The following is a 56,446-nucleotide window of genomic DNA, read 5'->3' as shown; positions in this document are numbered from 1 at the left end:
CTGTCTCTCAGAGTTGTCTTCTCACAACCACACAACCCGACCAAACCCCCCCGGCCCCCCCCCCCCCTGCGTGTCTTCTGGCGCTCCGGGCGGGGGGGCGGTCGCCGATCGGCGACCGCCCCTCAACTGTGCGCCGGACGCTCAGGATTCGCCGTCGGCCCGCTTGCGGATGTGCAGCTGCCGGGCGGCCTCGGCGGTCGAGCCGGAGACGGACGGGTAGACGGTGAAGGCGCTGGCCACCTGTTCGACCGTCAGATTGGCGTCCACCGCGAGCGAGATCGGGTGGATCAGCTCGCTGGCACGCGGGGCGACGACCACACCGCCGACCACGATGCCGGTGCCCGGACGGCAGAACAGCTTCACGAAGCCGTCCCGGATGCCCTGCATCTTCGCCCGCGGGTTGCCGCGCAGCGGGAGCTTGACCACGACGGCGTCCATCTTGCCGCACTCCACGTCGGCCGCGGTGTAGCCGACGGTGGCGATCTCCGGGTCGGTGAAGACGTTGGAGGCCACGGTCTTGAGGTTCAGCGGCTGCACCGCGTCACCGAGCGCGTGGTACATGGCGATCCGGCCCTGCATGGCCGCCACCGAGGCGAGCATGAAGACGCCGGTGCAGTCGCCGGCCGCGTAGACGCCGGGCGCGGTGGTGCGGGAGACCCGGTCGACCTGGATCTGGCCCCAGTCGTTGAGCTTGACCCCGGCCTCCTCCAGGCCCATCTCGGCGGTGTTGGGGATCGAGCCGACCGCCATCAGGCAGTGCGAGCCCTCGATCACCTTGCCGTCGGCCAGGGTCACCTCGACCCGGTCGCCGATCCGCTTGACGCTCTCGGCCCGCGAACGGCCCATCACGTTCATGCCGCGGCGGCGGAAGACGTCCTCCAGCACCTCGGCGGCGTCGGGGTCCTCGCCCGGCAGCACGCGGTCGCGGCTGGAGACCAGGGTGACCTTGGAGCCGAGCGCCTGGTACGCACCGGCGAACTCCGCGCCGGTCACACCGGAGCCGACCACGATCAGCTCGCGGGGCAGCTCCTCCAGGTCGTACACCTGGGTCCAGGTCAGGATCCGCTCGCCGTCCGGCTGGGCGTCCGGCAGCTCGCGCGGGTGGGCGCCGGTGGCGATCAGCACGGCGTCGGCGCGCAGCGAGTGCACGGTGCCGTCGGGCGCGTCCACCAGGACCTCGCGGGAGCCGTCCACGGCCTGCCCGCCGGTGCCGAGCCGGCCGCGGCCGCGCAGCACGGTGACGCCGGCCCGGGTGACGGACTGGGTGATGTCGTGGGACTGCGCGATCGCCAGGCGCTTCACACGGCGGTTGACCTTGCCCAGGTCCACGCCGACGACCCTGGCGGCCTGCTCGTTGGGGGGCGTGTCGTCGGCGACGATGATGCCGAGTTCCTCGTACGAGCTGTCGAAGGTGGTCATCACCTCCGCGGTCGCGATCAGTGTCTTCGACGGAACGCAGTCCGTGAGCACCGCCGATCCGCCCAGACCGTCGCGGTCGACGACGGTCACCTCCGCGCCGAGCTGTGCGGCGACCAGAGCCGCCTCGTAGCCGCCGGGTCCGCCACCGATGATCACGATCCGAGTCACGCTCACCATTGTCCCGCACGCCGGGAGCGCCGCCACGCCGGGGTCCGGGCTTCCGTACCTTCGTCCAGTAGCCCGGTCCGGGCGCCGCCCCGGCTACGCTGGCCCCCATGCCCCTTTACGCCGCGTATGCCACCAACCTCGATGCCCGGCAGATGACCCGCCGAGCCCCGCACTCCCCGCTGCGCGGCACGGGGTGGCTGGACGGCTGGCGGCTCACCTTCGGCGGCGAGCAGCTCGGTTGGGAGGGCTCGCTGGCCACCGTCGTCGAGGACGAGAAGGACCAGGTCTTCGTCTCGCTGTACGACGTCTCGCCGATGGACGAGGACGGCCTGGACCGCTGGGAGGGCGTCCAGCTCGGCATCTACCGCAAGATCAAGCTGCGCGCGCAGACCCTGGACGGCTCCATCCCGGTCTGGACGTACGTGCTCAACGACTACGAGGGCGGACTGCCCGCGGCCCGCTACCTCGGCCTGATCGCCGACGCCGCCGAGAGCGCCGGCGCCCCGCACGACTACGTCATGGACCTGCGCCGCCGCCCCTGTTAGAGCCGCGGTCGAGGGCCCGAAGAGGGGTCCCACAGAACTGCTGGGGGTCCGTCAGGGCTTCGCGCCCCAGCTGCGCACGGTCTCGGCCAGCACCCCGGCCACCGCCGCGCGGCGGGCCGGCTCGGTGCGCAGCCCGTTACCCAGCTCGACGTGCAGCCACGGCACCCCGACGCCGGACGCGGACCGGCCCTCGACATTGGTGGTGCCCTCCAGCTGCCCGCACTTGTCCCGCCAGGCCCGGCAGACCGCGTACCCGGCCCGGCCCAGCCCGGCGGCGGTGAGCTCGGCGGCCGGTCCGGCCTGCCCGGCGCCGCTGGAGACCACCGCGTCCTGGCCGGGCAGGCTGCCCTCGTCGAAGCCGTGCACCTGGATGCCGGGCAGCCCGCGGCCGGTGAGCGCCTCGACCACGGCGGCGAAGACGGTGTCGGAGCGGTGCGCGACGTCCGAGGAGCCGTCCGCCCCGGCCCGGCGGTGCGCCCCGGCGAGCACCAGCACGCCGCCCGGCGCGGCCCGGAACAGCTCCACGCCGAGCGCCTCGGTCCGGGCGTCCGACACCGGGTGGGGCACCTGCACCGTCCAGTTCGGCCGGGCCGAGAGGTCCAGGTAGATCCGGCCCCAGCCGCGGGTCCCGTCCGCGGTGCCGTCGGCGATCTCGGCCACCCGGCGGCCGGTCGCGGCCTCGGTGAACTCGGTGAGCCGGTAGCCGACCCGGGCCAGCGCCCGGCCGGCCTGCTCGGACTGGCCGTCCAGCTCGCCGAGCACGCCGTCGGCCACCGCGCGGCGCTGTGCCGCGTCCGGCGCGGTGTACGGACCGTCCGAGGTGAACTCGGCGGTGTACTCGTCCACCCGGGCCGCCAGGTCGACCGGCGCCGGGCCGGAGGGCCCCGACCGGACCGCCCGCGGCTGCCCGGCCTCGCCGCGCGCGGCGAGGGTCAGCACCCCCGCGAGCACCGCCAGTACCAGCAGCACTGCCGCCGGCAGCAGCAGTGAGCGTCGCGAACCCCGAGTCTCCATGGCGGACGAACCTACCGTGCCCGCCACCGCGGCCATGATCCACGCCGGGACCGGCCGGATCGACACCCAAGCGGCACCGGATCGACACCGATACGTGACAGGTTTCGGTGAACCGCTTCGTACGCTGGTTCGGCTTGACCTGTTCTTGATCATTGCTTGACCGGGAAGGCCTGCCGCCGCCTCCCGGAGCCGGCACGGCGAGCCGGAGGAGAACGAGGCCCCTCGTGAGCACGGCACCCAACCCGCCGCGGCAGCACCGCTACCGCCGCCGGGCCGACATGCCGCTGCTCGGGGGCATCCGCCCGCCCATCGTGCTGCTGCTGGTCCTGCTGCTCGCGGTCGCCGCGATCACCGCCCTGGCCGTCGGCGGACTGCGCGTCGACGACACCCCGCAGGCCGTCCGCGAGTCCCACCAGTACGCCGCCGAGGACACCGCCGCCTCGCTGCGGGCCGGACTGCACGAGAGCGCCACCGACCTGCACCGGGCCGCCACCCGGTACGAGAGCACGCCCGCCGAGCCCGCGGCCGTGCTGACCGCGCTCGGCCAGGCGTACCACAAGTGGCGCGGCACGGTGGTGGTCCGCCCCGACACCGGCCGGCTGCTGGCCGCCCGCGGCGAGACCGTCCCACTGGCCGGCCTGGACCTCACCAAGGTCACCGACACGGCGCCCGCGCCCGTCCTGGTGCCCTCCACCGCCGGCACCCGGTTGCTCACCTTCGCGCTGGTCGCCACCAAGGCCGACGGACGCGCCCTGCTGGTCGCCTCCGACAACCTGCGGCTGCCCGGCATCGCCACCCGCAAGGAACAGACCATCCAGGTCCTCGACGCCGGCGGCGCCGTCCTGGACACCACCGGCGCGGCGCTCACCGCGGACGGCGACCGCAAGCTGGTCACCGCCGCCCGCGAGCGCGCCGCCCGCCGGCACCCGGCCCCCGGCGAGACGGTCTCCGGCAGCCTGGCCGGCAGCCCGGACGCCAAGGGCGAGCGCCGGGTCGCCGGCTGGGCCGCCGTCGCCACCCCCGACGGGCACGACCCGGCCACCCCGCTCGGCCTGACCGTGGTGTCCACCAGCACCGTCGACGGCAAGCCCGGCAACCTGCGCCACCCCATGCTCGGCCTGGCCGCCGCCGGCGCCCTGATCGTCCTGGCCCTGCTGCTCGCCTGGTACCTGAACCGCAGCCTCCAGCGCCCGCTGCTGGGCCTGTTCCTGGAGTCCCGCCGGCTCACCCGCGGCGACCGGCTGGAGCAGCCGGTCCGCGGCCCGAAGCGGGGCGAGGCCGGCCGGATCGCCCGCGCCCTGGAGGAGCTGCGGCTCCAGCTCCTGGACCCGGCCCGCCCGCCGGCCGACGCCCCCGCCCGCGGGCGCCGCCCCGGCACCGCGCTGCCGCTCGCGCTCTGCGCCGTCCTGGTGCTCGGCTGGTCCGGCCCGCTGCTGTTCCTCGGCGGCAACGACCCGACCGTACGGGTGCCCACCCAGGTCGTGGCCGGTCAGCGCGACCGCACCGACACCGCCGCCGACCGGATCCGCCAGGCGCTCAACGAGGGCTACGCGGACCTGCGTTCGATCGCCCCCTCGCTCACCGAGGCGTCCGTCGGCAAGGCCGAGACCCAGCTGCGCGACACCCTCGCCGAGCACGACCGCTACCGCTCGCTCTACGTCCTCGGCGCGAACGGCGAACTCCTCGCCCACGCCGGCGAGACCCCGCACCGCACCGGTCCGCAGGCCCTCGGCCCGAGCGGCGTGCTGCTGCTCAACAGCTCCGGCAAGGAGCCCCGGATCGCCGCCCGCGCGGCCCTCACCGCCGCCCCGGCCGACGCCGAGACGGAGGGCGCACCCGAGCCCAAGGGCCCCGTCCTGGTCGGCGAGTTCAAGACCGACTTCCTCAGCGGCCTGCTGGTCCGCCCCGGCCTCGGCCGGGTCTGGCTGGTCGACGACCGGCAGCGGGTGCTCGCCGCCAACGAGGGCTACAGCTCCTTCGGCGAGCTGCCCGACGGCCGCGGCCGGACGATCCTCGACGGCGCCAAGAAGTCCGCCGCCGCCGACGTGCTCCGCGACGGCGGCGACCCGGCCCTGCTCGCCGCCGCCCCGCTCGGCGGCAACGGCAGCGTCGCCAAGCTCGGCTGGTCCGTCGTCACCGCCAACCCGGTGGCCTGGCTGCACCTCGACCAGAACCGGGCCGACCGGCGGGCGATCCTGGCCGGCATGCTCGGCCTGGCCGCCGCCGCGCTCTGCCTCGGCTGGCTGTACATCGCCGTCGGCCTGCCGCTGCGCCGCCTCGCCGCGAGCGCCGAGGCGCTGGCCGCCGGGGACCGCCGCACCGTGCTCTACCCCGTCCACCACGACGAGGTCGGCGCCGTCGCCCGCAGCCTGGAGCTGATCCGCCAGGAACTGGTGCGCGCCGAACTCGCCGAGCGCGCCGTCCGCCGCACCCCCGCAACCGCTCGCTGAGCCCCGCCCGAAGGACCTCCCGTGCTCTTCCTCTACGTCGTGCTGCTGGTGTGCTGCACCGTGCTGCTGGTGGCCGGCATCGTCGAGCAGCGCCGGCACTTCACCGCGCTGGAGCAGATCCCGACCCGGGTCCTGGTCAACGGCATCCGCGGCAAGAGCTCGATCACCCGCCTGTGCGCGGGCGCGCTGCGCGGCGGCGGGTTGGTGACGGTCGCCAAGACCACCGGCACCGCGGCCCGGTTCATCCACCCGGACGCCACCGAGGAGCCGGTCTACCGCAAGTTCGGCATCGCCAACGTGGTGGAGCAGATCGGCATCGTCCGCCGCGCCGCCACCTACCGGCCGGACGCCCTGGTGATCGAGTGCATGGCCGTCATGCCGGCGCTCCAGGAGGTCAACCAGACCAAGCTGATCCGTTCCACCATCGGCGTGCTGTGCAACGTCCGCGAGGACCACCTGGCCGAGATGGGCCCGACCCTGGACGACGTCGCGCGCTCGCTCTCCCGCTCGATGCCGGTCGGCGGGGTGTGCGTCACCGCCGAGCAGGAGCGCGCGCACATCCTGCGCGAGGAGGCGGCCAAGCGGGACTGCCGGCTGATCGTGGTGGACCCGGAGACGGTCACCGACGAGGAGCTGCGCGGGTTCAGCTGGTTCACCTTCAAGGAGAACGTGGCGATCGCCCTCGCCGTCGCCGAACTCCTCGGCGTGGAACGGCAGACCGCGCTGCAGGGCATGTGGGCGGCCCCGCCGGACCCGGGCGTGCTGTCGGTCGAGCGCTACCGCACGGCGGACGGCAAGCGGCTGCGCTTCGCCAACGTCTTCGCCGCCAACGACCCCGAGTCCACGCTGATGAACGTCCGCCAGCTGGAGGACCTCGGCGCGATCCACCGCCCGCTCAACGTGGTGATCAACTGCCGCCCGGACCGGGTCGAGCGCAACGGCCAGATGGGCCAGATCGTCCCGGACCTCGACCCGGACACGGTCTTCCTGATCGGCCACCCCACCAAGAGCGCCCGCGACGGGATCCCGGCCGGCTGGTCGGGCCGCGTCGTCGACCTCGGCGGCGACAAGCGGGACCCGGAGCGGCTCACCGCCGAGCTGCTGGCCGAACTCGGGCCGGACTCCTCGCTGGTGGCGGTCGGCAACATCCACGGCCAGGGCGAGCTGTTCCTGGAGGAGCTCGCCCGGCTCGACGCCGACGCGGCCCCGGACGGGCCGGAGACCCCGGAGTACGCGTACCACGAGCCCGAACCGCTCTACCCGGAGCCGGACTACCCCGAGCCCGCGTACGAGGCCGACCCGTACCCGTACCCGTACCCGTACCAGCACCAGCACCACTACCAGGGCCAGTACGCCGACCCGGAGCCGTACGGCGACCCGGCCACGTACGCCGACCGGCACGCCTACCCGGCCCGGGCCCCGCGCACCGAGTCGGTCTACCGCCCCGAACCGCTCCCCGACTCCTGGTACGACACCCACCACCGCACCACCGCCCCCTACGGAGACCAGCAGTGATCCCCACCGAGCTCACCCCCGAGATCGCCGCCATCGGCATCGCGCTCGGCCTGGTCTTCTCCCTGGTCTGCTACCTGACCACCAACCTCTCCCCCGGCGGCATGATCACCCCCGGCTGGCTGGCCCTCACCCTGGTCGAGTCCCTCCAGCGGGTGGCCATCGTGATCGGCGTGACGGTGCTGACCTACCTCGCCATCCGGGTCGTCCAGAAGCTGGTGATCCTTTACGGCAAGCGGCTGTTCGCCGCCGTGGTGCTGATCGGCGTGCTGCTGCAGGCCACCGTGATGCTGGTCCTGCAGCGCGAGCTGCCCACCCTGTACGCCAACCAGACGCTCGGCTTCATCGTCCCCGGCCTGATCGCCTACCAGCTGGTCCGCCAGCCCCGGGCGGCCACCCTGATGGCCACCAGCACGGTGACGCTCGCCAACTACGTCGTCCTCACCGCCGGCGTCCTGCTCGGCGCCCTGCCCGGCACCTGATCCTGACGGGAACCCCCATGCCAGTGACCCGCAAGTCCCTGCTCAGCGGCGGCCTCGCCGTGACGCTGCTGGCCGCCAGCGGCTACCTCACCGTCCAGTTGCGGGACCGCGACCGGCAGCCGGCGGCCGGCAGCAACGCGCCGCTGATCACCGCCGCCGTGCCGTCCCCCACCGTGGACGCCGGCACCGCCAGGGCCGCCGCCCCCGCCCAGTACCGCTACGAGCGGCTGGCCGGCCCGGACCGCACGGTGGTCCGGGACGCCCGCGGCGGCGTGGTCGCCACGCTGACCGACAGCGCCCGCACCGCCGTCCTGGCCGGCCCCAGCCGCACCTTCGCCGAGCCGGGCACCACCGCCGCGACCGTGGTGACGGACAGCTGGGTCCGCCTGATGCCGCAGGCCTGGAAGCAGGGTGCCGAGCAGGAGGCCTGGTTCCGCACCTGGTTCCAGCAGGCGCTCGGCTCCACCGCCGACGACGTCCTGGCCGCGGCCGGCCAGTACGTCGCCGGGGCGCCGGCCGAGAAGGACGCCAAGGGCGTGCGCTTCAAGGGCGACGCCTCCTTCGGCCCGCTCAACCCCAACGGTTCGGTCGGCAACGACCTGCGGCTGGAGCAGACCGACTTCTTCGACTACCTCGGTGTGCCGTACACGTTCGCCGACAAGGTCACCCGGCAGCCCGACAAGACCCGCTACGGCTCCTTCGACTGCTCGGGCTTCGTCCGGATGGTCTACGGCTACCGCTCCGGCTACCCGCTGCTCTCCAAGGACGCGGCCGGACCGGGCCTGCCGCGCACCGCCAACGGCCTGGCCCGGCTCGGCCCCGGTGTCCCGGTGATCCCGCTGACCACCGCCGCCGGTTCGGAGACCACCCTGCGCCCGGCCTCGATCGACCCGCTGCAACCCGGCGACCTGGTGTTCTTCGAGATCGACGCCCGCACCGGCGCCCGCCTCGACCACACCGGCATCTACCTGGGCCTGGACACCGACGGCCACCCCCGGTACATCTCCAGCCGGGAGGAGGCGGACGGCCCGACCTTCGGCGACAAGGGCGGCACGGCACGGCTGGACGACAACGGCATGTACGCGAAGGGGCTGCGCAGCGCGAAGCGGCTCTGATCGGCCGTGTGTGTGGAAATCGACAAGGGGCGTCACCCGGACAGCCCCACCCAGCTGTGCTTTCGGGTCAACCGGGTAACGATCCGGCATGCCGCGCCGGATTTTCTACGCGCGTAGTCGATTCCCGTCTATCCTCGGACCCGTGAACGCTTCTCCTCAGTCGGTCGTCTCCACCGACCCCTATGCCGCCGCCCAGGCCGCCGCCGAGCGCCTGCGCGAGCTGACCGGTGCCGAGCGGCACGACGTCGCCCTGGTGATGGGCTCCGGCTGGGTGCCGGCCGCCGACGCCCTGGGCGAGACCGTGGCCGAGTTCCCGGTCACCGACCTGCCCGGCTTCCCCGCGCCCGCCGTCGCCGGCCACGCCGGCAAGATCCGCTCGGTGAAGATCGGCGACAAGCGCGCCCTGATCTTCCTCGGCCGCAACCACTACTACGAGGGCCACGGCGTGGCCACCGTCGTCCACGGCGTGCGCACCGCCGCCGCGGCCGGCTGCGGCATCATCGTGCTGACCAACGGCTGCGGCGGCCTGCGCCAGGGCTGGACCCCGGGTCAGCCGGTCCTGATCAGCGACCACATCAACCTGACCGCGGACTCCCCGATCGTCGGCGCCAACTTCGTCGACCTGACGGACCTGTACTCCAAGCGCCTGCGCACGCTGTGCCGCGAGGTCGACCCGACGCTGGACGAGGCCGTCTACGTCCAGTTCCGCGGCCCGCACTACGAGACCCCGGCCGAGGTCAACATGGCCCGGGTGATCGGCGGCGAGCTGGTCGGCATGTCCACCACGCTGGAGGCCATCGCCGCCCGCGAGGCCGGCTCCGAGGTGCTCGGCATCTCCCTGGTCACCAACCTGGCCGCCGGCATGACCGGCGAGCCGCTCAACCACGAAGAGGTGCTGGAGGCCGGCAAGGCCTCCGCCGAGCGCATGGGCGAGCTGCTGGCGAAGGTCCTTGAGCGGATCTGACGCCCACCAGGCGCAGAATCATGAGTGACGGGGCCCGCAGGCGGTCGTGATCCGCTGATCACACCCGCCTGCGGGCCCCGTCCGCATGTGCACACCTCTTCTCCCTTCGCGCGGAACCATCCGGCCGACACACCGACGCACTTCCCGATGGAGCAGGCACTATGACGCAGGCACCCACCACCGACCTCCTCGCCCGGGCCCGGACCTGGCTGGCCGAGGACCCCGACCCGCAGACCCGCGAGGAACTCGGCGCGCTGCTGGCCCGCGCCGAGGGCCCGGAGGCCGAGTCGGACAGCAAGCTCGCCTGGGCGGAGCTGGCCGAGCGCTTCGCCGACCGCCTCCAGTTCGGCACCGCCGGCCTGCGCGGCGAACTCGGTGCCGGCCCGATGCGGATGAACCGCGCCGTGGTGATCCGGGCCGCCGCCGGCCTGGTCTCCTACGTCAAGCAGCAGGGCCTGGGCGACCTCGTCGTCATCGGCTACGACGCCCGCCACAAGTCGTACGACTTCGCCCGCGACACCGCCGCCGTGGTGGTCGGCGCCGGCCTGCGCGCCGCGCTGCTGCCGCGCCCGCTGCCGACCCCGGTCCTCGCGTTCGCCGTCCGCCACCTGGGCGCGGCCGCCGGCGTCACCGTCACGGCCAGCCACAACCCGCCGCAGGACAACGGCTACAAGGTCTACCTGGGCGACGGCTCGCAGATCGTGCCGCCGGCCGACGCCGGGATCGCCGCCGAGATCGACGCGATCGGCTCGCTGGACGACGTCCCGCGCGCCGAGGACGGCTGGGAGGTGCTCGGCGAGGACGTCGTCGAGGCCTACCTGGCCCGCGCCGTGTCCATCGTGGACCCGCACAGCCCGCGCGATCTGGACGTCGTCTACACCCCGATGCACGGCGTCGGCCGCGACACCCTGGTCGCCGCCTTCCGGCAGGCCGGCTTCCCCGCGCCCACCGTCGTCGCCGAGCAGGCCGAGCCCGACCCGGACTTCCCGACCGTGGTCTTCCCCAACCCGGAGGAGCCGGGGGCGATGGACCTCGCCTTCCGCACCGCCGCCTCGGTCGGCCCGGACATCGTGATCGCCAACGACCCGGACGCCGACCGCTGCGCGGTGGCCGTGCCCACCAACGGCAACGCGGCCGGCAGCGGCAGCGACGCCGTCGGCTGGCGGATGCTGCGCGGCGACGAGGTCGGCGCGCTGCTCGGCTCGGCCCTGGTCGCGAAGAAGGCCGAGGGCACCTTCGCCACCACCATCGTCTCCGCCACGCTGCTCGGCCGGATCGCCGAGGCGGCGGGTCTGGGCTACGCCGAGACGCTGACCGGCTTCAAGTGGATCTCCCGCGCCGAGGGCCTGCGCTACGGCTACGAGGAGGCGCTCGGCTACTGCGTCGACCCGCAGGGCGTCCGCGACAAGGACGGCATCACCGCCGCCCTGCTGGTCGCCGAGCTCGCCGCCACCCTCAAGAAGTCCGGCCGCACCCTGTCCGACCTGCTGGACGACCTGGCGCTGGAGCACGGCCTGCACGCCACCGACCAGCTGTCCGTGCGGGTCCAGGACCTCTCGCTGATCGCCGACGCCATGCGCCGCCTGCGCGAGCAGCCGCCGACCGTCCTGGCCGGCCTGACCGTCACCCGCGCCGACGACCTCGCGGCCGGCTCGGCCGAGCTGCCGCCCACCGACGGCCTGCGCTACTACCTGGCGGGCGAGGCCGTCCGCTCGGCCCGCATCGTGGTCCGCCCCTCCGGCACCGAGCCCAAGATCAAGTGCTACCTGGAGGTCGTCCTCCCGGTCGGCTCGGCCGCCGACCTCGCCGCCACCCGGGAGCGCGCCGCCGGCCTGCTCGCCGGCATCAAGCAGGACCTCGCCGCAGCCGCCGGCATCTGATCGCGGCACACGCGAACGGGCCCACCGGTCGACCGACCGGCGGGCCCGTCGTCGTACGGGGGTGCGGGCTCTGGCCGCTCGGGGGTGCGGGCTCAGGCCGCGATGACCGCGACCAGCGCCACCAGGCCGACCAGGGCGGGGGCGATCACCCACCAGCACCAGCGCACCTCGATCGGGCCGGCGGCCTCGGGCCGGCGGGCGTTGCGCTCGGCCATCTGGGTCAGCACGTCGGTCACCTGGTCGGACCAGGCGCGGGTGGGGTCCGGGGAGCCCTGGACGACCGGGTTGGTCCGGCTCGCGAGGCCCATCCCCAGTCCGGTCCGGGAGGCGTGCTCGGCGTTGCTGCGGCTCTGGGCGCGGTTCGCGCGCTTGCGCTGGCGCAGCGACACCGGCACCGCCCAGACCTGGTACTTCTTGTCGCCCGCGAGCAGTTCGACCGAGTACCCGGCGCGCAGCGCGTCCACCGAGGCCCACGGCGCGGTGATGGTCCGCCACGGGTTGCGCACCACCAGCCGGCTGCTCGACGCGCGCACCACCGGGCGCAGCGTGTAGGCGATCACCGGGAAGGCGAACACCGGGAGGGCGGCGAGGGCGACGTACGGGGTCTTCCCGGTACCGGTCACCGCCGCGTCGCCGATCAGCCAGGTGGCGAGGGCGAGCAGGAACACGCCGGAGATCACGCCGGGGACGGAGCGGTACACGCGGTCCGCGTACTCGGGTTCCCCGTCGGGGGCGGCCGGGCCCCGGTGGGGCGTACCGTCGGAATCGGTCATGGCGTCGATTCTGCCCCATGCCCCGTGCGCCGAGGTCTCGGTCCGGCCACGAAAGGTGGCCGCTCTGGCGCACTACTACGCGCGTAGATATGCTGGTCTGGTGACTATGTCCACTGTTGCAGCCAATGCCCTCGGCGTTGCGGGCAGCGGCCTTCAGGACGTTGCGGCGTCCGAGGCCTCGCTCCGCCGCTTTCTGCACGGCCTGCCCGGCGTCGACCAGGTCGGCCTGGAGGCGCGTGCCGCCACCCTCGGTACCCGCTCGATCAAGACCACGGCGAAGGCGTACGCCATCGACCTGGCGATCTCCATGATCGACCTGACCACGCTGGAAGGCGCGGACACGGTCGGCAAGGTGCGCGCGCTGTGCGCGAAGGGCAGGACCCCCGACCCGACCGACCCGAGCACCCCGCGCGTCGCCGCCATCTGTGTCTACCCGGACATGGTCGCCACCGCGAAGGACGCCCTGCGGGGCACCGACATCCAGGTCGCCTCGGTGGCCACCGCCTTCCCGGCCGGCCGTGCCGCCCTCCCGGTCAAGCTCGCCGACACCGCCGACGCGGTCGCCGCGGGCGCCGACGAGATCGACATGGTGATCGACCGCGGCGCCTTCCTCTCGGGCCGCTACTTCGACGTCTACAACGAGATCGTCGCCGTCAAGGAGGCGTGCAAGCGCGCCGACGGCAGCTACGCCCACCTCAAGGTGATCTTCGAGACCGGCGAGCTGCAGACCTACGACAACGTCCGCCGGGTGTCCTGGCTGGCGATGCTGGCCGGCGCCGACTTCATCAAGACCTCCACCGGCAAGGTCGCCGTCAACGCGACCCCGCCGGTCACCCTGCTGATGCTGGAGGCGGTCCGCGACTTCCGCGCGGCCACCGGCGTCCAGGTCGGCGTGAAGCCCGCGGGCGGCATCAAGACCACCAAGGACGCCATGAAGTACCTGGTGATGGTCAACGAGACGCTCGGCGACGACTGGCTGACCCCGCACTGGTTCCGCTTCGGCGCCTCCAGCCTGCTCAACGACCTGCTGATGCAGCGCCAGAAGCTGGCCACCGGCCGCTACTCCGGCCCCGACTACGTGACGGTGGACTGATCACCATGGCCAAGAAGAAGAACATCGAGGAGCCCACGGCCAAGCCCGCCGGCGGCCTCTTCACGTACGCTCCGGCCCCCGAGTCCCCCGCCGCCGCGGGCGACATCGCCACCTCCTACGGCCACTTCATCGGCGGCGAGTTCGTCGACTCCTCCGGCAGCGAGGCCCTGAAGACCGTCAACCCGGCCACCGAGCAGGTGCTCGCCGAGTTCGCCCAGGGCACCGACGAGGACGTGGACCGCGCGGTCGCCGCCGCCCGCAAGGCCTTCGCCGACTGGTCGGCGCTGCCGGGCAGCGAGCGCGCCAAGTACCTCTTCCGGATCGCCCGGATCATCCAGGAGCGCGGCCGCGAGCTGGCCGTGCTGGAGTCGATCGACAACGGCAAGCCGATCCGCGAGACCCGCGACTTCGACATCCCGACCGTCGCCGCCTGGTTCTTCTACTACGCGGGCTGGGCGGACAAGCTGGACTACGCGGGCTTCGGCCGCAACCCGCGCCCGCTGGGCGTGGCCGGTCAGGTCATCCCGTGGAACTTCCCGCTGATGATGCTGGCCTGGAAGATCGCGCCCGCGCTGGCGACCGGCAACACGGTCGTCCTGAAGCCGGCCGAGACCACCCCGCTGACCGCGCTGCGCTTCGCCGAGATCTGCCGCCAGGCCGGTCTGCCGAAGGGCGTCGTCAACATCGTCACCGGTGACGGCCGCACCGGCGCCGCGCTGACCGCCCACCCGGACGTCAACAAGGTCGCCTTCACCGGCTCCACCCCGGTCGGCCGGGCGATCGCCAAGCAGCTGGCCGGCAGCCGCAAGAAGCTGTCGCTGGAGCTGGGCGGCAAGGCCGCCAACATCGTCTTCGACGACGCGCCGATCGACCAGGCGGTCGAGGGCATCGTCAACGGCATCTTCTTCAACCAGGGCCACGTCTGCTGCGCGGGCTCGCGCCTGCTGGTCCAGGAGTCGATCCAGGACGAGCTGCTGGACGCCCTGAAGCGCCGGATGTCCACCCTGCGGGTCGGCGACCCGCTGGACAAGAACACCGACATCGGCGCCATCAACTCGGCCGCGCAGCTGGCCCGGATCACCGAGCTGACCGACGCCGGCGAGGCCGAGGGCGCGGACCGCTGGTCCCCCGAGTGCGAACTCCCGGGCAACGGCTTCTGGTTCAAGCCGACCATCTTCACCGGCGTCAGCCAGGCCCACCGGATCGCCCAGGAGGAGATCTTCGGCCCGGTCCTGTCGGTGCTGTCCTTCCGCACCCCCGACGAGGCGGTCGCGAAGGCCAACAACACCCCGTTCGGCCTCTCCGCCGGCATCTGGACGGAGAAGGGCTCGCGCATCCTCTGGACGGCGAACCGGCTCAAGGCCGGCGTGGTCTGGGCCAACACCTTCAACAAGTTCGACCCGACCTCGCCGTTCGGCGGCTACAAGGAGTCGGGCTACGGCCGCGAGGGTGGCCGCCACGGTCTGGAGCCCTACCTGAATGTCGAGGCCTGAGATGTCTGACACGACCTTCGCGCGTCTTGACGTCCTCAAGACCTACAAGCTGTACGTCGGCGGGAAGTTCCCGCGGTCCGAGAGCGGGCGGGTGTACGAGGTGACGGACTCGAAGGGCGACTGGCTCGCCAACGCCCCGCTGGGCACCCGCAAGGACACCCGGGACGCCGTCCTGGCCGCCCGTGCCGCGGTCAAGGGCTGGGCCGGCACCACCGCGTACAACCGCGGCCAGGTGCTGTACCGGGTGGCCGAGATGCTGCAGGGCCGCCGCGAGCAGTTCGCCGCCGAGGTCGCCCTCTCCGAGGGCATCGGCCCGAAGAAGGCCGCCGCGCTGGTGGACGCCGCGATCGACCGCTGGGTCTGGTACGCGGGCTGGACCGACAAGGTCGCCCAGATCTCGGGCGGCGCCAACCCGGTCGCCGGTCCGTACTTCAACCTGTCGACCCCGGAGCCGACCGGCGTGGTCGGGATCGTCGCGCCGCAGGCCGGCTACGGGCACTCGCTGCTCGGCCTGGTCTCGGTGATCGCCCCGGCGATCGCCACCGGCAACACGGTCGTGGTCGCGGCCGCCGCGGACGCCCCGCTGCCCGCGCTGTCGCTGGGCGAGGTGCTCGCCACCTCGGACGTCCCGGGCGGCGTGGTCAACATCATCTCGGGCCGGACCGCCGACATCGCCCCGACCCTGGCCTCGCACCAGGACGTCAACGCGCTGGACCTCACCGGGGCCATCGCCTCCGACGGCCCCGGCGCGGCGCAGGCGCTGGAAGCGTCCGCCGCGGATACCCTGAAGCGGGTGGTCCGTCCGGAGCTGGACCCGTTCGCCCAGGACTGGACCAATGCGCCCGGTACGGAGCGGCTACTCTCCTTCCTGGAGACGAAGACGGTCTGGCACCCGATGGGTATCTGACCCACCCCGCCCCTCGGGGCGACAACTCCACAGACTGGCCGTCCCCAGTGCCCTCTCCCCCCCAGGGCCCGGACGGTCATTGGACGGACCCGCGCCTCTCCCCCCCCTGGCGCGGGTCCGTCGGTGTTCCGGCACCCCTCCGCCGCCGTTCCGTCGACTTTCGTCACCCGCGCCGCCGACTTTCGGCGCTCCCGCGCACCCGTCCGGTCCGGCGAGGATCGCGGTGACGGGGCGATCGAGGGGGCGCATGGGCGAGTTCATCGGCGAGCTGACGGCACTGTTCGCGGACGGCCTGTACCGCAGGTACCACGTGGCCCGCACCACGCGCCGGCTCGCCGCCGGGCGGCCCGTCCGGGTGCCCTGCTCGGCGCGCACCGGCCGACGGACCGAGTACGTCAACGGCACCCTGCACCTCACGCCCGGGGCCGACACCGCGGCCTTCGTCCCGCGCGGCGCCGACCGGCTCGAACTGCCCACCGGGGGAACCTTCCACGAGCCCGAGCCCGACACCTGGCACAGCCAGGACTGGGCCGCCACCGCCTATCTGCCGCCCGGTGCCGAGGATCCGGTCCACCTCCAGGTCGACAGCCGCTACCTGCCGGTGGTCCACGTCGCCCTCGCCGGCCCGAAGTCGCAGCAGAAGGTCTGAACCGACCGGTTTCGGCAACGGGCCGGGATGCGTCAGACTGGTGTCCCGTGAGTGACTCCCCCATGAACCCCGCACCGGCCGCGCATGCCCGGGTGATCCTGCTCTCCGGACCCTCCGGGTCGGGGAAGTCCTCGCTCGCCGAGCGCAGCGGACTGCCCGTGCTCCAGCTCGACGACTTCTACAAGGACGGGGACGACCCCACGCTGCCGCGGCTGCCGGACGGCGCCGTCGACTGGGACTCCCCGCTGGCCTGGCACCGCGGCCAGGCCGTCGCCGCCATCCGCGCCCTGTACGAGCGCGGCCGCACGGACGTCCCGGTGTACTCGATCCCGGACAACGGCCGGGTCGGCACCCGCACCCTGGACCTGGACGGCGCCGGCGCGTTCATCGCGGAGGGCATCTTCGCCGCCGAGATCACCACCGAGTGCGCCGAGGAGGGCCTGCTCGGCGACGCCCTGTGCCTGCGCAACGGCGCGCTCACCACGGCCTGGCGCCGGCTGCGCCGGGACGTCCGGGAGGGCCGCAAGTCGCTGCCGGTGCTGCTGCGCCGCGGCTTCCGGCTGATGCGGGCCGAGCGGTCCATCGTCGGACGGCAGGTCGCCCTCGGCTCGTACGCCTGCGCCGGACCGGAGGCCGAGCGGCGGATCCGCACCGCGGCCCGGCCGGCCGAGCTCTCCGCCGCCTGAGCCGGCCCGCAGCCGCCGCGGCGGCACGGACAGCACGACGACGGGCCCGGTGCGTCTCCCCCGCACCGGGCCCGTCGCCTTTCCGAACGGTCCTCGGCTCCCCCACGGACATGCTCCCCCGAGCCGCTGTCCCCGGACCGTGACCGTCCGATTCCCGTCCCCCGACGGGAGTCCTCGTTACGCGACCAGCTCGCCGAACGCCCGGACGGTGTCGCCCGACTTGTTCAGGTGCTCGTCGTCGCGCAGCCGGCGCAGGGCGCGCCAGATGCTGCTCTTGACGGTGCCGACGCTGATCCCCAGCACGTCGGCGATCTCCGGGTCCGTCTTGCCCTCGTAGTACCGCAGCACCAGCATGGTGCGCTGGTTCTCCGGCAGCTTCGCCAGCGCCTGCCAGAGCACGGTGCGCAGCTCGGTGCCGCCCATCGCGTCGGTGTCGCCGGCCGTCTCCGGCAGCTCCTCGGTCGGGTACTCGTTGACCTTGCGGCGCCGCCAGGCGGAGATGTGCAGGTTGGTCATGGTGCGGCGGAGGTAACCCCCGACCGCGGCCTTGTCGGTGATCCGGCCCCAGGCCCGGTAGGTGCTGAAGAGCGCGCTCTGCAGCAGGTCCTCGGCCTCGTAGCGGTCACCGGTGAGGTGGTACGCCGTGGCGTACAGGGAGGCGCGGCGCTCGCGCACGTACGCGGTGAACTCCGTGATGTGGTCCTCCGCGGCGGCCGAGTGCTCCCCCTGCGCGCCTCCCTGTCCGGCCTCGGTGGTGCGGGCCGCGGCGGGGTTCAACCGCAGCAGCGTCGCACCGGCGGCCTCGCGACCCGCCGACTCCCCCGAGCCGACCGTCCGCAGACCGTTCCCCCCGGCCCCCCGGTTCCCCCCGGGGGCCTCCGTGCCCTCGACGCGGACGGGGAGGATCCCCCGCAGCGTCAGGGTGGTGCCGGAGTCGACCGAACTCCCCAGTCGGCCGATCCCGTACAGCTCCCCCGTCCTGCCTCCGCCGCTCACCCGGCGGGCGACAGGGTTTCCACCGGTGCTGTGCGCGCACCCCCGTACGGTCACGGCACCGGAGTTCTCGTCGGTCCTGACCTCGTACCGGGTCCGGTGGGTGGTCGCTGACGAACGCGCGGTGCGGACAGCCGGGTTGGTCCGGGTCTGAAGCATGGCGGTCATCGTGCGCCCCCTTGGATCGGTACGAGCGGTTCCGGTAGCCGCCCTCCAGCCGGCCTTCCGGCCCGCTGTCCTGCGGCGACATGGAAAATCCTGCCCGCCGGTTGTGATGGCGCTGTCCGCCGACTGTCACAGGGGTGTCACAGGCGGGGGCCTTTCGTCCCGGTCCGCCTCCCTCCGTACCGGACGCCGGTGGCGGTCCTTCCGGTTCCCGTACGGTCCGTGAGCGGTCCGGGGGGTGATTCGGGGCTGCGGGTGGGCCAAAATGGGGCCGTGCCTTTCCTCCTACTCATCGAGGACGACGACGCCATCCGGACCGGCCTCGAACTCGCCCTCACCCGCCAGGGCCACCGCGTGGCCACCGCCGCCTCCGGTGAGGACGGTCTGAGGCTCTTCAAGGAGCAGCGGCCCGACCTGATCGTGCTGGACGTCATGTTGCCCGGGATCGACGGCTTCGAGGTGTGCCGCCGGATCCGGCGCACCGACCAGCTGCCGATCATCCTGCTGACCGCACGCTCGGACGACATCGACGTGGTGGTGGGCCTGGAGTCCGGCGCGGACGACTACGTGGTCAAACCGGTGCAGCCACGCGTGCTGGACGCCCGGATCCGGGCGGTGCTGCGGCGCGGCGAGCGGGAGAGTTCGGACTCCTCCGCGTACGGCACCGTGGTGATCGACCGCGCGGCGATGACCGTCACCAAGGACGGACAGGACCTCCAGCTCACCCCGACCGAGCTGCGGCTGCTGCTGGAGCTCAGCCGCCGCCCCGGGCAGGCGCTCTCCCGCCAGCAGCTGCTGCGGCTGGTCTGGGAGCACGACTACCTCGGCGACTCGCGCCTGGTGGACGCCTGCGTGCAGCGGCTGCGGGCCAAGGTCGAGGACGTGCCGTCCGCGCCGACGCTGATCCGCACCGTGCGCGGGGTGGGCTACCGGCTGGACCCGCCGGCCTGAGCCCTCCCCTCCCCCTGCCCTCCGACCGCTGACCTCCCGTATCACGACAGGCTCTTGTGACTGACCATCAGACGACTGCCCGGCGTTTCCCGGCGGGCCGGTGGCGACGGCTGCGCTCCCTGCGCGTACGGCTGATCGCGGTGTTCGCGGCGGTCGCGCTGCTCGCCGCCGTTTCGGCCTCCGGCATCGCGTACTGGCTGAACCGCGACGCGGTGCTCAAGCGTGCCCAGGACACCGCGCTGAACGACTTCCGGGTCTCGCTCAGCCGCAACGTCTCCGAGCTGCCGCTGAACGCGGCCTGCCCGGAGCTGGCCACGCTGGCCTCCAACGTGGCCAGCTCCGGCCTCAGTTACGACGTGGTGGTGGTCGACCCGGCGCACCCGGAGTGCCCCTCGGCCTCCTCCGACCCGACGCGCTTCACGCTGGCCGACGTGCCGGCCGCGCTGCAGTCCACGGTCGCCAAGCCGCGCGAGGTCACCGAGAGCAACCCGTACCCGTACCACCTGTACTGGCAGCGGCAGAACCTGGAGGGCCGGCCGTTCGTGATCGGCGGCACCAAGGTGGTGCCGAACGGCCCGACGGCGTACATGTTCAAGTCGCTGGAGAACGAGCGGGCCGACCTGAACACGCTGGGCTGGTCGCTGGCGATCGCCACCCTGCTCGCGCTGATCGGCTCGGCGCTGCTCGCCCAGGCCGCCTCGGCCACCGTGCTGCGGCCGGTCAAGCGGCTCGGCGACGCGGCCCGGCGGCTCGGCGAGGGGCACCTGGACACCCGGCTCGAAGTCGACGGCGCGGACGAACTCGCCGATCTGGCGCGGACCTTCAACCGGACCGCGGAGCAGCTCCACGAGCAGGTCGAGGAGCTGAGCGCGCGCGAGGCGCAGAGCCGGCGGTTCGTCGCCGACATGTCGCACGAGCTGCGCACCCCGCTGACCGCGATGACCGCCGTCACCGACATCCTGGAGGACGAGGCCGAGTCGCTGGACCCGATGATCGAGCCGGCCGTCCGGCTGGTGGTCAGCGAGACCCGGCGGCTGTCCGACCTGGTGGAGAACCTGATGGAGGTGACCCGCTTCGACGCCGGCACCGCCAAGCTGGTCGCCGACGAGATGGACATCTCCGACCTGATCATGTCCTGCATCGACGGGCGTGCCTGGTACGACGCGGTCGAGGTGGACGCCCCGCGCGGCATCCTGGCCGTGGTCGACCCGCGCCGGCTCGACGTGGTCTTCGCCAACCTGATCGGCAACGCGCTCAAGCACGGCGGCTCGCCGGTGCGGGTCAGGGTCCGGCAGTCCGAGGACTCGGTGGTGGTCGAGGTCAGCGACAGCGGCCCGGGCATCCCGGAGGACGTGCTGCCGCACGTCTTCGACCGCTTCTACAAGGCGGACCGGGGGCGGGCCCGCTCGGAGGGCAGCGGCCTGGGGCTGTCGATCGCGATGGCCAACGCGCAGATACACGGGGGGACGATCACGGCGGCGAACGGGGAGGTCGGCGCGGTGTTCACCCTGACACTGCCGCTGACGCCACCGCCTCCGCCGTCCGCGGGCGGGGCCGAGAACGGCCCCGCGCGCGACGCCGTCGAGGACAAGGACGCCACGTGACCGCCCCCACCCGCACCGCCCTGCGCCGCACCGCCGGCGCGCTGCTCCTGCTCGCGCTGGCCTCCGGCTGCGGCATCCGGCCGACCGCCGTACCGGTCGACGCCGGCGCCCCGGCCAGCCGGACGGCGTGCCCGACCACCCCGCACATACCCACCGCGCTGGCCACCCCGACCGGCCCCGCACCGGCCGTGACCGCGGCCCGCGGCGCCGCCAAGGGCGCCGCGAGCCCGAGCCCGTCGCCCACGCCGGTGGTGCCCGGCAGCCCGCCGCCGGACAACGCGTTCAGCGCCGTGCCGACGGCCTCGCCCTGCAAGTAGCGGAGGGCGCCGGGGGCGCGTTCGGGAATGTTCACGCCCGACGTGGAACCGCCGCGCCACCGGCTCACGTCCTTCCCCCCGTGCAGCGACATGGCACCAGGACACGCGAGGAGCGTTCCGGCGCGGGGACCGAGAGCAGCCCGGCGGCGGCCGTCCACCGTTCCCTCCGGCCGGCCGGACTGACGGGCCTGGCCCTGTACCTGGCGCTGGTGCTCTGGGTGGTGCTGAGACCGCTTCCGGTGGCGTGGGTGTACGACGCCAACCTGACGCCGCTGGCCTCGCTGCGCTCCTCCACCGGCTGGCAGGTGGTCGGCGAGCTGCTGCTGCTGGCCCCGCTCGGCGTCCTGCTGCCGCTGGCCGGCGGGCGCCTGCGGGCCCCCTGGCTGCCGTCCTTCCTGCGCACCACCGGCGTCTCCGCGCTGCTGGCGACCGGGCTGGAGTTCCTGTCCTCCTGGACGCCGGGGCACGTCCTCAACGTGGACCACATCCTGTTCGCCGTGATCGGTGTGGCCACCACGCACGTCGCGCTGGTCCCCGGCCTGCGCCACCTGCTCCGGGAGCGTCGGCCGCGGGCGCCCCGGGTGTCCGTCCTGGCCGTCCCGCCGGTGACCGCCGTCGGCCGGGTGGCCGCCGTCGCGCCCGCCCCCCGGCCGTCCGTCGCCCGTCCGCGCGCCTACGCGGAGCCGACGCCGCCCGTCCGCTGAACCGGCGCCACCCGACCGCCAACCTCGACCAGCCCGCCCGGGCGCAACCCGGTCAGCAGCTGCGAGCCCCGGCCCTGGGTCACGGTCAGCGCCCGGCCGAGCCGCGCGGTCAGCAGCAGGGCGGCCGCCCCGGTCGCCTCGTCCTCGTCGATCCCGTCGCCGCGCCCGGGGAAGGCCCGCGCCCGGACGCTGCCGGCCGCCTCGTCCTGCCAGGCCCAGGCGTAGATCCACTCCCCCGGCGGCGGCACCTCCAGCGCCTCCACCTCGGCCACCGATCCGTACTGCCGCAGCGTCCGCGGCGGGGCCCACTGCGGCCGGGCCTCGATCCGGGTCACCCCGTCCGCGCGCCGCACGCCCACCACGCCGGCGGCCGTGACCAGCCGGTCCACCCCGAGCAGCCAGGCGGCGCCCACGCACGGGTGCCCGGCGAACGGCAGACGCAGCGTCGGGGTGAAGATGTCGATCTCCCCGCGCTCCGGGTCGTCGACGAACACCGTCTCACTGAAGCCGAGTTCGTGCGCGATCCGCTGCCGGTCGGCGCGCTCCGGGACGGCGGCGCCGTCCCGCACCACACCGAGCTCGTTCCCGTACCGGCCGTCAGGTCCGCAAAAGACCCGCAGCACCTCATACTCAGTCATTTCCCACCTCGTCAATTGCCGCTCCGGCAGAGCGCAACGACACCGTGACGTAAAGGCCGCGACGAATGTCAGCCGCCTCCAGTACTGTGCGCTCTCGTCCCCAAACGGTTCCGCCGTTGTTTCTTCCCTCCCACAGGAAACCCCCCTTGAACAATCTCGACTTCAGCGCCGAACCGCTGTTCTCCTGGTACGTCGTCCTGCTGGCGCTCAGCGGCGTCCTCATGCTGCTCCTCGGGGCCTTCGCCGGCGGGCTGAAGGTCGGCCTGCGGATCCTCAACGTCGTGGTCGCCCTCGGTTTCCTGGGGTACGCCTACTACCTCGCGTTCGTCTTCGAGGGCGGCACGTACTACATCTTCTTCAAGGTGTTCATCCTGCCGGTCGCGCTGATCGCCGGTTCCGTGAAGGCGATCGTCGAGCGCAGCAACGCCAAGAACCAGCCGGCCCCGCAGGCGCCGTACAACCCGAACGCGCCGCAGGCGCCGTTCAACCCCAACGCGCCGCAGGCCCCGTTCAACCCCAACGCCCCGCAGCCGGGCGCGCCGCAGGCCGCCACGCCGTACCCGCCGGGCGTCCCGCCGCAGCCGGTGGCGGACAACCCGTACGCGCAGCCCGCGCCGCCGGCCCAGCCGCCGCACCCGGCCGGCTGATCCGGACGCACCCGTCGTACGAACGCCGGAAGGCCCGTCCGTCACCGCTCTGCAGCGGGTGACGGACGGGCCTTCCGGCGTCTGCGGGGTCGCTCCCCGGTGCCGCCCGTGGGCGGCCCTACCCGTTCCTGCGGCGGCGCGCCACGACCAGGGTGCCCACCCCGAGGGCTATCGCGACCGCACCGGTGATCGCCATCGGCGCGGAGCTGGGGCCGCCGCCGGTGGAGGCCAGCCGGGTCTCCGGGGTCGGCGCCGCGGCGGTGACCACCTGCGGGAGGCCGGCCGCCGGGCTCGGCGCCGCGCTGGTGGTCTGGACGACCGGGACGACCGCGACGGCGGACGGCGCCGACGCGGTCGGCGTCGGGGTGGCCGACGCGGTGGGCACCGGCGTCGCGGTGGAGCTCGGCGCGGCCACGATCATGAAGTCGGCCTTCGGGCTGGACGCCTCGCTCCCGCTCTCGCCCTCGCCGGGCAGGCTGCCCGCGAGGGCCGCCAGGGACTGGGCCATGGCCGGGGTGTCCCTGGTGAAGGACAGCCGGACGTCGATCGTCCGGGTCTCGCCCTTCGCCAGCGCCATCACGTCGGCGCTCTTGTCACCGGTGCGCAGCCCCAGGTAGAGCCAGCCGGGGTGCTCCGAGCTGCCTGCCGGGGTCCCCTCCAGCCAGGCCCCGCCGGCCGTCCTGAACTCGAACCTGACGGTCTCGGAGGGGAGCTCGGTCGCCCCCCGGAAGACGATCGCGGGCAGGATGCGGAGGTCCTTGCCGCTGGTGTTGGCGAAGACCAGCCTGAACGCCTTCGCCTCGCCACCCGCCGTGAAGGCGGCGGGCACGCCGTCGAGCCTGACGTCCGCCGTGGCGGCGGGCCTGGGCGCCGCGGTCGTCGGCGTGACCGCCGGGGCGATGACCAGGTCCGAGAAGCCGATCGCGGAGGAGACCCGCTGCTCCGGCGGCAGGGCGGGGTCCGAGACGACGGCGCTGAACCCGGGCGTCACCCGGCCCGCCGGGGTGTCGGCGGCGACGGTGAGCCGCAGCCGGTAGACGGCCTCGGTACCGGGCGCCAGGTGCAGCTGCGCGGGCTGGTCGAGGTCCCAGAGGCCGCCGCTGTTCGTGGCCCGCACCTTGGCGTCCTGCCACTGCGTGCCGTCGGGCGACCGGTACTGCAGCGTGAACTGGCTCGGCTTGGTGGCGGTACCGGTGTCCCCGATGACGACGGAGGACGCGGGCACGTCCATCTGGTGGTCGGCGGTGTTCCTGAGCGTCACGGTGAACTCCACCGGCGCGGCGCCCGCCTTGACGGTGCCGGGCAGGCCGCCGAGGGCGACGGTGACCGGCGAGGGCTGGGCCTGGGCGCCCTGGGTGGCCGCGACGGCCCCCGGGGCGGCGAGGACGGCCGGGGCCTCGACGACGGCCAGGCCGGAGGCCAGGGTGACGGCGGCGGTCGCGGCCAGGAAGCTGCGCTGTGGAATGCGCAATGTCAACCTCACGAGAGAATTCGGACAGAGCCCAACAGAACGTGAAATCGCTTGCGTGAGAGGCCATTTCCTGGCGATGGCGCGCCGATGTTCCGCCCCCCGGCCAACAGCGACTGCGGCATCATATCGAGCCCATTCCACGGGCCCGCGGCGGGAGGTCACGGGGCATTCGGCCCGGGCCGGAGGGTGGTGGTCCTCAGGGTCACCCTGAGGACGACCCCGACGTCCGGCTACGCCTCCCCGGTGAACGTTCGGGGTGCGGAATCACCTGCCGGGCTGAGGCTTTCGCGCCGGCGACGGCGGAGCATGGAAGTACGCCCGCCGGACCGGCCGGACCGGGTCGCACCGTGCGGACCAGATCAGGAGTACACCATGAGCGCGCGCCTTGCCCGTCCCCGCCACAACCGCGTCATCGCCGGCGTCTGCGCCGGGATCGCCGCCCGCTTCGGGCTGACCCCGGGGACCGTCCGGCTGATCTTCCTGCTGTCCTGCCTGCTGCCCGGCCCGCAGTTCCTGCTCTACCTCGCCCTCTGGCTGCTCCTCCCCCAGGAGCCGTGAGCCGTCGGCCGCGAGCCGCGAGCCGCACGCTGTGAGCCGTGAGCCGTCGCGGCGGAACGCGGACGGGCCGCCCGCCCCGGTGCTCCGGGGCGGGCGGCCCGTCCGCGTGTCGGCGGCTGCGGAATCAGCCGCCCAGGCCCGGCAGGCCCGGAAGGGCGCCGGTCAGCCCGCCGAGGGGGGTCTTGTCGAGACCCGGGACGGAGGGAACGGCGGCGCGCTGCTGGGTGACGCCGGCGAGCGGGGCCTCGGCGGCCGGGGCGGCGTGGCCGACGCTCGGGGCGAGGGTGCCCAGCGTGCCGGTGACCTTGTCGCCGCCGGGCAGCTTGGCGGCGGTGTCGGTGACCGCCCCGGTCACCGCGGGGTTCGTCACCGCGCCGGTGGGCAGCCCGAGGCCGCCGGGCGCCGGGGCGGCGTCGGCGAAGGCGGTGCCGGCGCCGACCGCCGCGATGGCGATGCCGAGCGCCGCGGTGCCGGCGGCCTTGAGAGCCTGCTTCATGGTTCGTCCCCTTGGGTCCTCGTCGGAGGCCGACGACGCGTACGGCTTCCGGCGGACGGGAGGCCGCCACCGTGCCTGGTCGGCAATGACTGGCACACCGTAGTGAGCCGGTCGCGCGAGAACCAAGGAGCGTTCACTCACCCGAGTGAGTAGTCGGATGAACGCCAACTTCCTTGCGGAAGAAGGCCGTTCATCCGACCGAAAGGAGCGCGTCAGCGCTACGGCTCAGTTGCCGCCGGTGCCCGCGCTGAACAGCCACTCGGCCTTCAGCTCGGCGTAGCCCGGCTTGATCACGTCGTTGATCATCGCCAGTCGCTCGTCGAAGGGCAGGAACGCGGACTTCATGGCGTTCACGGTGAACCACTCCATGTCGCCCAGGGTGTAGCCGAAGGCCTCGACCAGGTGCCCGAACTCCTGGCTCATGCTGGTGCCGCTCATGAGCCGGTTGTCGGTGTTCACCGTGACCCGGAACTTCAGCCGGCTGAGCAGCCCGATCGGGTGCTCGGCGTACGAGGTGGCCGCCGCGGTCTGGAGGTTGGAGGTGGGGCACATCTCCAGCGGGATGCGCTTGTCGCGCACGTACGCGGCCAGCCGGCCGAGCTCGACGCTGCCGTCCTCGTTCACCGTGATGTCGTCGACGATCCGCACGCCGTGGCCGAGCCGGTCGGCGCCGCAGCACTGCAGGGCCTCCCAGATCGACGGCAGGCCGAAGGCCTCGCCCGCGTGGATGGTGAAGTGGTTGTTCTCGCCCTTGAGGTAGTCGAAGGCGGCCTGGTGGCGGGTGGGGGGGTAGCCGGCCTCGGCACCGGCGATGTCGAAGCCGACGACACCCGAGTCCCGGTGGCGGTTGGCCAGTTCGGCGATCTCCTGCGAGCGGGCGGCGTGCCGCATCGCGGTGATCAGGGTGCCGATGCGGATCCGGTGGCCGGCCGCGCGGGCGTTGGCCTCGCCCAGGCGGAAGCCCTCCTGGACGGCCTCGACGACCTCGTCGAGGGTCAGGCCGCCCTCCAGGTGCTGCTCGGGGGCATACCGGACCTCGGCGTACACGACGCCGTCGGCGGCCAGGTCCTCGGCGCAGTCGGCGGCGACCTTGATCAGGGCCTCGCGGGTCTGCATCACGGCGCAGGTGTGCGCGAAGGTCTCCAGGTAGCGGACCAGCGAGCCGGAGTCGGCGGCCTCGCGGAACCACTCGCCGAGTTCCTTGACGTCGGTGGTGGGGAGTCCCTCGTAGCCGACGGCGGCGGCCAGCTCGACGACGGTCTCCGGACGCAGCCCGCCGTCCAGGTGGTCGTGCAGCAGGACCTTGGGCGCGCGGCGGATCTGGTCGGCGGCGGGGATGCGCGGGCCGGTGCCCGCGGTGGTGACGGGGATCTGCTTCTCCATTGCGGAAATATAGCCCCTACGCGCGTAGACCCACCACTGCGAACACCACCGAATGGTCCAAACTCCGCCCAGAATTCCACCGACCGGTCCATAGGATCCGCCAAACCGCCCTGGCCGTTCCGGAATACCGCGACGACGGTTTCAGTCGTGCTGGAGCAGCCGTCCGCGCCGGGACAGCACGAAGTCCCGGAACGCCTTCGCCGGCGGCGTCAGCGGCCGCCCCGCCGCCCAGGCCAGTCCGACCGCCCGCCGGGTACGCGGCGCCGTCACCTCCAGCTCCACCACCCCGGGCCGCGGCACCAGGGCCGGCGGCAGCAGCGCCACCCCCAGCCCGGCCGCCACCAGACCGCGCAGCGTCTCGGCCTCCTCCCCCTCGAACGCCAGCCGGGGGACGAACCCGGCCTCCGCGCAGAAGCCGTCCGTGATCGCGCGCAGCCCGTACCCCTGCTCCAGCCCGACGAACGGCTCCTCGGCCACCTCCGCCAGCCGGATCCGCCGGCGCCCGGCCAGCCGGTGGTCCGCCGGGACGACCAGGTGCAGGCGCTGCTCGTCCAACGGGCGGGCGGTGAACGCCGGATCCTCCGGCAGCGGCGCCACCAGGCAGAGGTCCAGCTCGCCGGCCCGCAGCCGCTCCAGCATCGCCGCGCCGTAGTCCTGCACCAGCTGGAACCGCACCCGGGGGTGCGCCGCGCGGAAGCCGCGCAGCAGCGCCGGCACCGCGTCCGGCCCCATCGTGTGCAGGAAGCCGAAGGCGACCAGCCCCGCCTCCGGGTCCGCCTCCGCCCTGGCCGCCTGCGCGCCCCGCTCGACCTCGGCCAGCGCCCGCTCCACCGAGGCCAGCAGCAGCCGGCCCGCCCTGGTCAGCCGGACCGTACGGCCCTGACGGGCCAGCAGCTCCACCCCCAGCTCCTCCTCCAGGCGCGCCACCGCACGCGACAGCGTCGGCTGCGGCATCCCGAGCACCGCGGCCGCCTGCGTCACGTGCTCCAGCCGGGCCACCGCCGCGAACTGCGCCAGCCGGGGCGCCAGCAGGACGGCCGGCTCGTCCGGCCCCAACTCGGCCGCCCGGTACCGCTGCTCCCCGCCGTCCACCGGCTCCGGCCCGGCCATCCCGCCACCACCTCGACACCTCGACTCATACGCCAGTGCATCGATCATGCCTGCTTCATGCATTGGACGCATCAACGACACCAGGCCTACGGTCAACGGCATGCAGCCCTCAAGTACCAGGGCATCCGTGCCCGCCCCGGATGCCCCCGCCACCGCCACCGCCACCGCCCCGGACGACCGCCTCCGCCCCGGACGGCCCGCCTTCCGCCGCGCCAACCTCGCCCTGTTCGCCGCCGGGGTCGCGACCTTCGTCCTGCTCTACTCCACCCAGGGCCTGCTGCCGGTCCTCTCGGCCGACCTCGACCTCACCCCCGGCCAGGCCAGCTGGACGGCCTCCGCCGCCACCCTCGGCCTCGCCCTCGGACTGCTCCCGGCGAGCGCGCTCTCCGACAGGTACGGCCGCACCGCCGTGATGACGGCCTCCACCCTCGCCGCCTCCGTCCTCGCCCTCGCCCTGCTCGCCACGCTCGTGTTCCGGCTGCTGATCCCCGCCGCCCGGCACTTCACCCCCGCCCCGGTGGACGCCCGCGCGCTCGCCCGCACCGTCGGACGCCACCTGCGCAACCCGCTGCTGGTCCGGCTGTACGCGCTCGGGATGCTGTTCATGGCCGTGTTCGGCGCGGTCTACAACACCGTCGGCTACCGGCTGATCTCCGCGCCGTTCCACCTGCCGGAGTCGATCGCCGCCTCGATCTTCGTGGTCTACCTGGTCGGCACCGGCACCTCCGCCGCGGCCGGCCGCCTCTCCGGCCGACTGGGCCGCCGCGGCGCCCTCTACGTCTCCGTCGGCGTCACCTCGGCCGGCCTGCTGCTCTCGCTCGCCGACTCCCTGCTCTGCGCGCTGCTCGGCCTGGTCCTGATCACCGCGGGCTTCTTCGCCGGCCACGCCACCGCGTCCTCCGCGGTCGGCCGCACCGCCACCGAGGGCCGCGCCCAGGCCTCAGCGCTCTACCTGATCGCCTACTACCTCGGCAACAGCCTCGGCGGCACCCTCGGCGCCGACGCCTACCACGCCACCGGCTGGCCCGGAGCCGCCGCCGTCGGCCTCACCGCCATGACCCTCGCCGCCGGCGTCACCCTCTACGCCACCCGTCAGGCGCATACCACGAGGCGAGCGCTCGCGGACGGTTGACAGCCGCCGCCGATACACTCCGGGACATGAGCATCGATCCTGCTGTGTACGCCCGGCTCCGCGAGATCGCGGATCAGCTGCCGAGGGTGCCGGGGATAGGGAAGATCGAGATCGCCGACGGCGAGATTGTCATGATGATGTCGCCCGTGAAACGCCACGAGCTCGCAGTCATCCGCCTGGCACAGCAGCTCAATGCCCAACTGCCACAGACCCACCCCGGCTACATCGCCCACGGCGGCGCGGACTTGGAGGACATCGGCCTCGGTCGGCTCCGGAACCCTGACCTGATGGTGTTCCCCGACGCGGCTCTGGACGACGACTGCCCGGCGTTCCTTCCCCACGAGATCCTTCTCGTCGTGGAGATCGTCTCCAAGTCCAACCCCGAGAACGACTACCACGACAAGGTCCGCGACTACTCGGCGATGGGTATCCCGCTGTACCTCCTGGTCGATCCCCGCAAGGGCACCGGCATCATTCACGACGAGCCCGGCTACACCCGCCGCAAGGACTTCGTCTTCGGCGACACGATCACCGTGGGCCCGTGGAAGCTCGACACCAGTGTCCTGCGGACGTACGCCTGAGCGCACGTCCGCAGGACACCGACCACGGTCAGGCGATGCGGTCCAGCACGATCGGGTTCGGGGTGAACGCCGTGCCCTCGGGGGCGACGGTGATGCCGCCGGCCAGGGCCTCGATGGCGTAGTCGTAGCGCTCCGGGGTGTCGGTGTGGAGGGTCAGCAGGGGCTGGCCGGCCACGACGGTGTCACCCGGCTTGGCGTGCATCTCGACGCCGGCGCCGGCCTGCACCGGGTCCTCCTTGCGGGCGCGGCCGGCGCCCAGGCGCCAGGCGCAGACGCCGACGGCGTACGCGTCGAGCTCGGTGAGCACGCCGGAGGCCGGCGCGGAGATGACGTGCTGCTCGCGGGCGACCGGGAGCGGGGCGTCGACGTCGCCGCCCTGGGCGGCGATCATGCGGCGCCAGTGGTCCATCGCGGAGCCGTCGCGCAGCGCGTCCGCCGGGTCCTTGCCGTGCACGCCGGCCGCGGCGAGCATCTCGCGGGCGAGCGCGAGGGTCAGCTCCACGACGTCGGCCGGGCCGCCGCCGGCCAGCACCTCGACCGACTCGCGGACCTCCAGCGCGTTTCCGGCGGTGAGGCCGAGCGGGGTGGACATGTCGGTGAGCAGCGCGACGGTGTTGACCCCGGCGGTGGTGCCCAGGCCCACCATGGTGCGGGCGAGTTCGCGGGCGTCGTCGATGTTCTTCATGAAGGCGCCGGAGCCGACCTTGACGTCCAGGACGAGCGCGCCGGTGCCCTCGGCGATCTTCTTGGACATGATCGAGGAGGCGATCAGCGGGATCGCCTCGACGGTGCCGGTGACGTCGCGCAGCGCGTACAGCTTCTTGTCGGCCGGGGCGAGGCCGTCGCCGGCCGCGCAGATGACCGCGCCCGCGTCGCGCAGCACGTCCATCATCTCGTCGTTGGACAGCAGGGCGCGCCAGCCGGGGATGGACTCCAGCTTGTCCAGGGTGCCGCCGGTGTGGCCGAGGCCGCGGCCGGAGAGCTGCGGGACGGCGGCGCCGCAGGCGGCGACCAGCGGGGCGAGCGGGAGGGTGATCTTGTCGCCGACGCCGCCGGTGGAGTGCTTGTCGCTGGTGGGCAGCGGCAGCGAGGAGAAGTCCATCCGGACGCCGGAGCGGATCATGGCGTCGGTCCAGCGGCTGATCTCGCGCGGCTGCATGCCGTTCAGCAGGATCGCCATGGCCAGGGCGGACATCTGCTCGTCGGCGACCTCGCCGCGGGTGTAGGCGTCGATGACCCAGTCGATCTGAGCGTCGCTCAGCTCTCCGCGGTCGCGCTTGGTCCTGATGACGGAGATGGCGTCCATGCGTGCTCCAAGAGGGGTTTCAGAAAGGCATGAAATGCGAAGAGTGCCGCGAGATGACCGGGTTCCGGCCCACTCGCGACACTCTACGCGCGTAACAAACAGAGAGGCTAGAGCCGCTCCGGCCCGAACGCGTCGGGCAGGACCTCGCTCATCGGCTTGACCCCGGAGGGCAGCTCGATCAGCAGCTCGGGCCCGCCGTGCTCGTACAGCAGCTGGCGGCAGCGCCCGCACGGCATCAGCAGCTCACCGGCACCGTCCACGCAGGTGAACGCGGTCAGCCGCCCGCCGCCGGTGGCGTGCAGCGCGGACACCAGCCCGCACTCGGCGCACAGCCCGAGCCCGTACGAGGCGTTCTCGACGTTGCAGCCGGTGACCACCCGCCCGTCGTCCACCAGCGCGGCCGCACCGACCGGGAACTTGCTGTACGGGGCGTACGCGTGGCCCATCGCCTCGCGCGCCGCCTCGCGCAGCCGCTCCCAGTCGACCACGGGGGCGGTCACTTGCCCTGGCCCTTGCGGTAGATCTGCCCGTCGGCCTTCGGCGGACGCAGGCGCTGCGAGGCCAGCGAGAGCACCACCAGGGTGATCACGTACGGCGTGGCGACGATCAGCGGACGCTGCACCTCGTCGGTCAGCGAGTACCAGGCGATCATGCCGCCGGCGATGACGAGCGAGATCACCATCGCGGTGTACTTGCGCCGGTAGAGCTGCCACAGGGCGAGCAGCACCATCGCGATGCCCACGATCAGGAGCAGCACGTGCACCGACCCCGGGTCGCGCAGCTGGAGGCTGTCGGTGAAGCCGAACAGGCCGGCGCCCATGGCGAGGCCGCCCGGCATCCAGTTGCCGAAGATCATCGCGGCGAGGCCGATGAAGCCCCGGCCGAGGGTCTGGCCGTCCTTGTAGAAGTGCGCGGCGACCAGCGAGAGGTACGCACCGCCGAGGCCCGCGAAGGCACCGGAGGCGATGACCGCGATGTACTTGTACTTGTAGACGTTGACACCCAGCGACTCGGAGGCCGTCGGGTTCTCACCGCAGGAGCGCAGCCGCAGGCCGAACACCGTGCGCCAGAGCACGAAGTAGCTGACCACGATCAGCGCGGCCGCCAGGACCACGACCACCGAGATGTTGGTGACCAGGCCGGCGAGCACGCCCGCGACGTCCGAGACGAAGAACCAGTGGTGGCTCTCGATGTCCTTCAGGCCCGAGGACAGCCCCGGAACCGTGATGTAGGGCAGCGGGTCCGCCGGCGGGGACTGGTTCTGGCCGGCACCGACCGAGACGTAGTCCTTGTAGTAGATCCGGTTGACGTACGCGCAGATGCCGGGGATCAGCAGGTTGATGCCGACGCCGGAGACGATGTGGTCGACGCCGAAGGTGACGGTGATGACCGCGTGCAGCAGGCCGCCGAGCGCACCGCCGGCCATGCCGGCCAGCAGGCCCACCCACGGGTTGACCAGGTAGCCGGCCCAGGCGCCGCAGAAGGTGCCGGCGACCATCATGCCTTCGAGGCCGATGTTGACCACACCGGCCCGCTCGGACCAGAGACCGCCGAGACCGGCCATGCCGATCGGCACGGCGGCGCTGAGCGCGGCGGTGACCTGACCGGAGGAGGTCAGCGAGTGGTTGCCGGTGGCCATGCCCACGGCGGAGAACAGCACCAGGGCGCCCGCGATCAGGAGCAGGACGACCGGCCAGGACAGCTTGTGCTTCTTCGCAGGCGCTCCGGGCGCCTTGGGACGAGCAGCGGTAGCCGTGCTCACGCCGACACCTCCTTCTTCTCAGCGGCCGCGAGCTGGGCGGCGAGCTGCTCGCCGACCTTCTTCTGCTGGCGGGTCAGGCCGTAGCGGCGCACCAGCTCGTACGCGACGACGACGCAGATGACGATGGTGCCCTCCATGACCGAGACGATCTCGGCCGGGAAGCCGCCCTGGGTCGGCAGCTGGGCGCCGGTGGCGTCCAGGAAGGCGAACAGCAGGGCCGAGAAGGCCATGCCGATCGGGCTGTTGCGGCCCAGCAGGGCGATCGAGATGCCCAGGAAGCCCAGGCCGGGCTGGAAGGTCTGCCCGTAGTAGAAGGAGTTCTGCAGCAGCTCGGGCATGCCGATCAGACCGGCGATCGCACCGGAGACCACCATCGAGATGACGATCATGCGCTTGACGTTCACGCCGGAGGCGGTCGCCGCGGACTCCGAACGGCCGGTGGCACGCAGGTCGAAGCCGAAGCGGGTGCGGGTCAGCACGAACTGGAAGACCACACCGACCAGGACGGCGATGAAGATGAAGCCCCAGAGCGGGCCGCCGTCCGTCTGGATCGCGAAGAAGTGGCTCGACCGGGAGATCGGCTCGGTCTGGATCGAGTTGCTGGTGCCGCTGACTTTCGGCGCGAAGATGCCCGGGACGAGCAGCAGACCGACGATCGCGATCGCGATGGCGTTCAGCATGATGGTCGAGATGACCTCGCTGACGCCGCGGAAGACCTTCAGCAGACCGGCGATGCTCGCGTACAGGCCGCCGACCAGCATGGCGGTGACCAGCAGCAGCGGGATCTGGATGAAGGCCGGCAGGTCGACCTGCGCGCCGATGTAGGCCGCGAACAGCGCCGCGACCTTGTACTGGCCCTCGACGCCGATGTTGAACAGGTTCATGCGGAACCCGAAGGCGGCGGCCGCGGCGGCCAGGTAGTACGTGGTGGAGCGGTTGAGGATGGCCACCTGGCCGTCCGACTTGGTGGCGTACGTGATCATCACGTTCCACGCGTCGAACGGGTTCTTGCCCGAGGTCGCCAGCAGGACGGAGCAGATCGCGACGGAGAGCACGACCGCGAGCACCGGCGCCGCCAGTGCGAGCACGATCCGCTCGACGCTGATCCGCTGCGCCAGGCTGCGCTTGGCGGCGGGGTTGGGACTGGTCATGTGGTTACTCCCCCGCCTGCGGGTCGTCGGCGGTGTCGGACGGGTCGGTGCCCTCGGCCTCGGTGCCCTCGGCGGCGACGGCGTGCGCCTCGGCGACGGCCTCCGGCTCGGACTCGATGTGGCCGCTGGCGGCACCGGTCATCGCGGTGCCCAGGTCCTCGGCGGTCACGGTGGCCGGGTCGGCGTCGGCGACCAGGCGGCCGCGGTAGATGACCCGGATGGTGTCGGAGAGCCCGATCAGCTCGTCCAGGTCGGCGGAGATCAGCAGGACGGCCAGGCCCTCCCGCTGGGCGCTCCGGATGTGCTCCCAGATCTGGGCCTGCGCGCCGACGTCGACACCGCGGGTGGGGTGCGCGGCGATCAGCAGCTTGGGCTGGTGGCTCATCTCGCGGCCGATGATCAGCTTCTGCTGGTTGCCGCCGGAGAGCGAGGCCGCGGTGACCTCGATGCCGGGGGTGCGGACGTCGAACTCCTCGACGATCCGCTGGGTGTCCACCCGCGCGGCGGACGGGTTCAGCAGCACGCCGGTGGAGTTGGGCGCCTCGGTGACGTGGCCGAGGATGCGGTTCTCCCAGAGCGGGGCCTCCAGCAGCAGGCCGTGCTTGTGGCGGTCCTCGGGGATGTAGCCGATGCCGGCCTCGCGGCGGGACCGGGTCAGGGTGCCGGAGAGGTCCTTGCCGTCCAGGGTGACGGTGCCGCCGTCCAGGGGCAGCATGCCCATGATGGCCTCGACCAGTTCGGCCTGGCCGTTGCCCTCGACACCCGCGATGCCCAGGATCTCGCCCTTGTGGATGCGCAGCGAGATGTCGTCCAGGACGACGCGCTCGATGCCCTCGGCGTCGGTCTTGGCGATCCGCAGGTCCGTGACGTCGAGCATCTCGTCCGTGGTGACGGTCGAGGCGCGGCTCTCCGGGGAGGGCAGCTCGGCGCCGACCATCATCTCGGCGAGCTGTCGGGCGGTGACGGCCTTGGGGTCGGCGTCGCCGACCGTGGTGCCGCGCCGGATGACGCTGATCGCGTCGGCCACCGCCAGCACCTCGTGCAGCTTGTGCGAGATGAAGATGACGGTGACGCCCTCGGACTTGAGCTCCCGCAGGTTGTCGAACAGCGCGTCGACCTCCTGCGGGACGAGGACGGCCGTGGGCTCGTCGAGGATCAGGATCTTGGCGCCGCGGTAGAGCACCTTGAGGATCTCGACGCGCTGACGGTCGGCGACGCCGAGGTCCTCGACCAGGGCGTCCGGGCGCACGCCCAGGCCGTACTGGTCGGAGATCTCCTTGATCTTCGCCTTCGCCTTGGCACCGATGCCGTGGATCTTCTCGCCACCGAGGACGACGTTCTCCAGGACAGTGAGGTTGTCGGCGAGCATGAAGTGCTGGTGCACCATGCCGATGCCGCGCTCGATCGCGTCGCCGGGCGTGTTGAACTCGCACAGCTCGCCGTTGATCGCGATGGTGCCCTCGTCCGGCTTCTGCATGCCGTAGAGGATCTTCATCAGCGTCGACTTGCCGGCGCCGTTCTCACCCATCAGGGCGTGCACGGTGCCGGTGCGGACGGTGAGGTTGATGTCGTGGTTGGCCACGACACCGGGGAAGCGCTTGGTGATGCCGCGCAGTTCGACGGCCGTTGTCGCCGTCCCCGCGCTGGGGGTGCCGTCCTTGCGCAGGGGGACGGGGTCGGATGCGGTGATGGCGGTCTCCTGGTGGTCTGGAGGCGCGTCGTTGCGCTCGGAGGGCCAAGGGGGGGGGAACCTGGAGACGGAACGGGGCCCGGGGGTACGCGTTGAGCGCACCCTGCCGGGCCCCTCCCGTGAACTGTGTCGATCATCGCGCTGCCGGGCAGGCGGCAGGCGCTGTCGCGTCCGAGACGCGCGGTCCTTACTGGGCCGGCGCGGTCGGGATGGTGGTCGCGCCGCTCTTGATGGCGTCGGCGGCGGCCTTCAGCTGCGACTGGATGTCGTCGATCTTGCCACCGGTCGTGGCGAGCGAGACACCGTCGGCCTTCAGGTCGAAGAGCTTGATCCCGGTCGGGTTCTGGCCCTTCTTGACCGAGTCGATGTACGAGAACACCGCGTTGTCGACGTTCTTGACCATCGAGGTCAGGATGCTGTTCTTGTACTTCGCCAGGGCCGGCTGGTTGGCCTGGTCGGAGTCGACACCGATGGCCAGCTTGCCGGCGTTGGCGACGGCCTCGATCGAGCCGTTGCCCGAGGAACCGGCGGCGGCGTAGATGACGTCCGCGCCCTTGTCGAGCTGGCCCTGGGCGGCCTCCTTGCCCTTGTCGGGGGAGGAGAAGCCGGAGAAGTCCGGCGGGGTGGTGAGGTACGTGGTCTCGATCTGGATGTTCGGGTCCACGGACTTGGCGCCCGCCTTGTAACCGGCCTCGAACTTCTTGATCAGCTCGGACTGCACACCACCGATGAAGCCGATGTGGTGGGCCTTCGACTTGTTCGCGGCGGCGACACCGGCCAGGTACGAACCCTCCTGCTCGGCGAAGAGCAGCGAGGTGACGTTGGCCGGCTGGTCCTTGTCGTTCGAGTCGATGATCGCGAACTTGACGTTCGGGTTGTCCTTGGCGACCTTGTTGACCGCCGGCTGGTAGACGAAGCCGACCGCGATGATGGTCTTGTAGCCGGCGTCGACCAGGTTCTTGAGGCGGGTCTCCTTGTCGGCCTCGGCCTCGCCCTGCTTGGCCTCGGCCTCGGTGACGGAGACACCGAGGTCGGACTTGGCCTTGTCGAGACCACGGGCGGCGGAGTCGTTGAACGACTGGTCGCCACGGCCACCGATGTCGTAGGCCATACCGACCTTCAGCGAACCGTCGCCGGAGCCGGAGGAGGAGGTGGTGTCGTTGCTCTTTGCGCCGCAAGCGGCGAGCGAGGCCATGCCCAGGGAACCCGAGAGCACAACCGCGGCGAGCTTCATTGAACGGCGCAAGGGAGTATCTCCTTCTAACACGCAACCGTTTGGCGTGGTCGGACGCCACCGTAACGCGCGTAGAACACGGTTGTGTTACGGGGTGCCAGAGCATTCGGGTTGTTATCAAACCGTGGTCTGAGGCCCATCCCGAGGCCCTTTCCCGTGACACGGACGGTGGTCCGAGGTTGGTGGGGCCCAGTTTACGGAACCGCCACCGAACCCCGAATCCCGACAATCCGCCCACGTGTCGGCTGCCGCCCCGCGACTGCGCCCTCAGTGGCCGTCCGCCCCCAGTGCCAGCGCCGCGAACAGCTCGGCCCCGATGCCGATCGCCCGCTCGTCCACGTCGAAGCGGCCCTGGTGCAGGTCGCGGACGGTGGTGTCACCGGGGGCGCGGACGCCGAGCCGGGCCAGCGCGCCCGGGGCGTGCTCCAGGTACCAGGAGAAGTCCTCCCCGCCGAGGCTCTGCTCGGTGCCCTCCACCACCTGGCGGCCGTCCCGGCCGAACCGCGCGTTCATCACCTCGTCCAGCAGGGCGACCGAGACCGCCTCGTTGACCACCGGCGGCACCCCGCGGTGGTAGTCCAGCGTCCACTTGGCCCGGTAGGTCTCGCTGAGCTTGGCGATCAGCTCGTGCAGCAGGTCCGGCGCCTCGCGCCAGCCGTCCAGCTCCAGGCAGCGGACGGTGCCCTCCAGCTCGGCGTGCTGCGGGATGACGTTGGGCGCGGAGCCGGAGGCGATCCGGCCCCAGACCAGGCTGACGCCCCAGCGCGGGTCCATCCGGCGGGCCAGGGCGCCGGGGAGGTCGGCGGCCATCCGGGCCACCGCGGTCACCAGGTCGGTGGTCAGGTGCGGGCGGGCGGTGTGCCCGCCGGGGCCGTCCAGGTGCAGCACCAGGCGGTCGCAGGCCGAGGTGATCGCGCCGGTGCGCAGGGCGATCCGGCCGACCTCCACCTTCGGGTCGCAGTGCACCGCGAAGATCCGGCCGACACCATCCATCCCGCGGGCCTTGATCACGTCCAGCGCCCCGCCCGGCATGACCTCCTCGGCCGGCTGGAAGACCAGCCGGACCGGGCGGCGCAGCTCGCCGGTGCGGGCGGCCTCGGCCAGCACCAGTCCGGCGCCGAGCACCACCGCGGTGTGCACGTCGTGGCCGCAGGCGTGGGCCCGGCCGGGGACGGTCGAGCGGTACGGCACGTCGGTCTTGGCGTCGTCGATCGGGAGTGCGTCGATGTCGGCGCGGAAGGCCAGGAACTCGGCGCCCGGGGCGGTGCCGGCCGGGACGATGTCGACGAGCAGGCCGGTGCCGCCCGGCAGCACCCGGGGTTCGAGTCCGGCCGCCACCAGCCGGTCGCGCAGCAGCCCGGTGGTGCGGAACTCCTGGCGGCCAAGCTCCGGGTGCCGGTGCAGATCACGGCGGAAGGCGATCAGCTCGGGCTCCAGCGCCCCCACCCGGTCGCGCAGGTCGGCGGCGGGGCGTGCGGCAGCGAGAGTGGCGCCCGGCTGAGTGGGCTCAGGACGGTTCATCTCGCCAATCGTAGGCCTGCTGGGGGGTTTTGGCCCGACTTCCGGAAAATTAGTCCCCGGATGGGCGCATACCGGCCGGACAGGTGGGTATGACATCTCGTTTCAGCCGCCTTCCCCGGGTTGCTTGCCCTGTGCAACGATCACCCGGGCCGGTGGTCACGGCCGCCACTTCCTTGACGGCACCCGGACGTTGACGTCCGTTCAGCCGGTGCTCAGAAGCGCTCCACCGGGGCGTACGTCCCCCACACCCCGCGCAGCGCGTCGCACACCTCTCCGACGGTGGCCCGGGCGGCCAGCGCCTCCTTCATCGGGTACAGCACGTTCCCCGTCCCCTCGGCGGTGCGGCGCAGCCCGTCCAGCGCCCGGGTGACGGCGCCGGCGGAGCGCTCGGCCCGCAGCCGGGCCAGCCGCCCGGCCTGCTGCCGCTCGATCGCCGCGTCCACCCGCAGCGGCTGGTACGGCTCCTCCGTGTCCGCCCTGAAGCGGTTGACGCCGACCACGGTCCGCTCGCCGGAGTCGGTCTCCTGCTGGACGCGGTAGGCGGTGCGCTCGATCTCGGCCTTCTGGAAGCCCTGCTCGATCGCGGCCACCGCGCCGCCCCGGTCCTCGATCCGGGCCATCAGGGCCAGCGCGGCGGCCTCCACCCCGTCGGTGAGCGACTCGACGGCGTACGACCCGGCGAAGGGGTCGACGGTGGCGGTCACGTCGGTCTCGTGGGCGAGCACCTGCTGGGTGCGCAGGGCGAGCCTGGCGGCCTTCTCGGTGGGCAGCGCGATCGCCTCGTCGTAGCTGTTCGTGTGCAGCGACTGGGTGCCGCCGAACACCGCGGCGAGCGCCTGCACGGTGACCCTGGCCAGGTTGACCTCGGGCTGCTGGGCCGTGAGCTGCACCCCGGCGGTCTGGGTGTGGAAGCGCAGCATCTGCGAGCGCGGATCCCGCGCACCGAACTCCTCGCGCATGATTCCGGCCCAAATCCTGCGTGCGGCCCGGAACTTGGCCACTTCCTCCAGGAGCGTCGTGCGGGCCACGAAGAAGAACGAGAGCCGGGGGGCGAAGTCGTCCACGGCCATCCCGGCGGCGATCGCGGTACGGACGTAGGCGATGCCGTTGGCCAGGGTGAAGGCGATCTCCTGCGCGGGATCGGCCCCGGCCTCGGCCATGTGGTAGCCGGAGATGGAGATGGTGTTCCAGCGCGGGATCTCGGCGCGGCAGTACCGGAACAGGTCGGCCACCAGCCGCAGCGAGGGCTGCGGCGGGAAGATGTACGTGCCGCGGGCGATGTACTCCTTCAGCACGTCGTTCTGGACGGTTCCGGTGAGCGACGCCGGCGCGACGCCCCGGGCCTCCCCGACCAGCTGGTAGAGGAGCAGCAGCAGGGCGGCGGGCGCGTTGATGGTCATCGAGGTGGACACCTCGCCGAGCGGGATGCCGTCGAACAGCACCGCCATGTCCTCGACGCTGTCCACCGCCACCCCCACCTTGCCGACCTCCCCGGCCGCGAGCGGGGCGTCCGAGTCGTAGCCCATCTGGGTCGGCAGGTCGAAGGCGACCGACAGGCCGGTGCCGCCGCCCGCGATCAGCTGCCGGTAGCGGGCGTTGGACTCGGCGGCGGTGCCGAAGCCCGCGTACTGGCGCATCGTCCAGGGGCGGCCGGTGTACATGGTCGGGTAGACGCCCCGGGTGTACGGGTACTCCCCCGGGCGGCCCAGCCGGGCTCCGGGGTCCCAGCCGGCCAGTGCCTCGGGGCCGTACAGCGGTTCGACGTCGAAGCCCGACTCGGCGCGGCGCGGCTCGGCTGCCATGGGTCCCTCCAGGGATCGGCGGGCGCTGTCCTCGCAATCTATGGCCTGCCCGCCGGGGCGCCGACGCGGTTGAGATGATCGGGTGAACGACCGATGAGCCCCAGGGAGTGGCAATGACCGAGCAGAAGGTGGCCGTGGTCACCGGTGCCAGCAGCGGAATCGGCGCGGCGACCGCCCGCCGGCTGGCGGCCGAGGGATTCGACGTGGTGCTGACCGCCCGCCGCACCGAGCGGATCGAGGCGCTGGCCAAGGAGATCACCGACCGGGGCGGTTCGGCGCGGGCGGTCACCGTGGACGTCACCGACCGGGCCGCCGTGGACGCCTTCGCCGCCGAGGTCGGCCGGGTGGACGTCCTGGTGAACAACGCGGGCGGCGCGATCGGCGCCGAGACGGTCGAGCACGGCGACCCGGCCGACTGGCGGGCCATGTACGAGGTGAACGTGCTCGGCGTGCTGCACGTGACGCAGGCGCTGCTGCCGGCCCTGCGGGCCACCGGCGACGGCACGGTGCTGGTGCTCTCCTCGACCGCCGCGCTGGCCGCGTACGAGGGCGGCGGCGGGTACGTCGCCGCCAAGCACGCCGCGCACACCATCGCGGCCACGCTGCGGCTGGAGCTGTGCGGGGAGCCGATCCGGGTGATCGAGATCGCGCCCGGCATGGTGAAGTCCGAGGGCTTCGCGGTCACCCGCTTCCGCGGCGACGAGGAGAAGGCGGCCGCGGTCTACGCGGGCGTGGCCGAGCCGCTGACGTCCGAGGACATCGCCGACACCGTGGCCTGGACGGTCACCCGGCCCTCGCACGTGAACATCGACCTGCTGGTGGTCCGCCCCCGGGCGCAGGCCGCCAACCACAAGGTCCACCGGAGCTGATCCGGGCCGGGCGGGCGGCCCCGGGGCCCCTGGTCGAACGCGTCACCACCCAGTGGTACACACGTCCGATGAGAACCTTCCGGGCCGCCCGCCCACGAGTCCTGCTGACCGCCCTGGCGGCAGGCACCCTCCTCCTCGCCACCGCCTGCGACCGCACCGCCGAGCCGGCCCAGGACCACGCCGCCGGCACCTCCGCGCCCGCTGGCGGCGTCGGGGGCGGCGCGGCGGCGACCGCGAGGACCACCGGCGAGGCCGACCCGGCGCTCAAGCCCTTCTACGGCCAGCAGATCACCTGGGCGGCCTGCCCGGCCGACCCCCAGGCCGAGAAGGCCAAGATCGACACCTCCGGGATGAAGTGCGGCAAGCTGCACGTCCCGCTCGACTACGCCACCCCCGCGGCCGACGCGATCGACCTCGCGCTGATCAAGTACCCGGCCGCCAAGCCGGACCAGCGGATCGGCTCGCTGATGGTCAACCCGGGCGGCCCCGGCGCCTCCGGCGTCGAGATGGTCGAGTACGGCGCCAAGGACTTCGTCGGCACCCTGCACAACCGCTTCGACGTGATCGGCTTCGACCCCCGCGGCACCGGCGCCAGCTCGCCGGTCGTCTGCTACGACGACAAGCAGCACGACGCCGCCAACCAGCTGGACGAGCCGCTCGACCCGGCCGAGCGCAGGGCCGCGCACGTCAAGCAGTCCACCGACCACGCCGCCGCCTGCCAGGCCAGGTCCGGCAAGCTGCTGCCCTTCGTCGGCACCCGCAACACCGCCCGCGACCTCGACGTGCTGCGCGCCGCCGTCGGCGACAAGAAGCTCAACTACCTGGGCATCTCCTACGGCACCTACCTCGGCGCCCTCTACGCCGAGGAGTTCCCGCAGAACACCGGCCGACTGGTCCTGGACGGCGCCGTCGACCCCGCCCAGGACACCCTGGACCACGGCGTGGACCAGCAGGTCGGCTTCGAGAAGTCCTTCGAGCGCTTCGCCGCCGACTGCGTCGAGAACCACCCCGACGAGTGCTCGCTCGGCAAGGACAAGGCCACCGCCGCCAAGAAGGCCGCCGACTTCCTGGACGGCCTGCACGACAGCCCGCTGACCGCCAAGGACGGCCGCAAGCTCGGCCGCGACCTGGCCTGGACCGGCACCATCCAGATGCTCTACGGCGACGAGAAGACCTCCTGGAAGTACCTGCGGGTCGGCCTCGGCATGGCGATGACCATGAAGCGCGGCGACCTGCTGCTGGCCTTCGCCGACGACTACAACGGCCGCGACGAGAACGGCCACTACAGCCCGATCGAGGAGGCCAACGACGCGATCAGCTGCGCCGACGCCGTCCGCCCGGCGCCCACCCCCGAGCACGCCAAGGCCGCGGTGGACCGGCTGCTCGCCGAGGCACCGCTGCTGTCCAAGGGCGTCACGGTGGACGACTACAGCGAGCCCGGCTGCGCCTACTGGCCGTTCAAGACCCAGGAGAAGCCGCACACCGTCCGGGCCGAGGGCAGCGCCCCGATCCTGGTGGTCGGCTCCACCGGCGACCCGGCCACCCCGTACGCCTCGGCCGAGTCCCTGGCCAAGGGCTTCGCCGACGCCACCCTGCTCACCCGGGTCGGCGAGGGCCACGGCGCCTTCGGCAAGGGCAACACCTGCATCGACCGGGCCCTGGAGGCCTACCTGACGGAGGGCACCGTGCCGGCCGCGGGCACCCGCTGCACCTGAGCCCGGCCTGCCGATTAGCAGATGAACGCGGGGAGGGTGCTGACGCGAAGGTGTCAACGTCACAACTTGATAGCTCGTCCGGATGAATTCGGCGTGCGCCCTCCCCAACTGATGACGGCTCAACTACCTTGGAAGCGCTGCCCGACCGGCGCCCGAGCGCCTCTCCGCAGCCCCATACTTCACCTGCCCCACCAGCCCACTTCACCGGCACCTTCCCGCCCTCACGAGGAGGACCCGCTGGCCAGCGACATCCCGTCACAGCGGCTCGACGTCAGAACAGAGCCGACCCTCCTCGGGTTGCACCGCTTCAACGAAGCCGACGCTGGCGCCGCCGAGGAGGCCCTGCTGGCCTGCTGCGGCAGCCACCGCTGGGCCCTGCGGCTCACCGCGCACCGGCCGTACCCCGACATAGAGTCCCTGCTGGCCGCCGCCAGCGAGGCCTCCTACGACCTCCGCCCGGCCGACCTCGCCGAGGCCCTGGCGGACGAGAGCTGGATGCCGCAGCCCCTGCTCGGCATGCGGGCCCCCGGCAGCCAGGCCGCGCACACCGCGCTGCGGGCGGCGCACGCCGCCTACGAGGCCCGGTTCGGCCACGTCTTCGTGGTCTGCCTGGAGCGCGTCGCCCCGGAGGAGATGCTCGACACCGTGCTCTCCTCCATCCGCACCCGCCTGGCCAACGACCCGGACGAGGAGCGGCTGATCGCGGCGGACGAGCTCCGCCGGATCGCCCTCACCCGGCTGGAGCACCTGGTCGCCACCCACTCGGAGGCCGGAGCGCGCTGAAGCCGGCCCCCACCCCTCTTTCATCCGTGCGGGTGAATCACCCGTACGGATGAACCCGAGCCGCTCGCCCCGCGTCCTTCGACGCGGGGCGCGGTCATTCGGTGACCCAGAGTGGCGAACCGCTCCCTGGTTCCCGCCCCACTAGGCCAGAAGTGCCTGATTGATCACACCTGGGGCCCCCGGAGGCGGTACGCGAGAAGGCGTCGATAGGATGCTCGCGGCCGGTGGACCGTACCCGGCCGGGCTGACCGACACCGAAGCCGGCCGAGCCCCCAATCGCTTCCGGAGGGTTTTTCCGTGCCGGCTGGAACGCTGTACCGCGGCCGGGAAGGCATGTGGAGCTGGGTGGCTCATCGAGTCACCGGCGTCCTCATCTTCTTCTTCCTGTTCGCCCACGTCCTGGACACCGCTCTGGTGCGAGTGTCGCCGGAGTCCTACGACACCGTCATCCAGACGTACAAGACTCCCCTCGTGAACCTGATGGAGTACGGCCTGGTGGCCGCCATCCTGTTCCACGCCCTCAACGGCCTGCGCGTCGTCGCCGTGGACTTCTGGTCCAAGGGCCCGAAGTACCAGAAGCAGATGCTCTGGACCGTGGTCGGTGTCTGGGTGGTGCTGATGGCCGGTTCCTTCTACGGGATCCTGCAGCACACGCTGATCTCCTGGTTCGGGAAGTGAGCTGAGACATGAGCACGGAAATCTCCGACGCCGTCGTCGTCCCCTCCAAGCAGGCGCACACCGGCAAGGGCCTCGGCACCGGCAACCCGGCCGACGCGTTCGTCATCGAGCCGCCGCGCCAGCGGACCAAGAAGACCCCGCGCCGCACCCGCACCAACTTCGAGATGCTGGCCTGGCTCTTCATGCGCCTGTCCGGCATCGTCCTGGTCGCCCTGATCATCGGCCACCTGATCATCATGCTGATCCTCGACGGTGGCGTCTCCAAGATCGGTTTCGCCTTCGTGGCCGGCCGCTGGGCCTCGCCGTTCTGGCAGGGCTGGGACCTCCTCATGCTGTGGCTCGCCATGCTGCACGGCGCCAACGGCATGCGTCAGGTCATCAACGACTACGCCGAGAAGGACTCGACCCGGCTCTGGCTCAAGGGGCTCATGGGTACCGCCACGGTCTTCACCGTGCTGCTGGGCACCCTGGTGATCTTCACCTTCGACCCCAACATCTGAGCCGCGAGCACCATCGACCATCGGCAGAGGCCAGAGGCGAGTTAACCCCCCATGCAGATTCACCAGTACGACACCGTCATCGTCGGCGCCGGCGGCGCCGGCATGCGCGCGGCCATCGAGTCCACGCAGCGCACCCGCACCGCCGTCCTCACCAAGCTCTACCCGACCCGGTCCCACACCGGCGCGGCCCAGGGCGGCATGTGCGCCGCCCTGGCCAACGTCGAGGAGGACAACTGGGAGTGGCACACCTTCGACACGGTCAAGGGTGGTGACTACCTGGTCGACCAGGACGCCGCCGAGATCATGTGCAAGGAGGCCATCGACGCCGTCCTCGACCTGGAGAAGATGGGCCTGCCCTTCTCCCGCACCGAGCAGGGCCGCATCGACCAGCGCCGCTTCGGCGGTCACTCGCGCAACCACGGCGAGGCCCCGGTCCGCCGCTCGTGCTACGCGGCCGACCGCACCGGCCACATGATCCTCCAGACGCTGTTCCAGAACTGCGTCAAGCACGGCGTCGAGTTCTTCAACGAGTTCTACGTCCTCGACCTGCTGATCAACGACGGCAAGACCGCCGGCGTCGTCGCCTACGAGCTGGCCACCGGCGAGATCCACGTCTTCCAGGCCAAGTCCGTCGTGTTCGCCTCCGGCGGCACCGGCAAGTTCTTCAAGGTCTCCTCCAACGCCCACACCCTCACCGGTGACGGCCAGGCCCTGGTCTACCGCCGCGGCCTGCCGCTGGAGGACATGGAGTTCTTCCAGTTCCACCCGACGGGCATCTGGCGCATGGGCATCCTGCTCACCGAGGGCGCCCGCGGCGAGGGCGGCATCCTGCGCAACAAGGACGGCGAGCGCTTCATGGAGCGCTACGCCCCCGTCATGAAGGACCTCGCGTCCCGTGACGTCTGCTCCCGCGCGATCTACACCGAGATCCGCGAAGGCCGCGGCTGCGGTCCGGACGGCGACCACGTCTACCTGGACCTCACCCACCTGCCGCCGGAGCAGCTGGACGCCAAGCTCCCGGACATCACCGAGTTCGCGCGCACCTACCTCGGCATCGAGCCCTACACGGACCCGATCCCGATCCAGCCCACCGCGCACTACGCCATGGGCGGCATCCCGACCAACGTCGAGGGTGAGGTCCTGCGCAACAACACCGACATCGTCCCGGGCCTGTACGCGGCCGGCGAGGTCGCCTGCGTGTCCGTGCACGGCGCCAACCGCCTGGGCACCAACTCGCTGCTGGACATCAACGTGTTCGGCCGTCGCGCGGGCATCGCCGCCGCCGACTACGCCAACGCGCACGAGTTCGTCGAGCTGCCCGAGAACCCGGCCGAGAAGGTCCAGGCCCTGGTCGACGGCCTGCGCGAGGGCACCGGCACCGAGTCCGTGGCGCAGATCCGCAAGGAGCTGCAGGAGTCCATGGACGCCAACGCCATGGTGTACCGCACCGGCGCCACCCTGAAGCAGGCGGTCGAGGACATCGCCGCGCTGAAGGAGCGCTACAAGAACGTCTCCATCCAGGACAAGGGCTTCCGTTACAACACGGACCTCCTGGAGGCCGTCGAGCTGGGCAACCTGCTCGACCTGGCCGAGGTGCTGGCCGTCTCCGCGCTGGCCCGCGAGGAGTCCCGCGGCGGTCACTACCGCGAGGACTTCCCGACCCGTGACGACGTCAAGTTCATGCAGCACACCATGGCGTACCAGGAGGTCGCCGCCGACGGCAGCACCTCCATCCGCCTCGACTACAAGCCGGTCGTGACGACCCGCTACCAGCCGATGGAGCGTAAGTACTGATGAGCACTCCGACTGTGGAGAAGCACTCGGCCGCTCTGGACGCGGTCGAGGCCGGTGGCACGCAGCTGATCACCGTCACCTTCCGGATCCGCCGGTTCAACCCGGAGGAGCACCCGGACCCGGTGTGGGTCGACTACCAGCTGGAGATGGACCCGAAGGAGCGCGTCCTGGACGCGCTCAACAAGATCAAGTGGGAGCAGGACGGCACCCTCACCTACCGCCGTTCCTGCGCGCACGGCATCTGCGGCTCCGACGCCATGCGGATCAACGGCCGCAACCGGCTGGCGTGCAAGACCCTGGTCAAGGACGTCGACCCGGAGAAGCCGATCACGATCGAGGCCATCAAGGGCCTGACGGTCCTCAAGGACCTGGTCGTGGACATGGACCCGTTCTTCCAGGCGTACAAGGACGTCATGCCGTTCCTCATCACCAAGGGGAACGAGCCGACCCGCGAGCGCCTGCAGTCCGCCGAGGACCGCGAGCGCTTCGACGACACCACCAAGTGCATCCTGTGCGCCGCGTGCACGTCGTCCTGCCCGGTGTTCTGGAACGACGGCCAGTACTTCGGCCCGGCCGCCATCGTCAACGCGCACCGCTTCATCTTCGACTCGCGCGACGAGGGTGCCGAGCAGCGCCTGGAGATCCTCAACGACCGTGAGGGCGTGTGGCGCTGCCGCACCACCTTCAACTGCTCCGAGGCCTGCCCGCGTGGCATCGAGGTCACCAAGGCGATCCAGGAAGTGAAGCGGGCGCTGGTCACCCGCCGCTTCTGATCCCCGCCTGACAGCCCGGAGGCCCCCGCCCGATCCCCGGATCGGGCGGGGGCCTCCGGCGTTCGCCGGGCCCTAACCCAGGGCGCCGAGGTCCTTCGGCGCGGACCAGCCGCCGAAGGTCATCAGGTGCCGGTCCGCGGTGACGGCCCACAGGTCGGGCCTGCCGTCCCCGTCACCGTCGCCCGAACTCCCGAGCGTCGGGTAGGCGGCGGTGGTGAAGCCGGTGGCGACCACGTGCCCGGACGGGTCGGCGAGGGCGGAGAAGTCGAGGGTGCCGTCGGCCTTCTTCGGGACCGGGTACGCGTGCAGCTCGCCGGTGGCCCGGTCACGCGCCCACAGGGCGAGGTCGCCGGCCGCGTCGGGGCCGGGGGCGATCAGGTCGTAGCCGGTCCAGGCACCGGAGGTGGTGAGCTTGCGGGCCTGCTGGTAGCCGTAGGCGAAGTCGCCCCCGGAGTGCAGCCAGAGGTTGCCGCCCTCCAGGGTCACCAGCGAGGGCTCGGTGCCCCCGTCGACCGGACCGAAGGCGACCAGCTGGTCGGCCTTGGACCAGTCCTTGGCGAAGTCCGCGGGGCAGGCCACGACCGTCGCGGTGTCGTCCACGCACTCGGTGGAACGGTCGGCGCCCGTCCACGTCTGGCCGAAGGAGCCGTAGTCGACGTTCCGGTACAGGTAGAGGTAGCCCTGGCCGGGCTTGTGGACGAAGAAGTCGTCCGCCGACGGTGCGTGGTCGTTCGACCAGCCGCGGTGCGCGACCTGGTACGACGCCCAGCCCGTCCGGTCGGGCGCGACGGCCGCCCGGACCGTCGAACCGGGCACGGTGCCGGTGGCGTTCACGCCGATGTACTGGAGGTTGCCCTGGGCGTCCGGCACCAGGATGTCCGCGACGCCGTCCCCGTCGACGTCGCCGAGAGTCCTCGGCGGGTTCGGGTTCGAGGGGGCGTAGAAGGTGTAGCCCGCCCGGCCGACGTTGCCGGCGTGGTCCGTCACCTCGACGGTGAGGGTGTTGGTGCCCCAGTTCAGGACCTGGAGGTTCAGCGTGACCGTGCCGTCGCCGTCCGGCCGGACGGCGCCCGGTCCGTCGCAGCCGGAGGAGACGCCGAGGTAGTCCCAGCCGTACCGGACGCACGCGACCCCGGAGGCCGTCCCGCCGGGCGGGGCCGGGTCGGCGGTCCTCAGGACGAAGGTCCCCTTCTGCCCCGCGTACCTGGTGGCCGGGCCGCCCGCCGGGAAGTCGGGCGAGGAGACGGTGACGGTCGGACTCGTGGTGTCCGGCGCGGTGTCGGCCACCGCAGCGGGAGCGGCGATCAGGCCGGCGACCACCGTCGCCGCGGCCGACCACCCGAGCCTGCGGGTGTGTCGAAGTGTCATGGAGATTTCCCACCCCTGTGTCTGCAGATCTTTTCGATACGTGCACGAGCGGTGGGGATCCTGCCAGCAGGCGCTGACAGCGGCAACGGGAATTCTCAGTCGGTGGCCGGGGTGCGGCGGGTGGCGCGCAGGCCGCGGAGGCCGATGGTGCCGACGGCGATGCCGAGGGCGAAGGAGGTGACGGCGAGGAGGAGGTGGACCCAGAAGAAGGCGGTGGGCTGGGAGTGGTCGCCGTTGGTGAAGGCCTGGCCGCCGGAGTCCTTCCACAGGTTCTTGACGAAGGTGGTCCAGATGATGATCGACCAGACCCCGAAGGCGGTCAGGAACCAGGAGGTGCGGCGGCTGAGCTTCATGGGAGGTCCTCGGCGGGGGTGTGAAGAGGGTGTGCGTCCCCAGTATGCGCGGGCCGCCGATCGGCGTACGGTGGGCCCCTCCTGCGGAGGACGGGACCGGAGTGGCGGACGTCCGGGGCCCGGAATGGGTACGGTCTGCTGGTGCCCACTCCCCGTCACACGTTCGCACGCCTGTGCGCCGCGGTCACCGCGGCCCTCCCGGTCCTGCTCGCCGCCCCGGCGGCGGTCGCGGCCCCGCAGCAGCCCCCGTCGGCCGCGGTCGGCGGCGAGCGGCTGGGGAACCCCGGGGTCCAGGTGGCCCCGCTGGCAGGTGCCCCGGCGCTGCCGAGCGGTCTCACCGGCCAGTCCTGGATAGTCTCCGACGCGACGTCGGGCGAGGTGCTGGCGTCCTACAACCCGCACCTCAAGCTGCCCCCGGCTAGCACCCTGAAGATCCTCTTCGCAGACACCGTGCTGCCCAAGTTCGACCGCAACGCGGTGCACCGGGTCGCCGACGAGGAGATCCAGGGGATCGGCGCCGGCAGCAGCCTGGTCGGCATCAAGGAGAACCTGGAGTACCGGGTCGAGGACCTGTGGCGCGGGGTGTTCCTGAGCTCGGGCAACGACGCCGTGCACGTCCTGTCGCACATGAACGGCGGTATCCCGCAGACCGTCGCCGAGATGCAGGCGCGCGCCGAGGCGCTGCAGGCGAAGGACACCAGGGTGGTCTCCCCGGACGGCTACGACATGGACGGCCAGGTCTCCTCGGCCTACGACCTGTCGCTGTTCGCCCGGGCCGGCCTGCGCAACACGGACTTCCGGATGTACTGCGCCACCCGGGACGCGATGTTCCCGGGCGCCGTGGACAAGAACACCGGCCAGCGCGGCAGCTTCGGGATCGCCAACACCGACCGGCTGCTGGGCAAGTACCCCGGGCTGATCGGGGTGAAGAACGGCACCACCACCAACGCCGGCTCGACCTTCGTCGGCGCCGCCGAGCGCGACGGCCGCACCCTGCTGGTGACGGTGATGCACCCGGCGAGCTACCAGAAGGTGTACGACGAGACGGCCGCCCTGCTGGACTGGGGCTTCGCCGCGGCCGGCAAGGTCCAGCCGGTCGGCAAGCTGGTCGACGAGGCCCCGCCCGGCGGCGACGAGCCGACTGGCCAGGCCGGCGGCACGGCCGGCACGCCCGCGCCGCCGCCGCACCCCTCCCCCACCGCCGCCGCGCCCGCCGCGGCCCCCGCGCCGGCCGGGGACGACGGGCTCGGCCTCGTCGGCTGGGCGGCCGTCGTGGTGGCCGGGGCCGGGGCCGGGTACGGCGCTCTGGTCCTGCGACGGCGCCGCTCCGCCGGCTGACCACCCGTCGGACGGCCCGGCCCGGCCTCAGTCCCGGGGCCGGGCCCCGCCGTTCCCGGCGGCCTTCTCCGCCTGCGCCCGGGCCTTCCCGGCCCGGGCCTCGGCCCGCTCCTCGGCCTGCGCCTGCGCCTTGTCGGCCGCCTCCAGCAGCGCCCGTCCGTGCGCCCTGGTCCGTTCCCGGGCGGCCTCCGGGTCGGCCGTCGCCGTCCAGGCCACGCAGTACATCAGCAGCCGGCAGACGAAGTTGATCCACAGCAGCAGCGCGACCGGGGTGGCGAAGGCCCCGTACAGGCTCCGCCCGGCGACCGAGCCGAGGTAGGAGGCGAGCAGGATCTTCAGCAGTTCGAAGCCGACCGCGCCGATCAGCGCGCCCCGCAGGACGTCCCGGCGGCGCTGGCCGGTGATCCCGGGGAACGGCGCCAGCAGGTAGGCGAACAGCAGGGTGTCGCACCCTATGGCGATCAGCACGCCGACGCCGGTCAGCAGGTAGCCGCTGCCGAGGCCGATCGCCTCGGCGATCCGCCCGGCCAGGGTCGTCCCGGCGGCGGAGGCGGCGAGGGAGAACAGCGACACCAGGCCGAGGCCGCCCAGCACCACGACGTCCCAGGCCTTGCGCAGCACCGCGTTGCCCTCGTCGTCGGGCAGCTGCCACAGGTCCCGGATCGAGGTGCGCATGGTGTCCACCCAGCCGAGCCCGGAGATCAGCAGCAGCGCCCCGCTGACCAGTCCGACCGTGCCCGCGCTGGCCACCAGGGACGGCAGGTCGAGCGCGTCCGAGATGCCCGGCAACTGGTCGGAGATGCGCTCCTGCAGGTCGTGCACCCGGCTGTCGCTGAGGGTCGCGACGGCGATCGCCAGGCCCACCGTGAGCAGCGGGAACAGGGCCAGGAAGCCGAAGAAGGTGACGGCGCCGGCCAGCCGGTTGCCGCGGGCCGCGGAGAAGTACTCGTACACCCGGTACGCCCGGGTGCGCAGCACCCTGGAGACGAGCGGGCCGATGACCGGAAGGCGGGTCAGGAAGTCCACCCGACCGGTTATACCGGCCCGTCCCCCGAACGGCCGTCAGGCACGGGGCCGGCTCGGGGTTTCCGGGTGTTCCGGATGCCGTGGGTGTCCCGGATGCCCCGGATGTCCCGGCTCTACCGCCTGACCAGCCGGCGGGCCTTGGCCACCGCGCGGACGGCCTGGTAGGCGGCGTAGCGGCCGTTGCCGAGCAGTTCGGTGCGCAGGCCGTCCACGCCGGCCGGCGGGCGGTAGCCGGCCGGACGCAGCCGGGCGCAGTGCGCGGCTGCGCGGCGGAAGTACTCGCGGCGGTCGCCGGGCGGGACCCTCCCGGGCTTGGAGACCACGGTGTTGAGGTGGTGCAGCATCCGGCCGTAGACGACCGGGCGCCAGTGGTCCAGGTCGGGGCGGCGGTCGAGGAAGGCGAAGACCAGGTCGTACTGGGCGAAGACGTCGAAGTGCTTGCGGCTGGCGGTCGCCAGGATGTTGCCGCCCTCCTGGCGCTGGCGGTAGTGCACGCCGACCAGGTCGAGCAGGGTGATCCGGCCCGCGGCGAGCAGCGCCGGGTACGTCCAGGGGGTGTCCTCGTAGTAGCCGGCCGGGAAGACCAGCTGCTGCGCGGTGATGAAGTCGCGGCGGTAGGCCTTGTTCCAGACGACCTGGAGCAGGTCGAGCAGGTCGGGGCGGGCGTCGAGGTCGAAGACGTCCGGGGAGGCGGCGCCGAAGACGTGCGCGGAGGCGGCCCGGGTGATCCGGCCGTCGGCGTACGTGCGGGCGTAGTCGTAGACCAGGACGTCCGGGTCGTCGGTGGCGGTGAGCCGCTCGTCGACGGCCTTGAGCAGGCCCGGGGTGAGGGTGTCGTCGCTGTCGAGGAAGACCACGTAGTCCCCGCCGGCGACCTCCAGGCCGGCGTTGCGGGCCCGGCCGAGGCCGACGTTCTCCGGCAGGTGCAGCACCCGGACCCGGGGGTCGGCCGCAGCGGCCTCGTCCAGCATCGCTCCGCAGCCGTCCGGGGAGCGGTCGTCCACCGCGATCAGTTCGAAGTCGGGCCCGTCCTGGCCGAGGACCGAGTCGAGGCACTCGGCGAGGTAGTCCTGGACCTGGTACACGGGGACGATGACGCTGAAGCGGGGCACGGGGCCCAGCGTAGTGGCCCCCGGGGAGGCCCCGGCCCCGGAGGTAGGATCGGGACGCACGTACGCACCGTTCGAAGTGCGGTCAGGCCCCCAACGGGCTGCCTCGCTCCTTCCCCAGAAAGGCCTGCGTAGCCGATGGCTCCCCGCCTCTCCATCGTCGTTCCGATCTACAACGTCGAGCGTTATCTCGTCGAGTGCCTCGACTCGATCGCCGCCCAGACCTTCACGGACTTCGAGTGCGTCATGGTCGACGACGGGTCGAAGGACGACAGCGCGGCGCTCGCCGAGGCGTACGCGGCCAAGGACTCGCGTTTCCGGCTGGTCCGCCAGGTGAACAAGGGCCTCGGCGCGGCCCGCAACACCGGTATCCGGCACATCGACCCGGACGCCGAGTTCCTGTGCTTCGTGGACAGCGACGACTCGATGCCGCCGAGCGCGTACGAGCTGATGATCAACACGCTGGAGGAGACCGGCTCGGACTTCTGCACCGGCAACGTGCTGCGTTTCCGTGCCGTGGGCTACTACCAGTCCGGCGGTCACGTGAAGCCGTTCAAGGAGACCAGGCTCAAGACCCACATCACCGAGGTCCCGGCGCTGGTCACCGACCGCACCGCGTGGAACAAGGTGTACCGCCGCTCGTTCTTCGACGCGGCCGACCTGCTCTACCCCGAGGGCATCCTGTACGAGGACGCGCCGGTCAGCGTCCCGCACCACTACCTCGCCAAGAGCGTGGACGTGCTCTCCGAGCCGATCTACCACTGGCGCGAGCGCGAGGTCGGCGAGATGTCGATCACGCAGATGCGCACCAACCCGAAGGGCCTGATCGACCGCGTCGCCTCGGTCGAGCTGGTTCGCGGCTGGCTGAAGAAGCAGACCGAGCCGCGCTTCGCCCAGTACCTGCAGTCCTACGACGAGAACACCCTCGTCGAGGAGATCCCGATGTTCTTCTGGTCCGTCGTGGACGGCGACAAGGAGTACCGGGACGCCTACGTCCAGCACGTCAGCCGGCTGCTCCGGGCGATCGGCCCCGAGCAGGTCCGCAAGCTGCGCGCGCCGCTGCGGCTGAAGTTCCACCTGACCCTCGCGGGCCGGGTGGACGAGCTGGTCGAGCAGATCAAGTACGAGGGCGAGAGCGGCGGCGGCGTCCAGGCGCGCGGTCTGCTGCGCCCGTACGCCGACTACCCGTTCCTGCGCGGCGGGCGCAAGAGCGTGCCGTCCGGCGTGCTCAAGCTGGACAACTCGCTGGTCATGCGCAGCCGGCTGTACGAGAGCGCCTGGGTGGGCGGGAAGCTGCAGCTGACCGGGCACGCGTACCCGGAGCAGCTGGGCGCGGCCAACAAGCACGACATGGTCCGCACCCTGGTGGTGCGCGAGACCAAGGGCCGCCGGGTGCTCGCGGTCCCGATGAAGACCACGTACAGCCCCGAGGCCACCGCGAGCTGCAACCACGACCTGTACAGCTGCGACTGGTCCGGCTTCACCGTCTCGCTCGACCCGAAGAAGCTCAAGCACCGCGGCCAGTGGAAGGACGGCCACTGGCGCCTCCTGGTCGCCGGTGCGGGCAAGGGCGGGGTGTACAAGGGCCGGATCTCGGCCGGCTGGAGCGACACCGCGCAGTACGTGCCGTCGCACTGGGTCGAGCCGGACGTGCGGATCGTGCCGTGGGTCCGGGACAACTTCGTCTTCCTGCGGGTGGAGACGGTCAAGGCGCGGGTGACCGGCCTGGCCGCGCACGCCGGCCGGGTGGAGGTCTCGGGCGCGGCCCGCTCCGGCCCGAGCTTCGCCGGGGCGCTGCTGCGGCTCACCCACGTCGAGTCGGACCGCACCGTGGACGTCCCGCTGGAGCTGGGCGCGCCGGTCGGCTCGTTGCAGCCCTTCACCGCCTCCTTCCCGACCGCCGAGCTGACCGCCGTCCGCGAGGCCTGGGCCGAGCTGGACCCGATCGCCGACGAGCGCGCCCGCGACCGCTGGGACACCGCGCTGCTGCTGGCCGACGGCAGTGTCGTCCCGGTGGCCTGGGACGAGCGCAACGCGCCCGAGCAGCTGCACGTGCCGCTGAACCCGCAGGCCCCGGCCGGCCTGCGCCGCTCGCTCTACTCCAAGCCCTCCCCGGGCGGCTACCTGCAGTTCTCCGACCAGCTGCTGCAGCCGCTGGTGGACGAGGTGTCCGCGCGCGGCGCCGACGGCTTCCTGCTCAGCGGCTCGTTCCCGCTGCCCGGCGCGCACCGCTGGGAGCTGGTGGTCCGTCACCACTGGCGCGAGGAGGAGCACGTCTATCCGGTGGAGATCTCGGAGGGCCGCTTCCGCACCGCGCTGCCCGCCGTGCCGACGGCCTCCTTCGCCGGCCGGGTGCCGTTCGCCAAGGGCACCTGGGACGTCTACTTCCGCCAGGTCGGCGCGCCGGTCGAGAAGCTGTCCGACGCCTCCGCGCAGGTGACCCCGGTCTGCTTCGCCGCGCTGCCGCTGGAGGTGGAGTCCCGCGGCAAGCGGATCGTGCTGGAGCGCCGCTACCACGACGGCCTGTCGCTGGAGTCGCACGCGGCGCTGCTGCCCGAGGAGCGGTCCGGCTACCGCCAGCGCCAGCTGCGCAGCGCGGACTACCCGGCCGCCCGTCGGCTTCCGGTGCGCGACACGGTGCTGTACAACGCCGGCAACGGCAGCATGTACGCCGACTCGCCGCGGGCCGTCCACGAGGAGCTGGTCCGCCGCGGCCTGGCGCTGGAGCACCTGTGGGGCAGCGACGACATGCAGGTCGAGCTGCCGCAGAGCGCGACGGCCGTCCGGCTGTGGAGCCCGGAGTGGTTCGAGGCGCTGGCGACCGCCAAGTACATCGTCACCAGCACCCACCTGCCCGACTTCTTCGTCCGCCGCCCCGGCCAGGTGGTCCTGCAGACCTGGCAGGGCACCCCGCTGAAGCAGGTCGGCTTCGACTTCGAGAAGGTCTGGTTCACCGACTCCAACTACCTCAAGGGCCTGGCCCGGGAGGTGCCGAACTGGAACCTGCTGGTGGCGGGCAACCGCTGGTCGGCTCCGGTGCTGCGGCGTGCCTTCGACTTCAAGGGCGAGATCCTGGAGAGCGGTGCGCCCCGCAACGACCTGCTGTTCGCGGCCGACCGGGAGAAGACCGCCGAGCAGGTCCGGGAGCGGCTCGGCCTGCCCGAGGGCAAGAAGGTCGTGCTCTACGCGCCGACCTGGCGCGAGGACCGTCGCCGGCCGCAGGGCGGCTACCAGATCGACCTGCGGATCGACCTGGAGGCGGCCAAGGCCGCGCTCGGCGACGACCAGGTGCTGCTGGTGCGCCGGCACAACGTGATGTGCGGCCAGATCCCGGGCGCCGGCAACGGCTACATCTGGGACGTCGGCAGCTACCCCGACATGGCGGAGCTGCTGCTGATCGCCGACGTGCTGGTGACCGACTACTCGGCGAGCGTGTTCGACTTCGCGTCGACCGGCAAGCCGATGTTCTTCTTCACCCACGACCTGGAGCACTACCGGGACAACCTGCGCGGATTCAGCCTGGACTTCGAGGCCGAGGCGCCCGGCCCGCTGCTGGCCACCTCCGAGGAGCTGGTCGCCGCGCTCGGCCGGATGGACGAGGTCGCCGCCGAGTACGCGGACAAGGCCGCCGCGTTCCGTGAGGCGTACTGCGACCTGGACGACGGCCAGGCCGCCGCCCGGGTGGTCGACGCGATGCTCCGTACGGAGTAGCCACCGCGAACGGTCCTGGAGGGGGGGGGGCCCCCCCCCGCCGGGGGGGGGGCCCCGAGTGTA

The 56,446-nt window shown here is 72.4% G+C and carries 50 protein-coding genes; 29 read left to right on the top strand and 21 right to left on the bottom strand.

What is annotated here, in order from left to right:
* Positions 1-141: 141 nt before the first annotated feature.
* Positions 142-1,596, bottom strand: coding sequence for an NAD(P)H-quinone dehydrogenase (locus ABT048_RS05755; protein ID WP_350520019.1), 1,455 nt, complete (start codon positions 1,594-1,596; stop codon positions 142-144).
* A gap of 98 nt (positions 1,597-1,694) precedes the next feature.
* On the opposite strand from ABT048_RS05755, the gene ABT048_RS05750 reads away from it, so the two are divergent.
* Positions 1,695-2,132 carry a gamma-glutamylcyclotransferase family protein gene (locus ABT048_RS05750; protein WP_189916169.1) on the top strand — a complete coding sequence of 146 codons (438 nt, stop codon included), beginning with the start codon at positions 1,695-1,697 and terminating at the stop codon, positions 2,130-2,132.
* Positions 2,133-2,183: 51 nt separating this feature from the next.
* On the opposite strand, the gene ABT048_RS05745 is transcribed toward ABT048_RS05750, so the two are convergent.
* Entirely contained in the window at positions 2,184-3,146 is a 963-nt protein-coding gene (locus ABT048_RS05745) for a hypothetical protein (RefSeq protein WP_350520018.1), read from the bottom strand.
* Between the two features lie 224 nt (positions 3,147-3,370).
* Between ABT048_RS05745 and ABT048_RS05740 the strand changes: the two genes are divergently transcribed.
* From ABT048_RS05740 to ABT048_RS05715, 6 genes are all read left to right on the top strand, one after another.
* The gene (locus ABT048_RS05740) at positions 3,371-5,596 is read left to right on the top strand and encodes a HAMP domain-containing protein (protein ID WP_350520017.1); all 2,226 of its coding nucleotides are present in this window, start codon (positions 3,371-3,373) and stop codon (positions 5,594-5,596) included.
* Positions 5,597-5,617: 21 nt separating this feature from the next.
* Entirely contained in the window at positions 5,618-7,111 is a 1,494-nt protein-coding gene (gene pgsB, locus ABT048_RS05735) for a poly-gamma-glutamate synthase PgsB (protein ID WP_350520016.1), read from the top strand.
* Entirely contained in the window at positions 7,108-7,590 is a 483-nt protein-coding gene (locus tag ABT048_RS05730; protein WP_189916166.1) for a poly-gamma-glutamate biosynthesis protein PgsC/CapC, read from the top strand. The genes pgsB and ABT048_RS05730 overlap by 4 nt, the downstream gene beginning before the upstream one ends.
* A 17-nt stretch (positions 7,591-7,607) precedes the next feature.
* Complete coding sequence (locus ABT048_RS05725) at positions 7,608-8,705, top strand: C40 family peptidase (protein WP_350520015.1); 1,098 nt, start codon at positions 7,608-7,610, stop codon at positions 8,703-8,705.
* Positions 8,706-8,847: 142 nt separating this feature from the next.
* Entirely contained in the window at positions 8,848-9,669 is an 822-nt protein-coding gene (locus tag ABT048_RS05720; RefSeq protein WP_350520014.1) for a purine-nucleoside phosphorylase, read from the top strand.
* A 161-nt stretch (positions 9,670-9,830) separates the two neighbouring features.
* Positions 9,831-11,549, top strand: a complete 1,719-nt coding sequence (locus ABT048_RS05715) for a phospho-sugar mutase (RefSeq protein WP_350520013.1) — start codon at positions 9,831-9,833, stop codon at positions 11,547-11,549.
* Between the two features lie 92 nt (positions 11,550-11,641).
* Here ABT048_RS05715 and ABT048_RS05710 read toward each other — a convergent pair whose 3' ends face one another.
* Positions 11,642-12,322, bottom strand: a complete 681-nt coding sequence (locus tag ABT048_RS05710) for a PH domain-containing protein (RefSeq protein WP_350520012.1) — start codon at positions 12,320-12,322, stop codon at positions 11,642-11,644.
* 106 nt (positions 12,323-12,428) lie between these two features.
* Between ABT048_RS05710 and deoC the strand changes: the two genes are divergently transcribed.
* The 5 genes from deoC (at position 12,429) to ABT048_RS05685 (ending at position 17,150) form a co-directional block, all read left to right on the top strand.
* Entirely contained in the window at positions 12,429-13,415 is a 987-nt protein-coding gene (deoC, locus tag ABT048_RS05705) for a deoxyribose-phosphate aldolase (protein WP_350520098.1), read from the top strand.
* Between the two features lie 5 nt (positions 13,416-13,420).
* Entirely contained in the window at positions 13,421-14,908 is a 1,488-nt protein-coding gene (locus tag ABT048_RS05700; protein WP_350520011.1) for an aldehyde dehydrogenase family protein, read from the top strand.
* A 1-nt stretch (position 14,909) separates the two neighbouring features.
* Positions 14,910-15,815, top strand: coding sequence for an aldehyde dehydrogenase family protein (locus ABT048_RS05695; RefSeq protein ID WP_350520010.1), 906 nt, complete (start codon positions 14,910-14,912; stop codon positions 15,813-15,815).
* Positions 15,816-16,062: 247 nt separating this feature from the next.
* Complete coding sequence (locus tag ABT048_RS05690; RefSeq protein ID WP_350520009.1) at positions 16,063-16,464, top strand: hypothetical protein; 402 nt, start codon at positions 16,063-16,065, stop codon at positions 16,462-16,464.
* A gap of 62 nt (positions 16,465-16,526) precedes the next feature.
* The gene (locus tag ABT048_RS05685) at positions 16,527-17,150 is read left to right on the top strand and encodes an ATP-binding protein (protein WP_350520097.1); all 624 of its coding nucleotides are present in this window, start codon (positions 16,527-16,529) and stop codon (positions 17,148-17,150) included.
* Between the two features lie 177 nt (positions 17,151-17,327).
* On the opposite strand, the gene ABT048_RS05680 is transcribed toward ABT048_RS05685, so the two are convergent.
* Complete coding sequence (locus tag ABT048_RS05680; protein ID WP_396551879.1) at positions 17,328-18,302, bottom strand: SigE family RNA polymerase sigma factor; 975 nt, start codon at positions 18,300-18,302, stop codon at positions 17,328-17,330.
* A gap of 279 nt (positions 18,303-18,581) precedes the next feature.
* Here ABT048_RS05680 and ABT048_RS05675 point away from each other — a divergent pair, with 279 nt between their 5' ends.
* The 4 genes from ABT048_RS05675 (at position 18,582) to ABT048_RS05660 (ending at position 21,884) form a co-directional block, all read left to right on the top strand.
* Positions 18,582-19,259, top strand: coding sequence for a response regulator (locus tag ABT048_RS05675; RefSeq protein ID WP_063349065.1), 678 nt, complete (start codon positions 18,582-18,584; stop codon positions 19,257-19,259).
* A gap of 56 nt (positions 19,260-19,315) precedes the next feature.
* Positions 19,316-20,863 carry an ATP-binding protein gene (locus ABT048_RS05670; protein WP_350520008.1) on the top strand — a complete coding sequence of 516 codons (1,548 nt, stop codon included), beginning with the start codon at positions 19,316-19,318 and terminating at the stop codon, positions 20,861-20,863.
* Entirely contained in the window at positions 20,860-21,180 is a 321-nt protein-coding gene (locus ABT048_RS05665) for a hypothetical protein (RefSeq protein WP_350520007.1), read from the top strand. The genes ABT048_RS05670 and ABT048_RS05665 overlap by 4 nt, the downstream gene beginning before the upstream one ends.
* A gap of 80 nt (positions 21,181-21,260) precedes the next feature.
* Positions 21,261-21,884 carry a VanZ family protein gene (locus tag ABT048_RS05660; RefSeq protein ID WP_350520006.1) on the top strand — a complete coding sequence of 208 codons (624 nt, stop codon included), beginning with the start codon at positions 21,261-21,263 and terminating at the stop codon, positions 21,882-21,884.
* Here the strand turns inward: ABT048_RS05660 and ABT048_RS05655 are convergent.
* Complete coding sequence (locus ABT048_RS05655; RefSeq protein WP_350520005.1) at positions 21,854-22,522, bottom strand: PhzF family phenazine biosynthesis protein; 669 nt, start codon at positions 22,520-22,522, stop codon at positions 21,854-21,856. The genes ABT048_RS05660 and ABT048_RS05655 overlap by 31 nt on opposite strands.
* 146 nt (positions 22,523-22,668) lie before the next feature.
* On the opposite strand from ABT048_RS05655, the gene ABT048_RS05650 reads away from it, so the two are divergent.
* On the top strand, positions 22,669-23,169 hold the full coding sequence (locus ABT048_RS05650; RefSeq protein WP_350520004.1) for a hypothetical protein: 501 nt from the start codon (positions 22,669-22,671) through the stop codon (positions 23,167-23,169).
* Positions 23,170-23,287: 118 nt separating this feature from the next.
* On the opposite strand, the gene ABT048_RS05645 is transcribed toward ABT048_RS05650, so the two are convergent.
* Positions 23,288-24,640: a hypothetical protein gene (locus ABT048_RS05645; RefSeq protein ID WP_350520003.1), complete on the bottom strand. Its 1,353-nt coding sequence runs from the start codon at positions 24,638-24,640 to the stop codon at positions 23,288-23,290.
* Between the two features lie 372 nt (positions 24,641-25,012).
* Here ABT048_RS05645 and ABT048_RS05640 point away from each other — a divergent pair, with 372 nt between their 5' ends.
* Positions 25,013-25,198 carry a PspC domain-containing protein gene (locus ABT048_RS05640; RefSeq protein ID WP_350520002.1) on the top strand — a complete coding sequence of 62 codons (186 nt, stop codon included), beginning with the start codon at positions 25,013-25,015 and terminating at the stop codon, positions 25,196-25,198.
* Positions 25,199-25,322: 124 nt separating this feature from the next.
* Here ABT048_RS05640 and ABT048_RS05635 read toward each other — a convergent pair whose 3' ends face one another.
* The 3 genes from ABT048_RS05635 to ABT048_RS05625 all read right to left on the bottom strand — a co-directional run bounded on the left by ABT048_RS05635 (position 25,323) and on the right by ABT048_RS05625 (position 28,187).
* Positions 25,323-25,694: an ATP-binding protein gene (locus tag ABT048_RS05635; protein WP_350520001.1), complete on the bottom strand. Its 372-nt coding sequence runs from the start codon at positions 25,692-25,694 to the stop codon at positions 25,323-25,325.
* Between the two features lie 225 nt (positions 25,695-25,919).
* Positions 25,920-27,077, bottom strand: a complete 1,158-nt coding sequence (locus ABT048_RS05630; RefSeq protein WP_350520000.1) for an adenosine deaminase — start codon at positions 27,075-27,077, stop codon at positions 25,920-25,922.
* 141 nt (positions 27,078-27,218) lie between these two features.
* Entirely contained in the window at positions 27,219-28,187 is a 969-nt protein-coding gene (locus ABT048_RS05625) for a LysR family transcriptional regulator (RefSeq protein ID WP_350519999.1), read from the bottom strand.
* Between the two features lie 100 nt (positions 28,188-28,287).
* Between ABT048_RS05625 and ABT048_RS05620 the strand changes: the two genes are divergently transcribed.
* Together ABT048_RS05620 and ABT048_RS05615 are read left to right on the top strand one after the other, a co-directional pair.
* On the top strand, positions 28,288-29,319 hold the full coding sequence (locus tag ABT048_RS05620; RefSeq protein WP_350519998.1) for an MFS transporter: 1,032 nt from the start codon (positions 28,288-28,290) through the stop codon (positions 29,317-29,319).
* 26 nt (positions 29,320-29,345) lie between these two features.
* Positions 29,346-29,900: a Uma2 family endonuclease gene (locus tag ABT048_RS05615; protein WP_350519997.1), complete on the top strand. Its 555-nt coding sequence runs from the start codon at positions 29,346-29,348 to the stop codon at positions 29,898-29,900.
* Positions 29,901-29,928: 28 nt separating this feature from the next.
* On the opposite strand, the gene ABT048_RS05610 is transcribed toward ABT048_RS05615, so the two are convergent.
* The 8 genes from ABT048_RS05610 to ABT048_RS05575 form a co-directional block, all read right to left on the bottom strand.
* A complete protein-coding gene (locus tag ABT048_RS05610) occupies positions 29,929-31,206 on the bottom strand; it encodes a thymidine phosphorylase (RefSeq protein ID WP_350519996.1) in 1,278 nt (425 codons plus the stop codon).
* Between the two features lie 107 nt (positions 31,207-31,313).
* Positions 31,314-31,706: a cytidine deaminase gene (locus tag ABT048_RS05605; RefSeq protein ID WP_350519995.1), complete on the bottom strand. Its 393-nt coding sequence runs from the start codon at positions 31,704-31,706 to the stop codon at positions 31,314-31,316.
* Positions 31,703-32,968, bottom strand: a complete 1,266-nt coding sequence (locus ABT048_RS05600) for an ABC transporter permease (protein ID WP_350519994.1) — start codon at positions 32,966-32,968, stop codon at positions 31,703-31,705. Before ABT048_RS05600 ends, ABT048_RS05605 begins: the two co-directional genes overlap by 4 nt.
* Positions 32,965-34,119, bottom strand: a complete 1,155-nt coding sequence (locus tag ABT048_RS05595; RefSeq protein ID WP_350519993.1) for an ABC transporter permease — start codon at positions 34,117-34,119, stop codon at positions 32,965-32,967. The genes ABT048_RS05600 and ABT048_RS05595 overlap by 4 nt, the downstream gene beginning before the upstream one ends.
* A 4-nt stretch (positions 34,120-34,123) precedes the next feature.
* Positions 34,124-35,647: an ABC transporter ATP-binding protein gene (locus ABT048_RS05590; RefSeq protein WP_402803239.1), complete on the bottom strand. Its 1,524-nt coding sequence runs from the start codon at positions 35,645-35,647 to the stop codon at positions 34,124-34,126.
* A gap of 349 nt (positions 35,648-35,996) precedes the next feature.
* On the bottom strand, positions 35,997-37,055 hold the full coding sequence (locus tag ABT048_RS05585) for a BMP family lipoprotein (RefSeq protein ID WP_350519992.1): 1,059 nt from the start codon (positions 37,053-37,055) through the stop codon (positions 35,997-35,999).
* A 255-nt stretch (positions 37,056-37,310) separates the two neighbouring features.
* Entirely contained in the window at positions 37,311-38,564 is a 1,254-nt protein-coding gene (locus ABT048_RS05580; protein ID WP_350519991.1) for an amidohydrolase, read from the bottom strand.
* A gap of 212 nt (positions 38,565-38,776) precedes the next feature.
* On the bottom strand, positions 38,777-40,366 hold the full coding sequence (locus ABT048_RS05575; RefSeq protein ID WP_350519990.1) for an acyl-CoA mutase large subunit family protein: 1,590 nt from the start codon (positions 40,364-40,366) through the stop codon (positions 38,777-38,779).
* A 113-nt stretch (positions 40,367-40,479) separates the two neighbouring features.
* Here ABT048_RS05575 and ABT048_RS05570 point away from each other — a divergent pair, with 113 nt between their 5' ends.
* From ABT048_RS05570 to ABT048_RS05540, 7 genes are all read left to right on the top strand, one after another.
* The gene (locus ABT048_RS05570; RefSeq protein ID WP_350519989.1) at positions 40,480-41,235 is read left to right on the top strand and encodes an SDR family oxidoreductase; all 756 of its coding nucleotides are present in this window, start codon (positions 40,480-40,482) and stop codon (positions 41,233-41,235) included.
* Positions 41,236-41,303: 68 nt separating this feature from the next.
* Positions 41,304-42,950 carry an alpha/beta hydrolase gene (locus ABT048_RS05565; RefSeq protein ID WP_350519988.1) on the top strand — a complete coding sequence of 549 codons (1,647 nt, stop codon included), beginning with the start codon at positions 41,304-41,306 and terminating at the stop codon, positions 42,948-42,950.
* A 297-nt stretch (positions 42,951-43,247) separates the two neighbouring features.
* Positions 43,248-43,733, top strand: a complete 486-nt coding sequence (locus ABT048_RS05560; protein WP_350519987.1) for a 2-oxo-4-hydroxy-4-carboxy-5-ureidoimidazoline decarboxylase — start codon at positions 43,248-43,250, stop codon at positions 43,731-43,733.
* Positions 43,734-44,030: 297 nt separating this feature from the next.
* Entirely contained in the window at positions 44,031-44,411 is a 381-nt protein-coding gene (gene sdhC / locus ABT048_RS05555) for a succinate dehydrogenase, cytochrome b556 subunit (RefSeq protein WP_033332398.1), read from the top strand.
* 8 nt (positions 44,412-44,419) lie between these two features.
* The gene (gene sdhD, locus ABT048_RS05550; protein ID WP_350519986.1) at positions 44,420-44,911 is read left to right on the top strand and encodes a succinate dehydrogenase, hydrophobic membrane anchor protein; all 492 of its coding nucleotides are present in this window, start codon (positions 44,420-44,422) and stop codon (positions 44,909-44,911) included.
* A gap of 51 nt (positions 44,912-44,962) precedes the next feature.
* Positions 44,963-46,705 (top strand): succinate dehydrogenase flavoprotein subunit, encoded by a 1,743-nt coding sequence (gene sdhA, locus ABT048_RS05545; RefSeq protein ID WP_350519985.1) that lies wholly within the window; start codon positions 44,963-44,965, stop codon positions 46,703-46,705.
* Positions 46,705-47,478, top strand: a complete 774-nt coding sequence (locus ABT048_RS05540; protein ID WP_350519984.1) for a succinate dehydrogenase iron-sulfur subunit — start codon at positions 46,705-46,707, stop codon at positions 47,476-47,478. The genes sdhA and ABT048_RS05540 overlap by 1 nt, the downstream gene beginning before the upstream one ends.
* Before the next feature lie 72 nt (positions 47,479-47,550).
* Here ABT048_RS05540 and ABT048_RS05535 read toward each other — a convergent pair whose 3' ends face one another.
* Positions 47,551-48,846, bottom strand: coding sequence for a hypothetical protein (locus ABT048_RS05535; RefSeq protein ID WP_350519983.1), 1,296 nt, complete (start codon positions 48,844-48,846; stop codon positions 47,551-47,553).
* Positions 48,847-48,941: 95 nt separating this feature from the next.
* Entirely contained in the window at positions 48,942-49,199 is a 258-nt protein-coding gene (locus tag ABT048_RS05530) for an SCO4848 family membrane protein (RefSeq protein ID WP_030059128.1), read from the bottom strand.
* A gap of 141 nt (positions 49,200-49,340) precedes the next feature.
* Here ABT048_RS05530 and ABT048_RS05525 point away from each other — a divergent pair, with 141 nt between their 5' ends.
* Positions 49,341-50,537: a D-alanyl-D-alanine carboxypeptidase family protein gene (locus ABT048_RS05525; RefSeq protein WP_350519982.1), complete on the top strand. Its 1,197-nt coding sequence runs from the start codon at positions 49,341-49,343 to the stop codon at positions 50,535-50,537.
* A 27-nt stretch (positions 50,538-50,564) separates the two neighbouring features.
* On the opposite strand, the gene ABT048_RS05520 is transcribed toward ABT048_RS05525, so the two are convergent.
* Positions 50,565-51,563 carry a YihY/virulence factor BrkB family protein gene (locus ABT048_RS05520; protein WP_350519981.1) on the bottom strand — a complete coding sequence of 333 codons (999 nt, stop codon included), beginning with the start codon at positions 51,561-51,563 and terminating at the stop codon, positions 50,565-50,567.
* A 113-nt stretch (positions 51,564-51,676) separates the two neighbouring features.
* Complete coding sequence (locus ABT048_RS05515; protein WP_350519980.1) at positions 51,677-52,675, bottom strand: glycosyltransferase family 2 protein; 999 nt, start codon at positions 52,673-52,675, stop codon at positions 51,677-51,679.
* A gap of 135 nt (positions 52,676-52,810) precedes the next feature.
* Here ABT048_RS05515 and ABT048_RS05510 point away from each other — a divergent pair, with 135 nt between their 5' ends.
* Positions 52,811-56,383, top strand: coding sequence for a bifunctional glycosyltransferase/CDP-glycerol:glycerophosphate glycerophosphotransferase (locus ABT048_RS05510; protein WP_350519979.1), 3,573 nt, complete (start codon positions 52,811-52,813; stop codon positions 56,381-56,383).
* Positions 56,384-56,446 lie beyond the last annotated feature (63 nt).

Origin of the sequence: Kitasatospora sp. NPDC096140, assembly GCF_040303045.1 — a bacterium.
Taxonomy (GTDB): Bacteria; Actinomycetota; Actinomycetes; order Streptomycetales; family Streptomycetaceae; genus Kitasatospora.
The sequence above is the reverse complement of the archived record's forward strand: the minus strand, read 5'-3'. Positions and strand labels throughout refer to the sequence as shown.

Excerpts from the sequence above, each read along its gene's own strand:
- ABT048_RS05755 (WP_350520019.1), bottom strand. The coding sequence starts at position 1,596 with ATGGTGAGCGTGACTCGGATCGTGATCATCGGTGGCGGACCCGGCGGC.
- ABT048_RS05750 (WP_189916169.1), top strand. The coding sequence starts at position 1,695 with ATGCCCCTTTACGCCGCGTATGCCACCAACCTCGATGCCCGGCAGATG.
- ABT048_RS05745 (WP_350520018.1), bottom strand. The coding sequence starts at position 3,146 with ATGGAGACTCGGGGTTCGCGACGCTCACTGCTGCTGCCGGCGGCAGTG.
- ABT048_RS05725 (WP_350520015.1), top strand. The coding sequence starts at position 7,608 with ATGCCAGTGACCCGCAAGTCCCTGCTCAGCGGCGGCCTCGCCGTGACG.
- ABT048_RS05715 (WP_350520013.1), top strand. The coding sequence starts at position 9,831 with ATGACGCAGGCACCCACCACCGACCTCCTCGCCCGGGCCCGGACCTGG.
- ABT048_RS05710 (WP_350520012.1), bottom strand. The coding sequence starts at position 12,322 with ATGACCGATTCCGACGGTACGCCCCACCGGGGCCCGGCCGCCCCCGAC.
- deoC (WP_350520098.1), top strand. The coding sequence starts at position 12,429 with ATGTCCACTGTTGCAGCCAATGCCCTCGGCGTTGCGGGCAGCGGCCTT.
- ABT048_RS05700 (WP_350520011.1), top strand. The coding sequence starts at position 13,421 with ATGGCCAAGAAGAAGAACATCGAGGAGCCCACGGCCAAGCCCGCCGGC.
- ABT048_RS05695 (WP_350520010.1), top strand. The coding sequence starts at position 14,910 with ATGTCTGACACGACCTTCGCGCGTCTTGACGTCCTCAAGACCTACAAG.
- ABT048_RS05690 (WP_350520009.1), top strand. The coding sequence starts at position 16,063 with ATGGGCGAGTTCATCGGCGAGCTGACGGCACTGTTCGCGGACGGCCTG.
- ABT048_RS05685 (WP_350520097.1), top strand. The coding sequence starts at position 16,527 with ATGAACCCCGCACCGGCCGCGCATGCCCGGGTGATCCTGCTCTCCGGA.
- ABT048_RS05680 (WP_396551879.1), bottom strand. The coding sequence starts at position 18,302 with ATGCTTCAGACCCGGACCAACCCGGCTGTCCGCACCGCGCGTTCGTCA.
- ABT048_RS05655 (WP_350520005.1), bottom strand. The coding sequence starts at position 22,522 with ATGACTGAGTATGAGGTGCTGCGGGTCTTTTGCGGACCTGACGGCCGG.
- ABT048_RS05640 (WP_350520002.1), top strand. The coding sequence starts at position 25,013 with ATGAGCGCGCGCCTTGCCCGTCCCCGCCACAACCGCGTCATCGCCGGC.
- ABT048_RS05635 (WP_350520001.1), bottom strand. The coding sequence starts at position 25,694 with ATGAAGCAGGCTCTCAAGGCCGCCGGCACCGCGGCGCTCGGCATCGCC.
- ABT048_RS05630 (WP_350520000.1), bottom strand. The coding sequence starts at position 27,077 with ATGGAGAAGCAGATCCCCGTCACCACCGCGGGCACCGGCCCGCGCATC.
- ABT048_RS05625 (WP_350519999.1), bottom strand. The coding sequence starts at position 28,187 with ATGGCCGGGCCGGAGCCGGTGGACGGCGGGGAGCAGCGGTACCGGGCG.
- ABT048_RS05620 (WP_350519998.1), top strand. The coding sequence starts at position 28,288 with ATGCAGCCCTCAAGTACCAGGGCATCCGTGCCCGCCCCGGATGCCCCC.
- ABT048_RS05615 (WP_350519997.1), top strand. The coding sequence starts at position 29,346 with ATGAGCATCGATCCTGCTGTGTACGCCCGGCTCCGCGAGATCGCGGAT.
- ABT048_RS05610 (WP_350519996.1), bottom strand. The coding sequence starts at position 31,206 with ATGGACGCCATCTCCGTCATCAGGACCAAGCGCGACCGCGGAGAGCTG.
- ABT048_RS05595 (WP_350519993.1), bottom strand. The coding sequence starts at position 34,119 with ATGACCAGTCCCAACCCCGCCGCCAAGCGCAGCCTGGCGCAGCGGATC.
- ABT048_RS05590 (WP_402803239.1), bottom strand. The coding sequence starts at position 35,647 with ATGGGTGAGAACGGCGCCGGCAAGTCGACGCTGATGAAGATCCTCTAC.
- ABT048_RS05580 (WP_350519991.1), bottom strand. The coding sequence starts at position 38,564 with ATGAACCGTCCTGAGCCCACTCAGCCGGGCGCCACTCTCGCTGCCGCA.
- ABT048_RS05575 (WP_350519990.1), bottom strand. The coding sequence starts at position 40,366 with ATGGCAGCCGAGCCGCGCCGCGCCGAGTCGGGCTTCGACGTCGAACCG.
- ABT048_RS05570 (WP_350519989.1), top strand. The coding sequence starts at position 40,480 with ATGACCGAGCAGAAGGTGGCCGTGGTCACCGGTGCCAGCAGCGGAATC.
- ABT048_RS05565 (WP_350519988.1), top strand. The coding sequence starts at position 41,304 with ATGAGAACCTTCCGGGCCGCCCGCCCACGAGTCCTGCTGACCGCCCTG.
- sdhD (WP_350519986.1), top strand. The coding sequence starts at position 44,420 with ATGAGCACGGAAATCTCCGACGCCGTCGTCGTCCCCTCCAAGCAGGCG.
- sdhA (WP_350519985.1), top strand. The coding sequence starts at position 44,963 with ATGCAGATTCACCAGTACGACACCGTCATCGTCGGCGCCGGCGGCGCC.
- ABT048_RS05540 (WP_350519984.1), top strand. The coding sequence starts at position 46,705 with ATGAGCACTCCGACTGTGGAGAAGCACTCGGCCGCTCTGGACGCGGTC.
- ABT048_RS05535 (WP_350519983.1), bottom strand. The coding sequence starts at position 48,846 with ATGACACTTCGACACACCCGCAGGCTCGGGTGGTCGGCCGCGGCGACG.
- ABT048_RS05530 (WP_030059128.1), bottom strand. The coding sequence starts at position 49,199 with ATGAAGCTCAGCCGCCGCACCTCCTGGTTCCTGACCGCCTTCGGGGTC.
- ABT048_RS05510 (WP_350519979.1), top strand. The coding sequence starts at position 52,811 with ATGGCTCCCCGCCTCTCCATCGTCGTTCCGATCTACAACGTCGAGCGT.